The organism is Mesorhizobium sp. M0618, from assembly GCF_040320765.1.
Lineage (GTDB): Bacteria > Pseudomonadota > Alphaproteobacteria > Rhizobiales > Rhizobiaceae > Mesorhizobium.
The window spans coordinates 1-54,862 of the sequence record NZ_JAMYQH010000027.1; the positions used below are offsets into that span (position 1 = coordinate 1).

The 54,862-nt window shown below is 62.8% G+C and carries 56 protein-coding genes and 1 tRNA gene (1 of these 57 cut by a window edge); 26 read left to right on the forward strand and 31 right to left on the reverse strand.

Annotated features, from left to right (window positions below):
* Nucleotides 1-181: 181 nt before the first annotated feature.
* Nucleotides 182-1,303 carry a carbohydrate ABC transporter permease gene (locus NKJ04_RS24880; protein WP_352677747.1) on the forward strand — a complete coding sequence of 374 codons (1,122 nt, stop codon included), beginning with the start codon at nucleotides 182-184 and terminating at the stop codon, nucleotides 1,301-1,303.
* Between the two features lie 6 nt (nucleotides 1,304-1,309).
* A complete protein-coding gene (locus NKJ04_RS24885) occupies nucleotides 1,310-2,227 on the forward strand; it encodes a carbohydrate ABC transporter permease (RefSeq protein ID WP_023810291.1) in 918 nt (305 codons plus the stop codon).
* Between the two features lie 279 nt (nucleotides 2,228-2,506).
* On the opposite strand, the gene NKJ04_RS24890 is transcribed toward NKJ04_RS24885, so the two are convergent.
* Both NKJ04_RS24890 and NKJ04_RS24895 read right to left on the reverse strand, forming a co-directional pair.
* Nucleotides 2,507-3,250, reverse strand: a complete 744-nt coding sequence (locus NKJ04_RS24890; protein WP_352677749.1) for a creatininase family protein — start codon at nucleotides 3,248-3,250, stop codon at nucleotides 2,507-2,509.
* 3 nt (nucleotides 3,251-3,253) lie between these two features.
* A complete protein-coding gene (locus NKJ04_RS24895) occupies nucleotides 3,254-3,820 on the reverse strand; it encodes an SIS domain-containing protein (RefSeq protein WP_352677751.1) in 567 nt (188 codons plus the stop codon).
* Nucleotides 3,821-3,996: 176 nt separating this feature from the next.
* Between NKJ04_RS24895 and NKJ04_RS24900 the strand changes: the two genes are divergently transcribed.
* Nucleotides 3,997-5,019, forward strand: coding sequence for an aldo/keto reductase (locus tag NKJ04_RS24900; protein ID WP_352677753.1), 1,023 nt, complete (start codon nucleotides 3,997-3,999; stop codon nucleotides 5,017-5,019).
* 202 nt (nucleotides 5,020-5,221) lie between these two features.
* On the opposite strand, the gene hupB is transcribed toward NKJ04_RS24900, so the two are convergent.
* From hupB to NKJ04_RS24920, 4 genes are all read right to left on the reverse strand, one after another.
* A complete protein-coding gene (gene hupB, locus NKJ04_RS24905) occupies nucleotides 5,222-5,494 on the reverse strand; it encodes a DNA-binding protein HupB (RefSeq protein ID WP_023810287.1) in 273 nt (90 codons plus the stop codon).
* A 297-nt stretch (nucleotides 5,495-5,791) separates the two neighbouring features.
* A complete protein-coding gene (gene lon, locus NKJ04_RS24910) occupies nucleotides 5,792-8,203 on the reverse strand; it encodes an endopeptidase La (RefSeq protein WP_023810286.1) in 2,412 nt (803 codons plus the stop codon).
* A 305-nt stretch (nucleotides 8,204-8,508) separates the two neighbouring features.
* Nucleotides 8,509-9,783, reverse strand: a complete 1,275-nt coding sequence (gene clpX / locus NKJ04_RS24915) for an ATP-dependent Clp protease ATP-binding subunit ClpX (RefSeq protein ID WP_013532190.1) — start codon at nucleotides 9,781-9,783, stop codon at nucleotides 8,509-8,511.
* A 297-nt stretch (nucleotides 9,784-10,080) separates the two neighbouring features.
* A complete protein-coding gene (locus NKJ04_RS24920; RefSeq protein WP_352677756.1) occupies nucleotides 10,081-10,710 on the reverse strand; it encodes an ATP-dependent Clp protease proteolytic subunit in 630 nt (209 codons plus the stop codon).
* A gap of 338 nt (nucleotides 10,711-11,048) precedes the next feature.
* On the opposite strand from NKJ04_RS24920, the gene NKJ04_RS24925 reads away from it, so the two are divergent.
* Together NKJ04_RS24925 and NKJ04_RS24930 are read left to right on the forward strand one after the other, a co-directional pair.
* The gene (locus NKJ04_RS24925) at nucleotides 11,049-11,639 is read left to right on the forward strand and encodes a hypothetical protein (RefSeq protein ID WP_352677757.1); all 591 of its coding nucleotides are present in this window, start codon (nucleotides 11,049-11,051) and stop codon (nucleotides 11,637-11,639) included.
* Nucleotides 11,640-11,688: 49 nt separating this feature from the next.
* Entirely contained in the window at nucleotides 11,689-13,068 is a 1,380-nt protein-coding gene (locus NKJ04_RS24930) for a pyridoxal phosphate-dependent decarboxylase family protein (RefSeq protein ID WP_023810283.1), read from the forward strand.
* Between the two features lie 23 nt (nucleotides 13,069-13,091).
* On the opposite strand, the gene NKJ04_RS24935 is transcribed toward NKJ04_RS24930, so the two are convergent.
* Nucleotides 13,092-14,195: an NAD(P)/FAD-dependent oxidoreductase gene (locus NKJ04_RS24935; RefSeq protein WP_128305447.1), complete on the reverse strand. Its 1,104-nt coding sequence runs from the start codon at nucleotides 14,193-14,195 to the stop codon at nucleotides 13,092-13,094.
* 103 nt (nucleotides 14,196-14,298) lie between these two features.
* Between NKJ04_RS24935 and NKJ04_RS24940 the strand changes: the two genes are divergently transcribed.
* Both NKJ04_RS24940 and NKJ04_RS24945 read left to right on the forward strand, forming a co-directional pair.
* Nucleotides 14,299-15,549: a cytochrome P450 gene (locus tag NKJ04_RS24940; protein ID WP_352677834.1), complete on the forward strand. Its 1,251-nt coding sequence runs from the start codon at nucleotides 14,299-14,301 to the stop codon at nucleotides 15,547-15,549.
* Nucleotides 15,550-15,615: 66 nt separating this feature from the next.
* Entirely contained in the window at nucleotides 15,616-16,332 is a 717-nt protein-coding gene (locus NKJ04_RS24945; RefSeq protein WP_031212921.1) for a transporter substrate-binding domain-containing protein, read from the forward strand.
* Between the two features lie 70 nt (nucleotides 16,333-16,402).
* Here the strand turns inward: NKJ04_RS24945 and NKJ04_RS24950 are convergent, their stop codons facing one another.
* The 6 genes from NKJ04_RS24950 to NKJ04_RS24975 form a co-directional block, all read right to left on the reverse strand.
* On the reverse strand, nucleotides 16,403-16,750 hold the full coding sequence (locus NKJ04_RS24950; RefSeq protein WP_023810280.1) for a cupin domain-containing protein: 348 nt from the start codon (nucleotides 16,748-16,750) through the stop codon (nucleotides 16,403-16,405).
* A 95-nt stretch (nucleotides 16,751-16,845) separates the two neighbouring features.
* The gene (locus NKJ04_RS24955; protein WP_023810279.1) at nucleotides 16,846-18,126 is read right to left on the reverse strand and encodes an O-acetylhomoserine aminocarboxypropyltransferase; all 1,281 of its coding nucleotides are present in this window, start codon (nucleotides 18,124-18,126) and stop codon (nucleotides 16,846-16,848) included.
* Nucleotides 18,127-18,285: 159 nt separating this feature from the next.
* Nucleotides 18,286-18,807 carry a CoA-binding protein gene (locus NKJ04_RS24960; RefSeq protein WP_023810278.1) on the reverse strand — a complete coding sequence of 174 codons (522 nt, stop codon included), beginning with the start codon at nucleotides 18,805-18,807 and terminating at the stop codon, nucleotides 18,286-18,288.
* Nucleotides 18,804-19,580: an AAA family ATPase gene (locus tag NKJ04_RS24965; protein WP_023810277.1), complete on the reverse strand. Its 777-nt coding sequence runs from the start codon at nucleotides 19,578-19,580 to the stop codon at nucleotides 18,804-18,806. Before NKJ04_RS24965 ends, NKJ04_RS24960 begins: the two co-directional genes overlap by 4 nt.
* Nucleotides 19,580-20,002 (reverse strand): VOC family protein, encoded by a 423-nt coding sequence (locus NKJ04_RS24970; RefSeq protein ID WP_023810276.1) that lies wholly within the window; start codon nucleotides 20,000-20,002, stop codon nucleotides 19,580-19,582. The genes NKJ04_RS24965 and NKJ04_RS24970 overlap by 1 nt, the downstream gene beginning before the upstream one ends.
* Nucleotides 20,003-20,012: 10 nt before the next feature.
* Nucleotides 20,013-20,834: an enoyl-CoA hydratase gene (locus NKJ04_RS24975; protein ID WP_023810275.1), complete on the reverse strand. Its 822-nt coding sequence runs from the start codon at nucleotides 20,832-20,834 to the stop codon at nucleotides 20,013-20,015.
* 150 nt (nucleotides 20,835-20,984) lie between these two features.
* On the opposite strand from NKJ04_RS24975, the gene NKJ04_RS24980 reads away from it, so the two are divergent.
* The 3 genes from NKJ04_RS24980 (at nucleotide 20,985) to rpsI (ending at nucleotide 22,614) form a co-directional block, all read left to right on the forward strand.
* Nucleotides 20,985-21,449 (forward strand): PaaI family thioesterase, encoded by a 465-nt coding sequence (locus NKJ04_RS24980; protein WP_023810273.1) that lies wholly within the window; start codon nucleotides 20,985-20,987, stop codon nucleotides 21,447-21,449.
* A 216-nt stretch (nucleotides 21,450-21,665) separates the two neighbouring features.
* Nucleotides 21,666-22,130 (forward strand): 50S ribosomal protein L13, encoded by a 465-nt coding sequence (gene rplM, locus NKJ04_RS24985; protein WP_013532205.1) that lies wholly within the window; start codon nucleotides 21,666-21,668, stop codon nucleotides 22,128-22,130.
* A 1-nt stretch (nucleotide 22,131) separates the two neighbouring features.
* Nucleotides 22,132-22,614, forward strand: a complete 483-nt coding sequence (gene rpsI / locus NKJ04_RS24990; protein WP_352442562.1) for a 30S ribosomal protein S9 — start codon at nucleotides 22,132-22,134, stop codon at nucleotides 22,612-22,614.
* 156 nt (nucleotides 22,615-22,770) lie between these two features.
* Here rpsI and NKJ04_RS24995 read toward each other — a convergent pair whose 3' ends face one another.
* Nucleotides 22,771-23,670 (reverse strand): LysR family transcriptional regulator, encoded by a 900-nt coding sequence (locus NKJ04_RS24995; RefSeq protein ID WP_023810271.1) that lies wholly within the window; start codon nucleotides 23,668-23,670, stop codon nucleotides 22,771-22,773.
* A gap of 91 nt (nucleotides 23,671-23,761) precedes the next feature.
* Here NKJ04_RS24995 and NKJ04_RS25000 point away from each other — a divergent pair, with 91 nt between their 5' ends.
* A complete protein-coding gene (locus tag NKJ04_RS25000; protein ID WP_023810270.1) occupies nucleotides 23,762-24,634 on the forward strand; it encodes an aldo/keto reductase family oxidoreductase in 873 nt (290 codons plus the stop codon).
* A 281-nt stretch (nucleotides 24,635-24,915) separates the two neighbouring features.
* On the opposite strand, the gene NKJ04_RS25005 is transcribed toward NKJ04_RS25000, so the two are convergent.
* Both NKJ04_RS25005 and NKJ04_RS25010 read right to left on the reverse strand, forming a co-directional pair.
* Nucleotides 24,916-25,974, reverse strand: coding sequence for a glycerophosphodiester phosphodiesterase family protein (locus tag NKJ04_RS25005; protein WP_023810269.1), 1,059 nt, complete (start codon nucleotides 25,972-25,974; stop codon nucleotides 24,916-24,918).
* A 97-nt stretch (nucleotides 25,975-26,071) separates the two neighbouring features.
* Entirely contained in the window at nucleotides 26,072-27,280 is a 1,209-nt protein-coding gene (locus tag NKJ04_RS25010; protein WP_023810268.1) for an acyltransferase family protein, read from the reverse strand.
* Between the two features lie 123 nt (nucleotides 27,281-27,403).
* Here NKJ04_RS25010 and speB point away from each other — a divergent pair, with 123 nt between their 5' ends.
* From speB to NKJ04_RS25030, 4 genes are all read left to right on the forward strand, one after another.
* Complete coding sequence (gene speB / locus NKJ04_RS25015) at nucleotides 27,404-28,411, forward strand: agmatinase (protein ID WP_023810267.1); 1,008 nt, start codon at nucleotides 27,404-27,406, stop codon at nucleotides 28,409-28,411.
* A 30-nt stretch (nucleotides 28,412-28,441) separates the two neighbouring features.
* Complete coding sequence (gene argC, locus NKJ04_RS25020; protein WP_023810266.1) at nucleotides 28,442-29,368, forward strand: N-acetyl-gamma-glutamyl-phosphate reductase; 927 nt, start codon at nucleotides 28,442-28,444, stop codon at nucleotides 29,366-29,368.
* Nucleotides 29,365-30,207: an aminoglycoside phosphotransferase family protein gene (locus tag NKJ04_RS25025; protein ID WP_352677836.1), complete on the forward strand. Its 843-nt coding sequence runs from the start codon at nucleotides 29,365-29,367 to the stop codon at nucleotides 30,205-30,207. The genes argC and NKJ04_RS25025 overlap by 4 nt, the downstream gene beginning before the upstream one ends.
* Before the next feature lie 78 nt (nucleotides 30,208-30,285).
* Nucleotides 30,286-30,603 carry a hypothetical protein gene (locus NKJ04_RS25030; protein ID WP_023810265.1) on the forward strand — a complete coding sequence of 106 codons (318 nt, stop codon included), beginning with the start codon at nucleotides 30,286-30,288 and terminating at the stop codon, nucleotides 30,601-30,603.
* 19 nt (nucleotides 30,604-30,622) lie between these two features.
* Here the strand turns inward: NKJ04_RS25030 and NKJ04_RS25035 are convergent, their stop codons facing one another.
* Nucleotides 30,623-31,714 (reverse strand): COX15/CtaA family protein, encoded by a 1,092-nt coding sequence (locus tag NKJ04_RS25035; RefSeq protein ID WP_352677765.1) that lies wholly within the window; start codon nucleotides 31,712-31,714, stop codon nucleotides 30,623-30,625.
* 198 nt (nucleotides 31,715-31,912) lie between these two features.
* On the opposite strand from NKJ04_RS25035, the gene NKJ04_RS25040 reads away from it, so the two are divergent.
* A complete protein-coding gene (locus NKJ04_RS25040; RefSeq protein ID WP_352552823.1) occupies nucleotides 31,913-32,128 on the forward strand; it encodes a DUF2842 domain-containing protein in 216 nt (71 codons plus the stop codon).
* A gap of 15 nt (nucleotides 32,129-32,143) precedes the next feature.
* On the opposite strand, the gene NKJ04_RS25045 is transcribed toward NKJ04_RS25040, so the two are convergent.
* The gene (locus NKJ04_RS25045; protein WP_352677768.1) at nucleotides 32,144-33,202 is read right to left on the reverse strand and encodes a polysaccharide deacetylase family protein; all 1,059 of its coding nucleotides are present in this window, start codon (nucleotides 33,200-33,202) and stop codon (nucleotides 32,144-32,146) included.
* 91 nt (nucleotides 33,203-33,293) lie between these two features.
* On the opposite strand from NKJ04_RS25045, the gene NKJ04_RS25050 reads away from it, so the two are divergent.
* Together NKJ04_RS25050 and NKJ04_RS25055 are read left to right on the forward strand one after the other, a co-directional pair.
* Nucleotides 33,294-34,517 (forward strand): GNAT family N-acetyltransferase, encoded by a 1,224-nt coding sequence (locus NKJ04_RS25050; RefSeq protein ID WP_352677769.1) that lies wholly within the window; start codon nucleotides 33,294-33,296, stop codon nucleotides 34,515-34,517.
* A gap of 4 nt (nucleotides 34,518-34,521) precedes the next feature.
* Nucleotides 34,522-35,358: a GNAT family N-acetyltransferase gene (locus tag NKJ04_RS25055; RefSeq protein WP_352677771.1), complete on the forward strand. Its 837-nt coding sequence runs from the start codon at nucleotides 34,522-34,524 to the stop codon at nucleotides 35,356-35,358.
* 46 nt (nucleotides 35,359-35,404) lie between these two features.
* Here NKJ04_RS25055 and NKJ04_RS25060 read toward each other — a convergent pair whose 3' ends face one another.
* A complete protein-coding gene (locus tag NKJ04_RS25060) occupies nucleotides 35,405-37,675 on the reverse strand; it encodes a GumC family protein (protein WP_352677773.1) in 2,271 nt (756 codons plus the stop codon).
* A gap of 258 nt (nucleotides 37,676-37,933) precedes the next feature.
* Here NKJ04_RS25060 and NKJ04_RS25065 point away from each other — a divergent pair, with 258 nt between their 5' ends.
* The 5 genes from NKJ04_RS25065 (at nucleotide 37,934) to NKJ04_RS25085 (ending at nucleotide 42,666) form a co-directional block, all read left to right on the forward strand.
* On the forward strand, nucleotides 37,934-38,497 hold the full coding sequence (locus NKJ04_RS25065) for a polysaccharide biosynthesis/export family protein (protein ID WP_013532220.1): 564 nt from the start codon (nucleotides 37,934-37,936) through the stop codon (nucleotides 38,495-38,497).
* 10 nt (nucleotides 38,498-38,507) lie between these two features.
* Nucleotides 38,508-39,638 (forward strand): glycosyltransferase family 4 protein, encoded by a 1,131-nt coding sequence (locus NKJ04_RS25070; RefSeq protein ID WP_352629805.1) that lies wholly within the window; start codon nucleotides 38,508-38,510, stop codon nucleotides 39,636-39,638.
* 94 nt (nucleotides 39,639-39,732) lie between these two features.
* On the forward strand, nucleotides 39,733-41,268 hold the full coding sequence (locus tag NKJ04_RS25075) for an undecaprenyl-phosphate glucose phosphotransferase (RefSeq protein WP_352677775.1): 1,536 nt from the start codon (nucleotides 39,733-39,735) through the stop codon (nucleotides 41,266-41,268).
* Entirely contained in the window at nucleotides 41,265-42,533 is a 1,269-nt protein-coding gene (locus tag NKJ04_RS25080) for an O-antigen ligase family protein (protein ID WP_352677777.1), read from the forward strand. Before NKJ04_RS25075 ends, NKJ04_RS25080 begins: the two co-directional genes overlap by 4 nt.
* A gap of 56 nt (nucleotides 42,534-42,589) precedes the next feature.
* Nucleotides 42,590-42,666: transfer RNA gene (locus NKJ04_RS25085), tRNA-Pro, on the forward strand.
* Nucleotides 42,667-42,785: 119 nt separating this feature from the next.
* Here the strand turns inward: NKJ04_RS25085 and NKJ04_RS25090 are convergent.
* Together NKJ04_RS25090 and NKJ04_RS25095 are read right to left on the reverse strand one after the other, a co-directional pair.
* Nucleotides 42,786-43,247 (reverse strand): YbaK/EbsC family protein, encoded by a 462-nt coding sequence (locus NKJ04_RS25090; RefSeq protein WP_352677779.1) that lies wholly within the window; start codon nucleotides 43,245-43,247, stop codon nucleotides 42,786-42,788.
* Nucleotides 43,248-43,433: 186 nt separating this feature from the next.
* Nucleotides 43,434-43,718, reverse strand: coding sequence for a helix-turn-helix domain-containing protein (locus tag NKJ04_RS25095; protein WP_023810249.1), 285 nt, complete (start codon nucleotides 43,716-43,718; stop codon nucleotides 43,434-43,436).
* 284 nt (nucleotides 43,719-44,002) lie between these two features.
* Between NKJ04_RS25095 and NKJ04_RS25100 the strand changes: the two genes are divergently transcribed.
* The gene (locus NKJ04_RS25100) at nucleotides 44,003-44,617 is read left to right on the forward strand and encodes a hypothetical protein (protein WP_352677781.1); all 615 of its coding nucleotides are present in this window, start codon (nucleotides 44,003-44,005) and stop codon (nucleotides 44,615-44,617) included.
* Nucleotides 44,618-45,111: 494 nt separating this feature from the next.
* Nucleotides 45,112-45,336: a hypothetical protein gene (locus tag NKJ04_RS25105; RefSeq protein WP_352677783.1), complete on the forward strand. Its 225-nt coding sequence runs from the start codon at nucleotides 45,112-45,114 to the stop codon at nucleotides 45,334-45,336.
* A 52-nt stretch (nucleotides 45,337-45,388) separates the two neighbouring features.
* Here NKJ04_RS25105 and NKJ04_RS25110 read toward each other — a convergent pair whose 3' ends face one another.
* The 7 genes from NKJ04_RS25110 to NKJ04_RS25140 all read right to left on the reverse strand — a co-directional run bounded on the left by NKJ04_RS25110 (nucleotide 45,389) and on the right by NKJ04_RS25140 (nucleotide 50,133).
* Nucleotides 45,389-45,691, reverse strand: a complete 303-nt coding sequence (locus NKJ04_RS25110) for a hypothetical protein (RefSeq protein ID WP_023810245.1) — start codon at nucleotides 45,689-45,691, stop codon at nucleotides 45,389-45,391.
* A 92-nt stretch (nucleotides 45,692-45,783) separates the two neighbouring features.
* Nucleotides 45,784-46,323, reverse strand: a complete 540-nt coding sequence (locus tag NKJ04_RS25115) for a MerR family transcriptional regulator (RefSeq protein WP_023810244.1) — start codon at nucleotides 46,321-46,323, stop codon at nucleotides 45,784-45,786.
* A gap of 124 nt (nucleotides 46,324-46,447) precedes the next feature.
* Nucleotides 46,448-46,771, reverse strand: a complete 324-nt coding sequence (locus tag NKJ04_RS25120; RefSeq protein ID WP_013532231.1) for an integration host factor subunit alpha — start codon at nucleotides 46,769-46,771, stop codon at nucleotides 46,448-46,450.
* Nucleotides 46,772-46,874: 103 nt separating this feature from the next.
* On the reverse strand, nucleotides 46,875-47,846 hold the full coding sequence (locus NKJ04_RS25125; protein WP_023810242.1) for a beta-ketoacyl-ACP synthase III: 972 nt from the start codon (nucleotides 47,844-47,846) through the stop codon (nucleotides 46,875-46,877).
* Nucleotides 47,847-47,855: 9 nt separating this feature from the next.
* Complete coding sequence (gene plsX / locus NKJ04_RS25130) at nucleotides 47,856-48,926, reverse strand: phosphate acyltransferase PlsX (RefSeq protein ID WP_023810241.1); 1,071 nt, start codon at nucleotides 48,924-48,926, stop codon at nucleotides 47,856-47,858.
* A gap of 113 nt (nucleotides 48,927-49,039) precedes the next feature.
* Nucleotides 49,040-49,588, reverse strand: a complete 549-nt coding sequence (locus NKJ04_RS25135) for a YceD family protein (RefSeq protein WP_352556119.1) — start codon at nucleotides 49,586-49,588, stop codon at nucleotides 49,040-49,042.
* The gene (locus NKJ04_RS25140; protein ID WP_023810239.1) at nucleotides 49,585-50,133 is read right to left on the reverse strand and encodes a ubiquinol-cytochrome C chaperone family protein; all 549 of its coding nucleotides are present in this window, start codon (nucleotides 50,131-50,133) and stop codon (nucleotides 49,585-49,587) included. The genes NKJ04_RS25135 and NKJ04_RS25140 overlap by 4 nt, the downstream gene beginning before the upstream one ends.
* 114 nt (nucleotides 50,134-50,247) lie before the next feature.
* Between NKJ04_RS25140 and NKJ04_RS25145 the strand changes: the two genes are divergently transcribed.
* A complete protein-coding gene (locus tag NKJ04_RS25145; RefSeq protein ID WP_023810238.1) occupies nucleotides 50,248-50,760 on the forward strand; it encodes an outer membrane protein assembly factor BamE in 513 nt (170 codons plus the stop codon).
* Nucleotides 50,761-51,027: 267 nt separating this feature from the next.
* Here the strand turns inward: NKJ04_RS25145 and NKJ04_RS25150 are convergent, their stop codons facing one another.
* The 3 genes from NKJ04_RS25150 to NKJ04_RS25160 form a co-directional block, all read right to left on the reverse strand.
* Entirely contained in the window at nucleotides 51,028-53,169 is a 2,142-nt protein-coding gene (locus NKJ04_RS25150) for a sodium-translocating pyrophosphatase (protein WP_128305721.1), read from the reverse strand.
* Between the two features lie 239 nt (nucleotides 53,170-53,408).
* Complete coding sequence (locus tag NKJ04_RS25155) at nucleotides 53,409-54,158, reverse strand: ABC transporter permease (RefSeq protein WP_352677787.1); 750 nt, start codon at nucleotides 54,156-54,158, stop codon at nucleotides 53,409-53,411.
* Nucleotides 54,155-54,862 carry the 3' portion of an ABC transporter ATP-binding protein gene (locus NKJ04_RS25160; RefSeq protein WP_352677789.1) on the reverse strand. It continues 231 nt past the right edge of the window, so only the last 708 of its 939 coding nucleotides appear in the window; the start codon falls outside the window, past its right edge; the stop codon is at nucleotides 54,155-54,157. The genes NKJ04_RS25155 and NKJ04_RS25160 overlap by 4 nt, the downstream gene beginning before the upstream one ends.

Below are 54,862 nucleotides of genomic sequence, written 5' to 3' on the forward strand. Positions count from 1 at the left end.
CCCTAGGCGGGGGGGGGGGCTTGCGATCACCCCCCCCCCCACCCCCCCCCACACCCCCCCACACCGCCCCCGCCGGGGGCGGCCGGCTGGACGCGGGCCTACCCCCGGGCGCGGCCCCCCCCCCCCCCCACCACTTTAGACCGGCTCCGGCTCCTCGAGAGCCTTCAAACGGGCGAGATTTGTGGCTGACCAGACTTCGACCGCGAACCAGTGGCCGGCAGATGCCGGCCCTTCCGATCTGATCTCTCCAGGCCGCAAACGGTTCGGCTGGGCGCTGATGGCCATTGCGACGCTCGGCCTGCTGGCGATGATCGTGCTGGAGATCCTCTACAAGGGCAGCGCCGATACGATCGGCTTCGAGACCTGGCGCCCCGTCGTCTATGCCTATGTTCTGTGGGGTGTGGCGATCGGCGTCGGCCAGGTGCTGACGCGCGGCGAGGATGGCCAACGTGCCCTGTTCCTGCTGCCGGCGCTGCTGTTCACCATCGCCATGGTGATCTTCCCGACGCTGTTCGGATTCTACATCGCGCTCACCGACTGGAACCTCAGCTCGTTCAGCGGCCGCAAGTTCAACGGGCTCGACAATTTCTGGCAGATGCTGGCCGATCCCTACTACCGCAACGCGCTGTTCAACATGGTGCTCTATGTGCTGGCGGTGGCGGTCGAATATGTCATCGCCTTCGGCCTGGCGCTGCTCCTCAACGCCCAGATCCGGGCGCGAAAATTCTTCCGCGTCGTCTTCCTGATGCCGCTGATGCTGTCGCCGGTCGCCGTGTCGTGGATGATCGGCAAGTCGCTGATGGAATACCGGTTCGGACCGGCCGCAACGCTGGCGCGCCATCTCGGCTGGGAAAATCCGGCCTTCTTCTCCGACCCGATCATCGCCCGCATATCGATCATGATACTGGATGCCTGGACCTTCATTCCGTTCATGATGATCATGCTGCTGGCCGGGCTGCAGGCGATGTCGCGCGAGGTGCTCGAAGCCGCACGCGTCGACGGCGCCAGTGCGTGGCAGACCTTCTGGCAGGTCACTTTTCCGCTGATGCTGCCGGTGTCGGTGACGGCGGTGATCCTGCGCATCATCTTCAAGCTGAAGCTTGCCGACATCATCATCACGGTGACGTCGGGCGGCCCGGGCGGCGCCACCGATTCCGTGTCGAGCTTCATCTACCGCGAATATCGCGACCGTTCGAATGTCGGCTACGGAACCATGCTGGCGATGGCCTATCTGGTGATCATCGTCGTGTTCGTCACGTGGCTGTTGAAATTCGCCAACCGTTTTGTCCGAAATGTGAATTGAGCTGAGATGAGCGTTCAGACCACCGAATATGTCGCCTCGGAGATCCGCTCGCCGGCGAGCTTCCTCGCCAGCCGCGTCTTCATCTATGGGGCGCTGGCCTTCTGGGCGTTCATCTGCCTGTTCCCGATCTACTGGACGATCACGACCTCATTCAAAACGGCGGTCGATGTCACGCAAGGCCATCTCATTCCCTTCGTCGACTTCCAGCCGGATTGGAAAGGCTGGCGCTCGCTTGGCCTGTCGCCGGACTCGATCTTCCAGACCTCGACGGTGCGCGAGGAATTCCTCAAGCGCTTCATGAATTCGGTGATTACCTCGGTCGGCGCGTCGAGCCTCGCCATCGTCATCGGCAGCCTCGCCGCCTACGGGCTCACCCGCTATCGCTATCATTTCGCCTGGTTCAGGAACGAGGACATCTCGTTCTTCTTCCTGTCGCAGCTGATCCTGCCGCCGGTGGTGCTCGCACTGCCCTTCCTGGTGCTCTACCGCGAGGTCGGCCTGCTCGACACGCGCGTCGGGCTGATCCTGCTCTACACGCTGATGGTGCTGCCGATCGTCATCTGGATCATGCGCGACCAGTTCAACTCGATCCCGGTCGAGCTCGAGGAAGCAGCGCTTGTCGACGGGCTGTCGATCTGGGGCGCCTTCTTCCGCATCGTCATGCCGATCGCGCTGCCGGGCATGGTCGCCGCCTTCATCCTGGCGATGGTGCTGTGCTGGAACGAGTATTTCTTCGCCGCCCTTTTGACCTCGACCGACGCCAAGACCATCCCGGTCATGGTGGCGAGCCAGACAGGCTCGCAAGGCATCAACTGGTGGTCGATGGCAGCGCTCGCCACGGCGGCTATCGCGCCTCTCGCCGTCATCGGCATCGCGCTGGAACGTTATCTGATCATGGGCATGACTGCGGGTGCGGTGAAGTAGCAGCGAGCGCCGCCAGGCTCCATCACTTCGTCATCCTAGGGCGGAGCAAGGAGCGAAGCGATGCGGCGCAGACCCTAGGATCCATGCCGTGACATCGGCGCTCCGCCACGGTGAAGAAACTTTTGACGCGAGGAAAGGCCGCTGCGAACCGCTTCTATCCTGCGCCGCAGCGTTCGTTGGCTGCGGTCACGGCATGGATCCTAGGGTCTCCGCGACGTCGCTTCGCTCCTGCTTCGCCGTAGGATGACGAACTACCAAAGCCGCCCGACAATCTCGTAGCTAGCTCCTCAGGATCATCCGCAGGTGATCGAGGATCATAGCTACACCCTTCTGCCCAAGCTCGGCCGAAGCATCCGTGGCGCTCGCCGTGTACCAGCTCTTGTTGTCCTCGAAGTGACCGGCATCGACAGCCTCCGGGCATAGCGCCAGCATCAGCGATGTCTCGCCGATGCCGGCATGGTCGAACGGGTACTTGCCGTTCATGTCAGCCGGCATCAGCGGATGAACCTGTACCCAGTTGAAGAAATTTTCACCCGCGGCGTGCCCGGAATAGTAGTCGGCCATCGCCTGCGACCCCCACCAGCCCTCGCCGCGTTCCTTTTCGAGAAAGCGGAAGATCGCCTGGCGACCGGCGGTCTTGAACGCCAGATCGGTCGGCATGCCGGCGGCGAAATTCTCGGTCTGGTGGTGGATGATGGCGTGGATGTTGCGAAAGCCGATGCGCAGCAGGCTGTAGAACAGCTCCTCGCCGAACGGCGCCAGCGCATTGCCGCCGACCTGCACCGAGCCGCTGCCTTCCGGCGGCGCCACCGCATAGCTTGCCGCGCCGTAGTAGAAGGATGGCAGGATGACGACGTCCTTCTCCTTTTCGAACAGTTCCAGCGTCTTGACGACGGCCAGTGTGTCCATGCCGACGGCCATGTGCTCGCCATGGTATTCGAGCACGCCAAGCGGCAGAGCGACCGGCCAATTCTCGGCGATCGCCCTGCGGATCTGGTGTGGCAGCATCAGTTCGTAGCGCATGATCTATTCCATGTTGGTGTGGCGGGCGCGCATTGCTTCAGGCGACGCGCCAATCAATTCCCTGAGCTTCAGCACCATCACCTCGAACAGCAGGAACAGTGCGCCTTCGAACACCGAGCCCATCGGCAGGACCGATGTTTTTTGCGCCCCCTGATCGTTGGCCATGGTCTGCGCGGGAATGAGCAGGGTGAAGTCGGCAAGCCTTGCCGCGCTGGCTTCGGCCTGGGCGGTCAACAGGAGATTGGTTGCACCTGCTTGGCGCGCGACCTGCATCAAGGTCAGCACGGTCGAGGTCTCTCCCGGCCCGGAACTGACCAGGAAGACATCGCCCTGCCCCAGCGGCGGTGTGTTCATGTCGGCGACCACGGAAACCGGTAGGCCCAAATGGTAGAGCCGCATGGCAAAACCCTTGACCTGCAAGGCCTCGCGGCCGCAGCCATAGACGACGATCTGTCGCGCGCCGGCCAGCATTTTGCAGGCGGCGTCGATCCGGCTTTCGTCGATGCGTTCCAGCACGCCGCCCAGCTCCTCAAGCGCGGTCTCGAACAGGCTTTTGCTCTTGTCGCTCACCGCAAACCTGCCATCGAAATCACCCTGGTATTTGCCGCTCTTGCTGCCACGAACAGCTAGATTTCGTTCATGCTAGCAACCGCGAAAATGCGTGTCCAACGCGCAGCAATGCTTTTGCCCGATCACAGGCGTGATAGTGTCATGTCAGACAAATCAAGCGAGGCAAACGGCAGCATATGAAGACACGGCATTTCGACCGCATCGGCAATGGCGGCATCAGTTTCACCGAACTCGGCTTCGGCACGGCGCCGCTCGGCAACCTCTACCGTGCCGTCTCCGACGAGGACGCCAACGCCACGCTGGAGGCCGCGTGGGCGACCGGCTGCCGCTACTACGACACCGCGCCGCTCTATGGGCTCGGCCTCTCGGAAACGCGGCTCAACCCGTTCCTGCGCGGCAAGAGGCGCGACGACTATGTGCTGTCGAGCAAGGTCGGCCGCATCATGCGCGCCTGCCCGCCCGAAGAGCGCACCGGCATCGGCAAGTTCTTCGACACGCCGTCGCGCCGCGAAGTGTACGACTACAGCTATGACGGTGTCATGCGCTCGTTCGAAGCCTCGCTTGAGCGCCTCGGCGTCGACCGGATCGACATCCTTTTCGTGCACGATGTCGACATCTTCACGCATGGCAGCAAGGAAGCCTCCGACCGGCGCATCGAGGAGTTCATGCGCTCGGGCTATTACGGCTTGCTGTCGCTGCGCGACCAGGGCGTGATCAAGGCGTTCGGTGGCGGCATCAATGAGTGGCAGGTCGCGCAGACGCTGGCCGAGCGCGGCGACTTCGACCTGTTCCTGCTGGCCGGTCGCTATACGCTCTTGGAACAGGAGGCGCTGACGTCCTTCCTGCCGCTCTGCCAGGCACGCGGCATCGGCATCGTTCTCGGCGGACCCTACAACTCCGGCATCCTGGCGACCGGACCGAAGCCCGGCGCCTACTACAACTACTCCGAAGCGCCGAAGGACATACTCGATCGGGTCGCCGGGATCGAAAACGTCTGCAAGCGTCATGGTGTCAGGCTGATCGAGGCCGCCCTGCAATTCCCGCTGCTGCATCCTTCAGTCGTTTCGGTGATCCCCGGTGGGCAGCGGCCGAGCGAAGTCGAGAGCAATCGCTCGCTGCTCGATGCGAAACTGCCCGCAGCCCTTTGGGCCGATCTCAAGAAGGAAGGCCTTATGCGCCCTGAAGCGCCGACCGCATAAGCCGGCCGCCGTCGCGTCAGCGTCTGGCACAAAAATGAAAAGCCGGGCAAGCCCGGCTTTTCTGGTCTCGTGTACCTGCGTAGGGCATAAAAATGAAAAGCCGGGCAAGCCCGGCTTTTCTGGTCTCGTGTACCCGCGTAGGGCATAAAAAATGAAAAGCCGGGCAAGCCCGGCTTTTCTGGTCTCTGAAAAGAAAAAACGCTTAGTTGACTGCGTCCTTGAGGCCTTTGCCGGCCGAGAACTTCGGCACGGTACGCGCCGGGATCTTCACTTCGGCGCCGGTCTGAGGATTGCGGCCGGTCGAGGCGGCACGCTTTGACACGGTGAAATTGCCAAAGCCGACAAGCCGGACATCGCCGCCCTTCTTCAGTTCGCCGGTGATGGTGGAAAATACCGCATCGACCGCCGACTGCGCGTCACCCTTCGAAATGCTCGCGGCGTCGGCGACAGCGGACACCAGTTCGTTCTTGTTCATAAAAATTCCCTTCCATGAGAACACCGGAACTATCGACTCATCCGGCAGGAAACGGACTTTAGAAAGAAGCGCTCCCGCAACCAAGTCGAAAAGGCAGGAAAAAAGCGGAAAAAGCCCGGAAATGCTGGGTTTTTCACATGAAAAAGCCGGGCTCGAGGCCCGGCTCTCCGTTTGTGCGCTGCAACCTTGACGAAAACCAACACATGGCCCCGAAACCGTAGCCGGTTTTCGGCAGGGGCCATGCGCAAGTCTGAGCGTTAGAGCATCCTTTGCGCGTCCAGATGGACGCCCGGAACTCTAATGCGCCAGGGACTTTCCAGCGTCGTCGGCACTGTCTGTCGCGGCCGGCGGATTGACCGGTTCGACCCATTCGATCGGCTCCGGCATACGCACCAGCGCGTGCCGCAACACCTCGCCGACACGTGAGACCGGAATGATCTCCATGCCGTTCTTCACATTGTCCGGAATCTCCGCCAGGTCCTTGGCATTGTCTTCCGGGATCAGCACCTTCTTGATGCCGCCGCGCAGTGCGGCGAGCAGCTTCTCCTTGAGCCCGCCGATCGGCAAGATGCGGCCGCGAAGCGTTATCTCGCCGGTCATCGCCACATCCGCCCGGACCGGAATACCCGTCAGTACCGACACAATGGCTGTCGCCATGGCAGCACCTGCCGACGGGCCGTCCTTCGGCGTGGCGCCTTCCGGCAAGTGCACGTGGATGTCGCGCTTGTCGAACAGCGGCGGCTCGATGCCGAAATCGACGGCGCGCGAGCGGACATAGGAGGCCGCCGCCGAAATCGATTCCTTCATCACGTCGCGCAGGTTGCCGGTCACCGTCATGCGGCCTTTGCCGGGCATCATGACGCCTTCGACCGTCAGCAGTTCGCCGCCGACTTCCGTCCAGGCAAGACCTGTGACGACACCGACCTGATCGTCAGCCTCGACCTGGCCGAAGCGGTAGCGCTGCACACCAAGGTAATCGGAGAGGTTCTCCGCCGTGATGCTCACCGTCTTCTTCTTCGTCTTCAGGATTTCGGTCACCGCCTTGCGCCCGAGCTTCATCAGCTCGCGCTCCAGGCTCCTGACGCCCGCTTCACGGGTGTAGGTCTGGACGATGGCGCGGATCGCGTCCTCACCGACGGAAAACTCCTTCGGCTGCAGCGCATGATCGCGGATCACCTTCGGCATCAGGTGCCGCTTGGCGATCTCGATCTTCTCGTCCTCGGTGTAGCCGGCGATACGGATGATCTCCATGCGGTCCATCAAGGGCGCCGGGATGTTCAGCGTGTTCGCCGTCGTCACGAACATGACGCTCGACAGATCGTATTCGACCTCGAGGTAATGGTCCATGAACGTCGAGTTCTGTTCCGGATCGAGGACCTCGAGCAACGCCGATGACGGATCGCCACGGAAGTCCTGGCCCATCTTGTCGATCTCGTCGAGCAAGAAGAGCGGGTTGGACTTCTTGGCCTTCTTCATCGACTGGATGACCTTGCCGGGCATCGAGCCGATATAGGTGCGCCGGTGGCCACGGATCTCGGCCTCGTCACGCACGCCGCCAAGCGCCATGCGGATGAATTCGCGACCGGTCGCCTTGGCGATCGACTTGCCGAGCGAGGTCTTGCCGACGCCGGGAGGGCCGACGAGGCACAGGATCGGCCCCTTCAGCTTCTTCTGGCGGCTTTGCACGGCGAGATACTCGACAATGCGCTCCTTGACCTTGTCGAGGCCGAAATGATCGGTGTCGAGCACGTTCTGCGCAAAAGCCAAATCCTGCTTGACCTTGGAGTTCTTGCCCCAGGGAATCGACAGAATCCAGTCGAGATAGTTGCGCACGACGGTCGATTCAGCCGACATCGGCGACATCGTCCGGAGCTTCTTCAACTCGGCTTCCGCCTTTTCGCGGGCCTCCTTGGAGAGCTTGGTCTTCTTGATGCGCGCCTCGATCTCGGCGGCCTCGTCGCGGCCGTCCTCACCTTCGCCGAGTTCCTTCTGGATCGCCTTCATCTGCTCGTTGAGGTAGTATTCGCGCTGCGTCTTCTCCATCTGGCGCTTGACGCGCGAGCGGATGCGCTTCTCCACCTGCAGGACGGAGATTTCGGCTTCCATGAAGCCCATAGCCTTTTCCAGCCGCTCCTTGACCGAGAGCGTGGCCAGCATTTCCTGCTTCTCAGGGATCTTGATGGCGAGATGCGAGGCAACCGTGTCGGCGAGCTTGGAATAGTCGTCGATCTGGCTGGCGGCACCCACCACTTCGGGCGAGATCTTCTTGTTCAGCTTGACGTAGTTCTCGAAGTCGGTGACGACCGAACGCGCCAGCGCCTCAACCTCGACCTCTTCCTCTTCCGGCTCGACCAGCGCTGCGGCGCGGGCCTCGTGGAAGTCGGGACGGTCGGTGAACGAGACGATTTTCGCACGCGAAGCGCCTTCGACCAGAACCTTGACGGTGCCGTCGGGCAGCTTGAGCAATTGCAGCACATTGGCGAGCGTGCCGATGTCGAAGATGGCATCGGGCTCGGGATCGTCGTCGGCGGCATTCATCTGGGTGGCAAGCAGGATCTGCTTTTCCTGACCCATCACCTCTTCCAGCGCCTTGATCGACTTCTCACGCCCGACGAAGAGCGGCACGATCATGTGCGGGAACACCACGATGTCGCGCAGTGGGAGAACTGCGAAGACGCCGTCGCTGGGTGCCTTGGATACTTTGGCCATTGTCCAACCTTTCATGTCGCGGCCGCCAATCAGCCAACCGCGAATCTTATATTAACGACCGGGGATCGTTCCGCCTACCACCGTTTATGACGGGAGTTTTACAGCACAGAAATCGGGCACCTCGGCCTTCTCCAGTTAGTTGGATGCACGACCCCCAAAGATCAAGGGGCGCGTCCAAATCCGCACTTCCAACCCGTCCGCGAGTGACACATTTGCGACGCCAAGCCGTACGCCGCGCAAAACCCCTGCGCGACAGCAAAACGGCGCCTTGCGGCGCCGTTCCAGAATTTCGCTGCGGGCTCATGTCAGGCGCTGACATTGCCCTTCTTTTCCTTCTGCTCGGAGTAGATGTAGAGCGGCCGGGCACTGCCGGTCACCACCTCCTCCGAAATCACCACTTCGCGCACGCCTTCGAGCGCGGGAAGCTCGAACATCGTGTCGAGCAGGATCGCCTCCATGATCGAACGCAGGCCGCGCGCGCCGGTCTTGCGCTCGATGGCGCGCTTGGCGATCGCCGAAAGAGCGTTCTCGTGGAAGGTCAGGTCGACATTCTCCATCTCGAACAGCCGCTGATACTGCTTGACCAGCGCGTTCTTCGGCTCGGTCAGGATCTGGATCAGCGCCGGTTCGTCGAGGTCTTCCAGCGTCGCCAGAACCGGCAGACGGCCGACAAATTCGGGGATAAGACCGAACTTCAACAGATCCTCGGGCTCGACCAGGCGGAAGACATCGCCAGTGCGGCGATCCTCCGGCGAAGCGACGACCGCGCCGAAGCCGATCGAGGTCTTGCGGCCGCGATCCGAGATGATTTTGTCCAGCCCGGCGAAGGCGCCGCCGCAGATGAACAGGATGTTGGCCGTATCGACCTGCAGGAACTCCTGCTGCGGGTGCTTCCTGCCGCCTTGCGGCGGCACGGAGGCGACGGTGCCTTCCATGATCTTCAGAAGCGCCTGCTGCACGCCCTCGCCCGACACGTCGCGGGTGATCGAGGGATTGTCCGACTTGCGCGATATCTTGTCGATCTCGTCGATGTAGACGATGCCGCGCTGGGCCCGCTCGACATTGTAGTCGGCCGATTGCAACAGCTTCAGGATGATGTTCTCGACGTCCTCGCCGACATAGCCGGCTTCGGTCAGCGTCGTCGCATCAGCCATGGTGAAGGGCACGTCGATGATGCGGGCCAGCGTCTGCGCGAGCAGCGTCTTGCCGCAACCGGTCGGGCCGATCAAAAGGATGTTGGACTTCGCCAGTTCGACATCGTTGTTCTTGCCGGCATGCGCGAGGCGCTTGTAGTGGTTGTGGACCGCCACCGACAGCACGCGCTTGGCGTAGGGCTGACCGATGACATAATCGTCGAGAACCTTGAGGATTTCCTGCGGTGTCGGCACGCCTTCGCGCGACTTCACCATCGAGGTCTTGTTCTCCTCACGGATGATGTCCATGCAGAGTTCGACGCACTCGTCGCAGATGAAGACCGTCGGACCGGCGATCAGCTTGCGCACTTCGTGCTGGCTTTTGCCGCAAAACGAGCAGTAAAGCGTGTTCTTGGAATCGCCGCTGTTGTTGCCGACCTTGCTCATTTTCATGTCCTTTCATGGCCGCCCGCCGATGGTCTGGCTGAAAGGGCGCATACTCTATCTATCGCGGGAATCCGCCGCCGCCAGTGTGTCCCGGCTCCCGCAACGCATTCCGTACGAAACACAAATCAGAAAACGTGGCAATGATTCGCGACAACCCCGCATAAAGCTAAGCCGCCGAAACTCAACATAGCCTTAACGTAGGCAATCCTGTCCCCCGAGGGAACAGCCAATTGTGGCCGAAATGCCGCAAGACACACCAAAAGCGCGTGATGCCGCCATCCAACTGCCAATAAGCCCTTATGCCACAGCGCCTTCAGGCGGCTCGCGCGACGAAATGACCTTGTCGATGAGGCCGAAATCCCTGGCTTCGTCAGCGGTCATGAAATGGTCGCGGTCGAGCGTCTTCTCGATCTCTTCGTAGCTCTTGCCGGTGTGCTTGACGTAGACCTCGTTGAGGCGACGCTTCAGCTTGATGATATCCATGGCATGGCGCTCGATGTCGGATGCCTGGCCCTGGAAGCCGCCGGAAGGCTGGTGAACCATGATGCGGGCGTTCGGCGTGGCAAAGCGCATATCCTTGTGGCCGGCGGTCAACAGCAGCGAGCCCATCGAAGCGGCCTGGCCGATGCAGAGCGTCGACACGGCCGGCTTGATGAACTGCATGGTGTCGTAGATCGCCATGCCGGAGGTGACGACGCCGCCCGGCGAATTGATGTAGAGGTTGATTTCCTTCTTCGGATTCTCGGCTTCGAGGAACAAAAGCTGCGCGCAGACCAGCGTCGCCATGCCGTCCTCGACCGGACCGGTGATGAAAATGATGCGCTCCTTGAGAAGACGCGAGAAAATGTCGTAGGCCCGCTCGCCGCGATTGGTCTGTTCGACCACCATCGGAACGAGGTTCATGTAGGTTTCGACGGGGTTCTTCATCAGTTGTCTCTTATCTCGCGGTGGGATTCCGGCGCCGGGAATGCTGGCGGATCGGGCAGAATCGGTTCTGGATCGTTATTCCGTAAATAGGATGCCGGCTCATCCTTGTGCAAGGCCGACCCCTCCTAGCCATCTGGGTAAGTCGAATCAAGCTTTCTGACCAAGGATTCGCGGCAGCGGATGCTTCCGCGGGTCCGGAGCCGCATGGCCGGCCGCGCAAGGTAGCAGTTTCTTAACCGCGTCACTTAACGAAATGCGGCGAAACCGCTTTTCTCCGAAACGGCTTCCTCTACAATTCAACGTTGAACTTATGCGTAGAGTTCAACAGGGGGAGTGTCATGCCCGGGAAAACCGCATGCTTCACCATCGCCGGGCTGACCATGCTCGGCACGATTTCGCAGACGGCGGCCGGCGGCCGCGCCGTCGAATGTTATGAACCGGTCCGCAGTCCGGCCGTCTACGACACGGTCTATGAAGACCTGATGATCAGTCCGCCCGGCCAGCAGGTCGACTATATCGCCCCTATCTATGGCACGCGCGAGCGCGTCGTGATGACCGTTCCGGCGCAAGTGACCTACCAGATCGTGCCGGCCGTCACCCGCACCGTCTACCGCACGGTCCGGGTCGATGGCGGCGGCTACTCCTGGGAATGGCGCGTCATCCATGGCCGCAAGGTGCTGTGCAAGGTATGGCACAAGGCGCGCTACGAACGTGTTGCCAAAACCGTGGTGATCCAGCCCGAACGCACGCGGCGCGTGGTCATCCCCGCACAGTACGACAGGATCGCCCAGGAGGTGCTGGTGCAGCCCGAGCAAAGGCGCGTCATCGATGTCCCCGCCTCCTACCAGACCGTCGCGCGCCGCGTGCTGGTTCGCGAAGGTTCATCGGGCTGGCGGCGGGTGCATATTCCCAGGCATTGCCAGGATTAGCGAGCATAGCGTAACCTGCGTCGCAGCGGATCTCCGTAGGGCTGAGGGCATGCGCGACCTGGAAATTTCCAATCAGGAATTGTCAGACCTTGCCGAAGAAGCCTTGGCGCTTGCCAAAGGTTACTGGGCCTCCCTCGAGGAACGTCGGACGTATCCCACGACCAGCGGCAAACAGACGACCGAACTGTTCTCGCGGCCTTGGCAGGAGAGCGGCCGCGGACGGGAAGTCTTGCAGGATTTCAAGTCGATCGCGGAGCATGTGCGGCCTTCAACCGGCAGATTCTTCGGTTATGTCGTCGGCTCCGGCGAACCGGTCGGCGCGCTGGGGGAACTGCTGGCTGCGGTGCTCAATCAGAATGTGACGTCGTGGCGGTCGGCTCCGGCTGCGACATCGATCGAACGCGCCGTGATCGGGTGGTTGGCGGAGGCTGTCGGTTGCCCCGGATTTACAGGCAGCCTGTGCGGCGGCGGCTCGACGGCGAACCTCATGGCCCTGGCGATGGCGCGGGAAGCGAAGCTACCAGCCAACGAAACAGGCGTGCGGCCCTGCGTGATCTATGCTTCCGAGCAAGTGCACATGTCCATTCCAAAGGCCGTCGCGCTGTTGGGGATCGGTAGAAAAAATCTCCGTTTGATCCCTGTCGACGACAAATTCAGGATGCGGACGGATGCCCTCCAGGCGGCTATCACCGTCGACCGCGAGGCCGGAAACATGCCAATCGCCATCGTGGCCACGGTCGGCACCATCATCTCCGGTGCGATCGATCCCCTTCCCGAGATTGCAGACATCGCCCGGAGGGAGGCGCTGTGGATGCACGTCGACGGTGCCTACGGAGGGCTGGCGGCTCTTGCGGCGCCGGAAAAGTTCCAAGGGTTGTCTTCGGCGGATTCGCTGTCACTGGATGCGCACAAATGGCTCTATCAGCCACTCGATTGCGGCTGCCTGCTCTATCGTCACCCGGACATCGCGCGAAAGACTTTTTCGCACAGCGACGACTACGTCAGGATACTGAGCGATGACCCTACGGAAGCATTTGCGTTCTTTGAGGAGTCGATCGAACTCTCTCGACGCTTCCGTGCGCTGAAGCTCTGGATGTCGCTGCAGTATCACGGACGCCGTGCCTATCGCGAAGCCATCGCCCGCGATCTCAACCATGCCCAGATGTTGGCGCAGGCAATCGCGTCGCAGCCGGAGTTGGAACAGCTTGCACCCGTATCGCTAAGCGCAGTCTGTTTCCGCCACCGCTCAAAGAACAATGAAGCGATCCTGCGCCGCGTGATCGCGCGCGGCCGGGTGTATCTGTCGAATGCGACGATCAACGGCCATTTCGCGCTGCGCGCGTGTTTCGTCAATCACCGAACGACCCCAGATGACGTGCAGGCGATTGTGTCCGAAGTCATTGCCGCCGCAGACGAAATCAATCGCTGAGTGAGTCTTCAACCTGGCGGCGTTCAGGCCACTTCCGCCCGCAGCCATGTCTTCAGGCCGGCGATGTCGCCGTCGCCCACCGCGGCCGCAACGCGCCGGCCGACGGCGGCGCCGAATTTGTAGCCATGGCCGGAGCAGGCCGAGACGATCAGGCATTTTCCTCGCTCGTGAGCGAAGAACTTCTCATCTTCGGTGAAGGTGTAGGCGCAGGTGACCACCTCGGTCACCCTGTATTCCTCGATGCGCGCGATCGGCGGCGAAAACAGGTTGCGGATCGCCTCGCCCTCGCCCGCCACCGGCTGACGGTTCCAATCGGCGTCGCTGGTCGGCACCCTGTGCAGCCCGGACCCGAATTTCATGCCGGCGCCGCCGGAGGGCGGGATCACATAGCCGTCGATCGCGCCGCCGACATCGAGGACAACCGGTGCCACCCGCCAGGCGGCCTTGAGGTCGGCCGGCGGTTCGACATAGGCGAGTGCGGTTCGATAGGTCTTCAGCTCGCCGTCCAGTTCCGGAAACAGTTTCAGCACCCAGGCGCCGGCGGCGACAACGATACGGTCGGCCTGCATCGTCTCGCCGCTTTCGAGCACGATGTGGCCGGCTTCGGCGTCGACTTCGATGACCTTGCTGTTTTCGTAGACATTGGCGCCGTTGGCGCGCAGCCAGTTTGCCATGCCGGAGGCTATCTTGCGGCAATGCAGGGCGCCGCCTTCGGTCGAGAAATAGGCGTAGCGAAACGAGCCGGCTTCGAGAAACGGCCAGCGTTTCACTGCTGCATCGGGCTCCAGCAATTCGAACGGAAAATTGCCTTCTTCCAGGCCCTCGCGATATTCCTCGGCCTCGTCGCCCGGTTCGCGCGAAACGCAGACAAATCCGCGCGCATCAAGATGGCTTTCGCCGAGATCGGCCCACATCTCGTCCCAGGCCTGGTAGGCTTCGGTGATCAGCCGGCCATAGCCGGTCCCCGCGCGGTAAGCGCGGCGGATGATGCGATGATGGTCGCCCGACGCGGCCATCGGGTTTGGGATCGGCCCTTGCTCGACGATCGAAACGCTGTGGCCGGCCTTGACCAGCGACCACGCCGTGGAGAGACCGGCAATGCCCGCGCCGACAACGATCACATTCATCAAATCAGACTTTCCGCAGCCGGTCGGCTGGCTCAACGTATTCGATTGCGGGCGCCAACATACGGTCTGGAACCAGGCTGGCAAGCCGCGCTATTGGTCTGGCATGAGCAAATTGACGCCACCCGCCCTGGTCTTTGATCCAGCCACTCGACGCCTGCGGCTCGACCCGCACGAGCCGGCCTTTTTTCAAAACCCTTATGATGCCTATGCTTTCCTGCATGGCGTATCGAATGCATTCTTCTGGGAAGAATTCGGCTTCTGGTGCTTTGGCGGCTTCGACGACGTCAACCGGCTGCTGCGCGACCGCCGCTTCGGCCGCCAGAACCCGGCCGGCATTCCAGACAGCCGCGGCATTGGACAGGACCGCAGCCATCTCAGGGCCTTCGACGAGCTCGAAGCCAATTCGATGCTGGAACTGGAGCCGCCGGTGCACACGCGTCTGAGAACACTGGTCAACCGCGCCTTCGTCTCGCGCCAGGTCGAAAGGCTGCGGCCGCGTGTCGAGGCCTTGGCCAACGACCTGATCGACCGTTTCGAACCAGGCAAGACGGTCGACCTGTTGCCTGCTTTCGCGGCGCCCTTGCCGATCACCATCATTGCCGAAATGCTCGGCGTGCCGGTCGAAATGGGGCCGCAACTGCTCGACTGGTCGCACCAGATGGTTGCCATGTATATGCATGGCCGCACCCGCGAAATCGAAGAGACGGCCAACCGCGCCGCGCGCGAATTTGCGGATTTCCTCCGTGGCTACGTCACCGAACGACGCAGGAATCCCGGCGACGACCTTTTGTCGCTGCTGATCTCGGCGCAGGAGGATGGCCAAAAGCTGTCGGAGGACGAGATGGTGTCCTCGGCGATCCTGCTGCTCAATGCCGGCCATGAAGCGACCGTGCACCAGACCGGCAATGCCGTCCGCTCGATCCTTGCGCAAGGGGGCGATGTCAGCCGCTTCTTCGGCTCGCCCGAGACGACCGCGGCAACGGTCGAGGAATGCCTGCGGTTCGACGCGCCGCTGCACATGTTCACGCGCTACGCCTATCAGGAGATCGAAGTCTCGCCCGGCATCGTCGTGCAGCCGGGGCAGACGATCGGGCTGCTGCTTGGCATGGCCAATCATGACCCGCGCGCCTTCGCCGATCCCCTCGCTTTCCGGCCCGACCGTGCCGACCAGAAGAACGTCTCCTTCGGCGCCGGTATCCATTTCTGCATCGGCGCGCCGCTCGCCCGGCTCGAATTGCAGGTGTCGCTGAAAACCTTGTTCGAACGGCATCCGAAGCTGCATCTTGCCGAAAGCCCAAGCTTCCGCGACACTTACCACTTCCATGGGCTGGAAACGCTCGCCGTCGGCTTTTGACGATCGCGAACCTGGGGCTGCCTCAGCCAGTTTCCGGCAAAATAGGACGGCGACGCTTTGCCTGACATGACCGAGTTGAAATTCGCCTTCCTGGAAGAGCCGCCATTCTGCTTCACCGGCGCACCGGGCGAGGTCTCAGGCTGTGACGTCGAGCTTGCGCGCAGGCTCGGTGACATGCTCGGATTGGCGAGCTTTAAGCCGATCGAAACCGAATTCGCTGAGCTGCTGCCTGGGTTGGTCGAGGGCCGTTGGACCATGACGACCGGCCTGTTCTTCTCCGAAGAGCGCAGGCAGCTTGTCGACTTCACACGGCCGATATGGGCGTTGCAGGACGGGTTGCTGGTCGCGGTGGACAATCCGTGCGGCTTTCGCGGCTACCAATCCATTGCCGAGGACGGAACAGCGTTGATTGGTGTCATAAACGATCAGGTTCAGCACCTTACGGCGCTGCACAACGGAATTGCGCCTGGGCAGATCAGGATGTTTGCAACGCAGGCGGATGCGGCGGACGCAGTGGCCAACGGCGTCGTGCACGCCGATGCCAGCGTCGCCATGGCGCATCGAGGCTATCTGACCCGGCGGCCCGAAATGCGGCTTGGACTTGTCGAGGTTCCCTCGATTGAAAAGCAGCCGTCGGCCGGTGCCTTCGCGATCGCCAAAGGCAATTCAGCCCTGCTCCGGCGCATCGATGCTTGCCTCGATGAATTGGTGGGCAGCGACTGGCACCGACAGATGATGGCGCGATACGGATTCTCGGACAGCGATATCGATCGCATCGTTTGATCCGCACATCTGTTGTTGTTCGACCATGATCTTTACCCGAAAACCGGCCTCCACTTTTCGGGATCATGGTCTACAGCTTGATCACATATTCCTTGCGAGTCGTTTCAAGCACTTCCCAGCTGCCTTTGAAGCCGGGCCTCAGCACGAAGCTGTCGCCGGCCCGAACGGTGCGCGCTTGCCCACCGTCCTCCGCGATCACCGAAACGCCGGACAGGATGTGGCAAAACTCCCACTCGTCATAGACGATGCGCCATTTGCCCGGGGTCGATTCCCAGATGCCGGCGTAGAGGCCGCCGTCGCGCTCCTCGACATTCCAGGTGCGGAATTTGGGATCGCCCGAGATCAGCCGGTCCGGCGCCGGCGCGCCAGATTCAGGCTCGACGGCGTCAGTCGCTATTGTCAGGTAATGCGCGGACAAGAACTTGCCTCCATGAAAGAGCCGGCTTCGCGTCGGCTCACCCCCACCCCGGCGCTGCGCGCCGACCCTCCCCACAAGGAGGAGGGTAAAAAAGATCAGACCTTGGCAAGCGCCTGTTCGAGGTCGGCGACGATGTCGTTGACGTCCTCGATGCCGATCGAAAGCCGCACCGTGTCCGGTCCTGCGCCGGCCTTGACCTTCTGCTCGTCGGAAAGCTGGCGGTGCGTGGTCGAGGCCGGGTGGATGACCAGCGACTTGGTGTCGCCGACATTGGCCAGGTGCGAGAACAGTTCGAGCGCCTCGACGAATTTGACGCCGGCGTCATAGCCGCCCTTGAGAGCGAAGGTGAACACGGCGCCGGCGCCAAGTGGTGAGTATTTCTTCTGCAGGGCGTTGTTCTTGTCGCTGGGCAGGCCGGGATAGTTCACCGAGGCAACCTTGGGGTGGTTGGACAGCCAGGCAGCAACCGTCACGGCGTTGTCGCAGTGGCGCTGCATGCGCAGCGGCAAGGTTTCCAGGCCGGTCAGGATGAGGAAGGCATTGAACGGCGAGATCGCCGGGCCGAGATCGCGCAGGCCGAGCACACGCGCGGCAATGGCGAAAGCGAAATTGCCGAAGGTTTCGTGCAGGACGAGGCCGCCATATTCGGGGCGCGGTTCCGACAGCATCGGATATTTGCCCGACTTCGACCAATCGAAGGTGCCGCCATCGACGATGGCGCCGCCGATCGAATTGCCGTGACCGCCGATGAATTTGGTCAGCGAATGGACGACGATGTCGGCACCATGCTCGATCGGCCGGATCAGGTAGGGCGAGGCCAGCGTGTTGTCGACGATCAACGGCAGGCCGTGCTTGCGTGCGATGTCGCCGATCTTCTCGATATCGACGAAGGTGCCGCCCGGATTGGCCAGGCTCTCGATGAAGAGAGCCTTGGTCCTGTCGTCGATCTGGCTTTCGAAGGTCGAGATGTCGTTGGTGTCGGCCCAGCGCACCTCCCAGCCGTAATTCTTGAAGGCATGGCCGAACTGGTTGATCGAACCGCCATAGAGCTTGTTGGCGGCAACAAAATTGTCGCCAGGCTGCATCAGATTGTGGAACACGATCACCTGCGCGGCATGGCCGGAGGCGACCGCAAGAGCCGCCGTGCCGCCTTCGAGGGCCGCCATGCGCTCTTCCAGCACCGCCTGGGTGGGGTTCATGATGCGGGTATAGATGTTGCCGAAAGCCTTCAGTCCGAACAGTGAGGCGGCATGGTCGGCATCGTCGAAGACGAAGGAGGTCGTCTGGTAGATCGGCGTGGCGCGAGCGCCGGTCGCCGGGTCGGGCTTGGCGCCGGCATGGACGGCGAGCGTGTTGAAACCTGGCGTGCGGGTCACTGAAAACCTCCCTGAAAAACCTTCTGAAATTCGCCGGGCATTCTTGGCGAAGCCCGGCCTCGAATGCAAAGAAGAAAATACCCTTCCGTGCAGGACCTTCTATCAAGCGGCAGGAAAATACGGCGTTTGCCGGAATAATTTTGCGCTTTCGCCCCTCGCCTATTTCTGGCGGACGCCAAAACTCTGGAAGCCAGAGCGCATCAGCGGCTTCTTCGACGACAGCACGCCGGAATTGACGCCGGTCCAGCCGATCTCGCCGGACAGCTTGCCATATTCGATTTTGGGGCAGCGGTTCATCACCACCTTGATGCCCGCGGCCTCGGCGCGCGCGGCTGCCTCGTCATGGCGCACGCCAAGCTGCATCCAGATGACTTTCGGCAGGGGATCGAGCCGCAACACCTCGTCGACGATGCCGGGCACTGCCGCCGGCGCGCGAAAAATGTCGACCATGTCGACCGGCTCCGGAATATCGGCGAGCCTGGCATAGGTCATCCGACCGAGTATCTCCTTGCCGGCCTGGCCGGGATTGATCGGGAACACCGAAAAGCCCTTGGCCAGCAGATATTTCAGCACGAAATAGCTTGGCCGCACATCATTGGCGGACGCGCCGACCATGGCGACGGTCTTCACCGAATTGAGGATGCCGGCGATGTAGGTGTTGTCGTAACTATCGTGGATCATGCCTCGTCCTCATACAACGCCTCGTCGAGAAAGCCATCCGGGTCATTGCTAAAATCGCGCAGCATGCGGAAGTGGTCCGTGTCGCGAAAGTCGGCGGGTTCCAGCCCGAACCGGCTGATGCGGAACAGCCGCGCGCCGGGACAGGCCATCAGCAGCGGCGAATGCGTCGCCATGATCACTTGCGCGGTGCCCGACTGGTCCATGCGCCGCAGCATCTTGAGCAGTTCGATCTGGCGCGTCGGGGACAGTGCGCTCTCGGGTTCATCGAGGATGTAGATGCCTTGCCTGCGGCAGCGCTCCTCGAAAAATCGGATAAAGCCCTCGCCATGCGACCAGGACAGGAAGTCCGGCGGCGCCCCGCCAGACTCCAGCGCTGCCTGATCGAGATAGCGGGCCACGGAGTAGAAGGATTCGGCACGAAAGAACCAGCCGGCGGTGACTTTCGGCAGCCAGTGACCGCGGAATGTGTTGGCCAATGCAGCACCACTCTTGTCGATGGCGCTGGAATGGTCCACCGGCCGATAGCCCTTGCCGCCGCCGACCTCATCATAGCCGGCCAACGCGCCGATCGCCTCGAGCAGCGTCGATTTGCCGGTGCCGTTCTCGCCGACAATGATGGTGATCGGCGTGGTGAATTCGAGCTCGAACTCATGGCCGCGAAACAGCGGCAGGTTCCAGGGATATTTTTCCCAATCCTCGACCCGCGCGGGATCAAGCAGGATACGCTTGAGGTAGGGAGCTTTGAGCCGCGTCAGCTGCTTGCGATGGGCCATCAGCCGGGGAGCGAAATCGTGCCGTCTTCCGCGATCGGAAAGGCCGGATTGTGCGCCACTTCCCAGACATGCCCGTCGGCGTCGGCGAAGTAGCCGTACCAGCCGCCCCAAAAGGCCCGGCCGGCCGGCTTGACGATGCGGCCGCCGGCTTTTTGCGCCCTGGCGAGCACGTCGTCGACTTCGGCGTCGGAGCGGGTGTTGTAGGCGAGGTAGACCGCCGATGGCGCCGCGGCGAAGGCAATGCCGGAATCCTCTTCTGCGCTGGCACGTGGGAACAGGCCAAGAATGACGCCGCCCATCTGGAAGAAGGCGACACCGTCGGTGATACCGGCATGCCGCTTCAAGCCCATCGCCTCGTAGAAGCGCACCGCACGGTCGAGATCGTCGGTAGCAATGGTGATGATGGAGATGCGCGGTTCCATGACGTTCTCCTTACTCGTCCTTCCATTCCGGCTTGCGCTTGCCGATGAAGGCACCGATGCCCTCCTCCGCGTCGCGTGCCAGCATGTTCTCAACCATGATCCGGCCCGTATAGGCATAGGCGTCCGCCAGGCCCATCTCGGCCTGCGCGTAAAAAGCCTCCTTGCCGGTCTTGACCACCAAAGATGATTTGGAAGCAATGGTTTGCGCGTATTTGGTGACAATCTGATTCAGATATTCGCGCGGCACGACACGGTTGACCAGGCCGAATTCCTTGGCGGTCGCCGCATCGATCGTCTCGCCGGTCAGCAGCATCTCCATCGCATGCTTGCGCGAGACATTGCGCGACAGCGCCACCATCGGCGTCGAGCAGAACAGGCCGATGTTGACGCCCGGCGTGCAGAAAGTCGCCTCATGCGAAGCGATCGCCAGGTCGCAGCTGGCGACCAGCTGCAGCCCGGCGGCGGTGGCCAGGCCGTCGACTTCGGCGATGACAGGCAAGGGATGGCGCACGATGGCCTGCATCAGCGTCGCACAAGCGGCAAACGTCTCCGCGAAGAAGGCCTTGCCATGATCGGCGTCAGTGCGGCGCGCCGTCATTTCCTTGAGATCATGGCCGGCGCAGAACACCTTGCCGGATGCCGACAAAACGATCACGCGAGCCGCCTTATCGGCCTTGGCGCGCTCGAGTTCGGCCGTCAGCGCCGCCATCACCGCCAGCGACAGGGCGTTGGCGGGCGGATTGGCGAGTGTGAGGCGCAGCACGCCCTTGTCCAGTCGTGCAACAACCGGACCCTCAACGGCGGCAGGCTTGATGGCAAGGATTTCGGCCATGGATAAGGTCTCCGCGATTCCGCTGGGGCTGCCAGAGTATCTAATACCGGATCAGGTTTCGTCCAACACCGATCGCTTGCACCAGGGGACGAAGATTGTCAGAAATGCCGCGCCGCGCCCATACAGGTAGGCCAAAAACGAGAGACCGACATGCCCGCCCAAACCAATTTGAAGCCGGTGCTGACCGCGCAACAAGTCAATGCGCTGCTGGAGACCGTCTATCCGCAGCTCAATGAGCAGTTCAAATATTTCGAGGCGATCGACGTGTTCCCCGGCGGCTGCACCGTGCGGCTCAACGCCGGCGAGCGGCACTTGCGTCCGGGCGGCACCGTATCCGGCCCTTCGCTGTTCACGCTGGCCGACATTGGCGGCTACGTCTGCGTGCTCAGCCATGCCGGGCCGGATGCGCTTTCCGTTACCGTCAACCTCGACATCAATTTCGTGCGCAAGGCCGAGGCCGGACCGATCGATGGCCATTGCCGCATCCTGAAGCTCGGAAAGAGCCTGATGGTGTTCGACATCGACATCGTCGCCGGCCCGGACCGGCACACTGTGGCGCACGCCACCGGCACCTATTCGATCCCGCCAAAGCGAAATGGCGATGTGGTAAAATAATACCTTTTAACTAAACTATTGTTTTTGCAGTACTTTACCTGCTATCCACCGTTTCGTGCACCTTGACGCCACAAACACCCTCGCCTATAAGCCCATCACGAAGCAGCGGCCCGCAAAGGCCGCCGTTTTGTTATTGGCGGCGGGCAGCGTCCTTCCGACAATCCAAGCAACAAGAAACGCCTTCCCTCGTGAAGGTCAGAACCGAGAGCAGAAAACATGACAACCTTTTCGCAGAAGCCTGCGGATGTGGTGAAGAAGTGGATCCTGATCGACGCCGAAGGTCTCGTCGTCGGTCGTCTGGCCACCGTCATCGCCAATCATCTTCGCGGCAAGCACAAGCCGACCTTCACCCCGCATGTCGACGACGGCGACAACGTCATCGTCATCAATGCCGACAAGGTGGTGTTCACCGGCAAGAAGTTCACCGACAAGGTCTATTACTGGCACACCGGCCACCCAGGCGGCATCAAGGAGCGCACCGCGCGCCAGCTGCTCGAGGGTCGTTTCCCCGAGCGTGTCGTCGAGAAGGCCGTTGAGCGCATGGTCCCGCGTGGCCCGCTCGGCCGTCGCCAGATGAAGAACCTGCGCGTCTATGCAGGTGCCGAGCATCCGCATGTCGCCCAGCAGCCCGTCGTGCTCGACGTGGCCAAGCTGAACGCCAAGAACAAGAAGGTCGCATAAGATGGCTGAGCTTTCCTCGCTCGCAGAACTGGGCGCCGCCACCGGCAACACCAATACCCAGCCGGCGGCCCCCGTCCACGTCCAGAAGCTCGACAAGTCGGGCCGCGCCTATGCCACCGGCAAGCGCAAGAACGCCATTGCGCGCGTCTGGGTGAAGCCGGGTTCCGGCAAGATCATCGTCAACGACAAGGAATTCGCGACCTATTTCGCGCGTCCGGTCCTGCAGATGATCCTCAACCAGCCGATCGTCGCCTCCAACCGCGCCGGGCAGTACGACATCGTCGCGACAGTTGTCGGCGGCGGTCTCTCCGGCCAGGCTGGCGCCGTGCGTCACGGTATCTCCAAGGCGCTGACCTACTACGAGCCGACGCTGCGCGCCGTGCTCAAGAAGGGCGGCTTCCTGACCCGCGACAGCCGCGTCGTCGAGCGCAAGAAGTACGGCAAGGCGAAGGCCCGTCGTTCGTTCCAGTTCTCGAAGCGCTAAACGCTCCGCAGCTTCAGACCATCGAAAGGCCGCCTCCGGGCGGCCTTTTTGTTTGCGGCTCGGCAGTCACCCCATCCGCGCCTGCGGCGCGACCTCCCCTCGACGGGCAGGTCGGCGCGTAGTGCCGGTGGGGTGATGGCGCCGTCACAAAACAGGTCAGGCCTTGCCGCCCTTGATATAGTCGATGAACGCCCGCAGCGGGGCCGGAACCAGGCGCCGGCCGGGATAATAGAGGAACGGTCCGGGAAAACTCGGCCACCACGGTTCGAGAATGGGCTCAAGCGCGCCGCTTTCGAAGTAAGGGCGAAGCCAGCCCTCGAAGAGGCCGATGATGCCTGTGCCCGCGATGGCCGTATCGACGGCAAGATCGGTCGCGCCGCCGATGCGCACGATCAGCGGCCCTGTCGGATCGACCCGCACCACCTCACCGTCGCGCTCGAACTCCCAGGGCAGCATCGCACCGCTGGCAAAGCGCCCGCGCACGCAAGAGTGGCCAAGCAGATCGCTCGGGTGTTGCGGTCGCCCATGGCGAGCAAGATAGGCAGGGCTGGCGGCGGTGGCGAAGCGCTGCACGCGCGGTCCGATCGGCACCGCGATCATGTCCTGCTCCAGCCGCTCATCATAGCGGATGCCGGCGTCGCACCCGGCCGCCAGCACATCGACGAAGTTCTCATCGGCGATCACCTCCAGCCGGATGCCGGGATAGGCGGCGAGGAAACCCGGCACGATATCGGGCAAGATCAACCGCGCGGCGCTGACCGGCACATTGAGACGCAGCGAGCCCGCCGGCCTGTCGCGAAAGCCGTTCACCACGTCCAGCGCCGCCTCCACCTCCGACAGCGCCGGGCCGAGCCGCTCCAGCAGGCTGAGGCCCGCCTCGGTGGGAACAACGCTGCGCGTCGTGCGATTGAACAACCTGACGCCAAGCTGCACTTCCAGGCGACGCACCGCCTCACTCAACCCGGAGGCGCTGCCGCCGCTCGCACGCGCGCCATCGCGAAAACCGCCGGCGCGCGCCACCGCCACGAAGGCGTTCAGATCGCTGAGGTCCATCATTGTTCGCCATTCCGCACGGCCTGTGTGGATTGTACCGGATTATCACGAGGTTGGGCAGCGCCTATCTCTGCCTCCTCAAAGGAGATCAATCATGTCCAACATCCAACAATCCGGCACCTTTAAGCTCGGCAGTCATACCGTGAAGCGGCTCGGCTACGGCGCCATGCAGCTCGCCGGTCCCGGCGTTTTCGGACCGCCTAGGGACCATGACGCGGCATTGGCCGTGCTGCGCGAGGCGATTGCGCAGGGGATCGACCATATCGACACCAGCGACTTCTATGGCCCGCACGTCACCAACCTTTTGATCCGCGAAGCGCTGGCGCCCTACCCTGACGATCTCGTCATCGTCACCAAGACCGGCGCCCGGCGCGGCGCGGATGGATCGTGGTTGCCGGCCTTTTCTGCCGAAGCGCTGACCCAGGCGGTGCATGACAATCTCAGCAATCTCGGGCTCGATGTGCTCGACGTCGTCAACCTACGCATCATGTTCGATACCCATGGTCCAGCCGAGGGATCGATCGAAGCGCCGCTCACCGTGCTGGCCGAGCTTCAACAACAGGGCCTGGTCAGGCACATAGGATTGAGCAACGTGACGCCGGCCCAGATCGCGCAAGGACGCGGGATCGCCGAGATCGTCTGCGTGCAGAACCAGTACAATCTTGCGCATCGCGGCGACGACGCCCTGATCGACGATCTTGCCCGCGACGGCATTGCCTATGTGCCGTTCTTCCCGCTCGGCGGCTTCAACCCGCTGCAATCCTCCACCCTGTCGGACGTCGCAACGCGCCTCGGCGCCACGCCAATGCAGGTTGCGCTCGCCTGGCTGCTGCGCCGCGCGCCCAACATCCTGTTGATCCCCGGTACATCGTCGGTCGGGCATCTCAGGGAGAACCTCGCGGCTGCCGAACTGGTACTTTCAGATGATGTGCTGGGAGAGTTGGATGGGATGGCGACGGCGGCTTGAGGCGCAGGACCTGCATGCAGCTATGGAAGCTAAGGCCGTCTTCGGACGGCCTTTTTAGGGCTCGGCAGTAACCCCGCCCGCTTCGCGCCGACCTCCCCATCAAGGGGAGGTGGGGCGCCGCGCTTTACATCCAGACTACTACCTGGTCGTGCAGGCCCCCGGCGGATCGAAAATAGCCGCGACCTCCTACCTCCCCTCGATGGGGAGGTCGGCGCGCAGCGCCGGGTGGGGTGATGGCGCCGGCGTTCCCAAGGTGGGGTGACTGCGCCAGCATCGGATTGCTAATTGATACTGGCCGTATTCGCCGGCTCAACGGGCCGCGCCTCGTCCGCATAGGGCACGCGAAAACCATTCGCCGCCAGCCAGCCGATGGCCGCCTTCGGCTCGTCGGTCTGGATGATGGTGGCGCCGCGATCGGCCCAGAAACCCCAGGCTTCGCGCGGCAGGCTGGCCTGTATGGCCAGTTCGTCACCGCGGCCGCCCGCCAGGAAGCCGCCCGGTTTGTTGGCGATGGCGTAGGTGTCGGCCCAGATGTGCCAGTTGCCCCTGACCGCGGCCGCGCGCATGCGCGTGCTGAACAGCGGCCCGCCGGCTTCGGTCAGCGTGTCGGCGCCTGCCCGCCAGTTGATGAGCTCGATCGCGCGCGGCGAAAAGGCATGGTCGACCGTCCGGGCGAAGCCGGCATCACGCACCGCATCATCGGCGATGATCGGCATGAACTGGAAGCCGCCGCCGATAGCGGCCATGGCGGCCTTAACCGTGGTGATCCTGGCCTGGTTCCACAAATTCTCCTTGACGATGACCTGCTCGGCCAAGCCGAGATCGCGAGCCACCGCGATCATGCCCGAGAGGTCGCCGACGTCGAGCTTGTTGTCGAGGTTGATGAGGATCCTGTCCCTGGTTGCCATGAGCATCTCGCGCAGCGTCGAAACCGTCTCATTGGTGACGGCGCCGGTGCCCTCGATCACCAGCCTGCAGGTCTTCAGTTCGGCCAGTGTGTATTTGACCACCTCGCCCTTGCAGGTCGTGGTGCGGTCGAGCCAGCTGTCATGCATGACGACGAACTCACCGTCCTTCGAGCGCCTGATATCGACCTCGACGATTTCTGCGCCCATCGCGATCGCCCCCTCCACGGCGGCAATCGAATTTTCCGCGTAGAGCGTCTTGCCCGCCTGCATGCTGCCGGCGCGATGCGCGACCACCATGACGTGGTCGCGCCACTGGTTGGCGTGCTCGAAGCGGTCAAGAATCTGCCTGGCGCGGGTCTCGCCGGCCAATGACTGGCCAGAAAAGGCCGCAAGTGCCGAGGAAAACAGAAGGCTCAGCCAGATGGTCCGCATCGAGAATCGCTCCTTGCCGGATCGAAATCGGGATAGGCGACCCTCGTGACATCCAGGTGAACGAAGCCGGCTAGCGGTTGTTCGCGGGGAGTGCGCGTCAGATGCGTTTTGAGAGCCTGCGGAACCACGCCATGGCCGGCATCTCAATGAGGCGCCAAGTGATCCAGGAGGCGGCAATGGTGGCGGCGAGCATGACGGCGATTGCCACCGCTCCCATCCAGCCGGCACCGAAGCCGGTGGCAGGCTGGCCGCGCAGCGTGAAGTCGCCGATCAGGCCGAGGCCGAGCTTGCGCTCGACGAGCCCGGCGACGTTGATCATGCGCGCCTGAACGAAGACGTGGACCATGTAGATCGAGTAGGACAGCGCGCCGAGGGTCAGCATGAACGGGGCTCTCAGCAAGGCGCTGATCCAGCCGCCTTCATGGGCGAACAGAAACAGCGCCAGCGCGAACACCAGGGGGGCCGCGATGCCAAAATCATTGTCGCCCGCCAGCGAGACGAAAAGCACGATGACCGCCACCATGACGATCTCGGCAAGGGTCCAGGCCATCCGCGGGCCACTCCTGGCGAGGACCTGTCGCGCCCCTGCAATGGAATCATGCTGAAACCAGGCCAGCAAGGCGCCGAGCGAGAAGCCATACAGGCAGCGGATGAAGCCGAAATCGAAGGACACATCCATATGATGGGTCGAGAAGCCGAGCAGGAACAGCGGTGCGGTGACGGCGGCGGCAACGAACCATATCCAGGCGCGCGCGCCGGCGACGAAGACCACGCCGGCAAACAAGAGATAGGCGAAGAACTCGGCCGAAATGCTCCAGCTCGGCGCATTCCAGGTCAGCTGATCCTCGAAGCCGACACCCTGGAGCAGGAGAAGATTGGCAAGCAAACTCTTGAGATCGAAGCCGCCGGTGAAGGGAGCAGCCCCGGTTCCATGCAGTTGCGGCAGCATCAGCCGCAGCAGCTCGAAGCCGGCAAAGGCGGCAAGCATGAGCAGGTGCAGCGGGTAGATGCGGCCGAAACGGACCAAGGCGAAGCGCGCGACCTGTTCCGGCTGGTTCAGCCGATCGCCGTAGCTGCTGGCGATGACGAAGCCGGAAAGGACGAAGAAGAAATCGACGAACAGGTAGGACGAACCGATGAAGGCGCTTTGCGAAATCGTCGAAGCGGTCGGAAAGTGAAACAGCGCCACCAGAAGCGCGCAGATGCCACGCCACGAATCGAGCACCAGGAAGCGTTCACCGGCGACCGTGCCGGTGTGGGTCGACGCCGCGGCACGGGTGGGGTTGAGAAACGCGGTCTGCGTCATGATGATACAATCCTGTCTTGCCGTGGCACTCGGGCAGCGCCATTCCGTCTCGCCAAGCTGTGACTGGCATCTTCCGTGCCGGTTCTGTAGTTGTTGCAACCCGATGAAAAACGAGGATCCGTAATGGCGAACAACAACATCGACAACGCCTTCACCGCCCGTTCCAAAACGGGCGCCGCGTTCGAGCCGACCTATTCCGGCGCGCTGTCGTTCATGCGGCGCAAATACACCAAGGACGTGAAGGGCGCGGATGCTGTGGTATGGGGTATTCCCTTCGATGCCGCCGTCACCAACCGGCCGGGCGCCCGCTTCGGGCCGCAAGCCATCCGCCGTGCCTCGGCGATCCTCGACAACGACCCGCAATATCCGTTTTCACGCGATCTGTTCGAGCATCTGGCGGTCGTCGACTATGGCGATTGCCTGCTCGATTCGGGCAATCATCAGAAGACACCCGGCACGATCGAACGTGAAGCGGCCAAGATCCTGAAGTCGGGCGCCTTCCTGCTGACGCTCGGCGGCGATCATTTCGTCACCTGGCCGCTGCTCAAGGCGCATGCCGCCATCCATGGTCCGCTCGCCTTGGTGCAGTTCGACGCCCATCAGGACACCTGGCCGGACGACGGCAAGCGCATCGATCACGGATCCTTCGTAGGCCGTGCCGTCAAGGAAGGCATCATCGATCCCGACCGCTCGATCCAGATCGGCATCCGAACTCATGCGCCCGACACGTTCGGCATCAAGATCCTCCATGGCCATGAAATCGAGGAGATGCGGGCGTCCGATATCGCCTACGCCATCGTTGACCGCACCGGCGGCAAGAAGACCTATCTCACCTTCGACATCGACTGCCTCGATCCGGCCTATGCGCCGGGAACCGGCACGCCGGTCGCCGGCGGACCGTCCTCGGCGAAAATCCTGTCAACGCTGCGCCAGCTCAACCAGATCGATATTGTCGGCGCCGATGTCGTAGAGGTTGCGCCGGCCTATGATCACGCCGATATAACGGCGATCGCCGGCTCGATGGTGGCCATGCAATATCTCGGCCTGCTGGCTGAGCGAAAGGCCCGGCTTGAAGAGTTGAACAACGGCAACCACAATGGTGCCGCAGTGATTCAAGGTCAGGGCATATAGTGTTGAAATACCAAGGAATTTGATCAACCCATGAAACCGAAAATCTTCATCGACGGCGAACACGGCACCACAGGCCTGCAGATCAGGGCGCTGCTTACCGAGCGCAGTGATCTGGAGATCATTTCCATCCCGACCGAACGCCGCAAGGAAACGGCGGCACGCGCCGAGTTCCTCAACGCCGCCGATGTCGCGATCCTGTGCCTGCCCGACGACGCGGCGAAGGAAAGCGTCTCGCTGATCGCCAACGACACCACCAAAGTCATCGATGCGTCGACCGCGCATCGCGTGGCGGAAGGCTGGGCGTATGGTTTCGCCGAGATGGACAAGGACCAGGCAAAGGCGATCGCCTCGGCAAAACGCGTCGCCAATCCAGGCTGCTGGCCGCAGGGACCGATCGCCACGCTGCGGCCGCTGGTCACATCAGGCCTGCTGCCGGCGGATTTCCCGATCACCGTCAACGGCATTTCGGGCTATTCGGGCGGCGGACGGCCGATGATTGAGGACTATGTCGCCAAGGGCGAGGACGCCTCGGAATTCCTGCCCTACGGCCTCACCCTTCAGCACAAGCACGTGCCGGAATTGAGGGCCTATGCCAGGCTGTCGCATGATCCGATCATGCAGCCGGCGGTCGGCAATTTCGCGCAAGGCATGATCACCGTCGTGCCGTTGCAGCTTGGCGGCCTCGACCATGTGCCGACCGGTGCGGAACTGCATGCGGCGATTGCCGACCATTTCGCCGCTATCAAGGGCGGCGTGGTCGAGGTGGCGCCCTATGCGCATTCGGAGCGCATGCCGGAGATCGATCCCGAGGTCTACAACGGCACCAACCGGATGAAGGTCTATGTCTTCGCCAATGACAAACGGGCGCAGGCCCTGCTGCTGGCGGTCTACGACAATCTCGGCAAGGGTGCCTCGGGCGCCGCCGTGCAGAACATGGATCTGATGCTCGGCCTCTGATGGACACGCCCGCCTTTCCGGCGCGCTGGAAAGTCAGCGCACCCGAACTCATTGCCGAGACCTTTTCGAGCCGCATCTGGAAGGTTTTGCGCGCAGACGGCTCGCCGGCGATCGTCAAGGCGCTCAAGCCTTTCGACGACGTCGCCGACGAGTTGCGCGGCGAGCATTATCTCGCCTGGCGACGCGGCGAAGGCGCGGTGCGCCTGCTCGGCCGCGACGGCCACAGCATGCTGCTCGAATATGCCGGTGAGACCTTGTTGGAGCAGGTGCTCGACCAACAGGGCGACAACGCCGCCACCGAAATCGCGGCCGAGGTGATGGCGAAACTATTTTCACAGGGGAAAGACCCCTTCCCGCCCGAGCTTCAGCCGCTCCGGGAACGGTTTTCAAGCCTGTTCAAGAAGGCGACAATCGACCGCGATTCGGGCCATGACAGCCTCTATGTCGAGGCCGCCATCATCGCCGATCGACTGCTGGCCAATCCGCACGATATCAGGCCCCTGCACGGCGACCTGCATCACGAAAACATCCTGCACGGGCCGCGCGGCTGGCTGGCGATCGATCCGAAGGGCGTTCTCGGCGACCCCGGCTTCGACGCCGCGAACATGTTCTACAACCCGCTCGACCGGGACGAGCTTTGCCTCGATCCGGAGCGGATCGCGCATATGGCCGAGATCTTCGCCAAAACACTGGGCCAGACGCCACCAGCCGTCCTTGATCATGCCATCGCCTATGGTTGCCTGTCGGCTGCCTGGCATCATGAGGACGACAATGAGGTCGAGGAGAGCCGCGAATTGTCGATCGCCGAGGCGATCCGGGCGGTGCGGGCAAGCTTCTGATCGCGGGCTGCGGCGCGGTAATCGCTTGTTCACAGCGATGGGCTACTGACTGGCCTCGGCTCCACTTCGGGATTTGTCATGGTCAGCGCGATTTCGGGTTCCTCCCAGGCAGCCCAGTATTCCTCGTCGAGTTCCTCGAGCAATGCAGCCCAGGAGGCCGCGCTCGAAAAGCAGATCCAGGACCTGGAAGACCAGGCCAAGGCGATCACGGATCAGGTAAAGGCTGCCCAGGTGCAGCAGGATATCGCCGTGGCCCAGGCCAGGCTCGATGCGCTCAAGGCCGCCGACAAGGTAGCCAAAGCCGCTCAGGACCAGTCCGCGCCGTCCGCCGCGGCGTTGCGGCAGGCGGAATTCGATGGCGAGAAGACGACATCTACAAACGAATTCTGGATGTAGTTGGCCGATCGGTTCGAGGTCAGGCCCTGCGTGCGATTTCGTGCGGCAAGGGATAGGCGCCCTTGGTGCCGCGCCAATGGGCGGCTGCAAACCCCAGGACGATGAGCGCAAATCCCTGATGGGTCAGCGCCATATGCAGCGGCACATGCATCAGCAGCGTGCCGATGCCGATCGAGGCCTGCACCAGCACCAGTAGAAACAGCAGCGTCGCGCGGCGCGCATGCGTCGAGCCTGGCAGCCGCCGGCGCGTGGCGATCATGTGCCACAACGCCACGACGAATACCGTGTAAGCGCCAAGCCGATGGACGAACTGCACCGTCTTCGGGCTCTCGAAAAAATTGCGCCATGCCGGCTCGAGGATCAGCAGATCGCCCGGGATGATCTTGCCGTCCATCAACGGCCAGGTGTTGTAGCTGAGGCCGGCATCAAGCCCGGCGACCAGGCCGCCGAGATAGATCTGGATCAGCGCCAGCAGCACGATGAAGCCGGCCAGCCTCTGCGTCGACCGATCGGCGGCGGGTTCGGAATGCGGCGCCAGTCCGCGCGCGACCACCATGGTGGCGGTGAAGATCAGCGCGGCAAGCGTCAGGTGGGTCGCCAGCCGGTACTGGCTCACGGACACACGGTCGACCAGTCCTGAAGCCACCATCCACCAGCCGATGGCGCCCTGCAGGCCGCCAAGCAGGAGAATGCCCACGAGTTTCGGGCCCAGGCCGCGCTCGATGCGGCGCGTCGCCCAGAAAACCAGCAGCGGCAACGCAAAGACCAGACCGACGCTGCGCGCCAGGATGCGGTGCGCCCATTCCCACCAGAAGATAGACTTGAAGGCCTCGATGCTCATGCCCTTGTTGAGCTCGGCATATTGCGGGATCTGCTGGTAGAGCTGGAATTCCTCTTGCCACTCGGCATCGTTGAGCGGCGGGATCACGCCGTGGATCGGTTTCCACTGCGTAATCGACAGGCCGGAATCGGTCAGCCTGGTGGCGCCGCCGACCAGCACCAGCGCAAACAGCACCAGAAGCACCACATAGAGCCAGCCGCGCAGCAGCGCCCGGTTATGCAGGTCGCGGTCGCGGGCAACGTATGGCGCGGCAGCTGATATGGCAGCCATGATCTTGTCCCGGCAGGTTGATTTGGCGGATTGGTGGACCATCGCACCCGTGCTGGCAAGACCATACGGCGCGGCACGCCGTCGCGCCGCGTCTCACCGGTTGCACAGTCTCGCCTCAAGGCCTATGCGAGGCCAATACCCCTTGAGCCGGCCAGGCCGCCTGTGCGAATTCCGGCATGCTCGATCAGGAGACCAACCATGCCCCTGCGCCTGAAAAAGCTGATCGGAATGCTTCTGCTGGTGGCGCTGGTCATCATCTATGCGCTGGTCGCATCGATCTTCGCGGTCGCCCGGCTCTCGGAGTCGGGTCCGTGGGTGCATTTCCTTTTCTTCCTGCTCAGCGGCCTGCTCTGGGTGCTGCCGGCAATGGGCATCATCAAATGGCTGATGCTGGAGCCGAGGGCCAAGCGCTAGGGGAAACCGCCAGCGTCAGATGGTGACGACCATCTTGCCGGCATTGGCGAGCGGCGTCGTCACGCCCGACAGCATGGTGCGGATGTGGGCGAGGCTCTGGTAGCGGCCGTTGACGGAAATGCGCGGCAAGGCATGCAGGAACCCGGCATGCTCGGCGCGCAGCACGCCGTGGCGCGTCGTCACGGCGGAGGTATAGCCTGCGTCGCGGGCAAAGCCCACTTCGCGGCAGCCGACGGCGCTGGCATAGCCATAGGGATAAGCGAAATGGCGGGGCTCTTCGCCCAGTTCGGCCCGCAACATGGCGCGCACGGCGCCGACCTCGTGCCGGGCATCGGCTTCGGAAAGCCGCTTCAGATTGCTGTGGTTGATCGTATGGGCGCCGATCGTCACCAGCGGACGCGCGGCGATGCGGCGGATTTCATCCCAGTTCATCAATGTGCGCAAGCGTGGGCCGTCGGAGTCGATGCCGTTTGCGCGAGCTAGGTCACGCAACACAGCCTGCAGGTCCTCCTCGCGGATTTCGGCGGTGAGATAGGCGTGCAGGCGTGCATTGGCCTGCAATTTCTTCGCGGGGGTCGAGCAATCGATCGTCAGCGGACCCTTCGGCCGCGTCAGCGTCAAGGTATCGCGCGCGTTGACGATGTCCTCGACTACATCCCACCACAGGTCGGCTGTGCCGTTGATCAGCCCGGGTGCGACATAGATGGTGATCGGCGCGCCGTGCTTCTCGAGCACCGGCAGCGCCTCGACCATGTTGTCGCGATAGGCATCGTCGGCGGTGATGGTGGCAAACTGACCGCCTTTGCCGCCAGCCTTGATGCACTCCACCGCTTCGTCCATGGAGACGAAGGCATAGCCATGCGCCTTCATGTCGGCGATCATGGCGTCAAGGAAGCCGGGCGCGATATTCAGATGCCGGTTGACGCTGTCCGGCTTTTCCGGCGTCGCGGTAACACGGTGCAGCATCAGGATGGCGCCAATGCCGCCGATGAACGGCTTGGCCAGCGGTGCAAGGCCGGTATAGCGGGCGACGTTCAGCGCCAGTTTCCGGATTGCCTCCCCGCCGTCGATCATTCATTCACCTTTTGCGCCTAGGCTGATCCAAGCACGGAATGCGCCTATGCGAACCCCCAAATCGCGATCAATACGCCCTAAGGATTGAGGTATGGTTGACGCAACCGCGTCATTTGACGGCAATCGGCTTGCGGCGACCGAGGCATCGTCGCGCGCCTTGCCACGGGACCATGCCGGCCTGTCGATTTCAGTGGCGTCCACGGACGGCCTCGCGGCCTATGCCGAGTTCTGCCGCTCGGCTCTGTTTGGGCCGGCGCAGAGTGCTGCCTGGGTCCAGAATTGGGCGGGCGAGACACGACCGGACCTGCTCGTCACGACGCTGAGTGCCGAGGGCAAACCGGTTTTTTCGCTGGCGCTGGAAGTTTCCTCCAAGGGGCCGTTCCGGATCGCCCGCTTCATGGGTGGGCGCCACGCCAACGGCAATTTCGTCGCCGCGGACCCGGACTGGCTGGCCAAAGCGGATATACCGGCCCTCCGATCGGTGCTGGCGGCCATCGCCAAGGCACGCCCGGACATCGATCTGGTCGCGCTCGAGCGGTTGCTGCCCGATCTCGACGGCGTCGCCAATCCGCTCGCATCGCTTGACCATTTTTCCAGCCCCAATCTGTCGCTGGCCGTCGATCTCGCCGGCGGCTTCGATGCGCTGCTTTCCCGCGCGAGCGGCAAACGCAAACGCAAGAAGCACCGGTCGCAGATCCGGAAATTCGAGGCCGTAGGCAGCTATCGGCGCATCGAGGCCCGCACCCCCGACGAGGTGGACACGCTGCTCGACGCCTTCTTCGAGATGAAGGAGCTCCGCTTCCGCAAGATGGGCATCGCCAATGTTTTTGGCGACGCGCAGGTACGCGGCTTCTTCCGCGCGCTGTTCATGCATGCGCTTGCCGAGGACAAGCCTTCCTTCGTGCTGCACGGACTCGAGGTTGCCGGCAAGCTGCGCGCCATCACCGGTTCAAGCCGCTCGGGCAAACGCCTGATCTGCGAATTCGGAGCGATCGCCGAGGACGATCTCGGGCACGCCAGCCCCGGCGACTTCCTGTTCTTCGACAACATCCAGGAAGCCTGCGAGACCGGTTTCGAGGTCTATGACTTTTCGGTCGGAGATGAGCCTTACAAGCGGCTGTGGTGCGATATCGAAACGCGGCATTTCGAAGTGTTGGTCCCGTTGACCGTGAAGGGCCGCATGCTGGCGCTGACGCTTCGGCAAGGCGCGCGGCTGAAAGCCTTCATCAAGAACAGCCCGACGATCTGGAAGCTGACCAAGGTGCTGCGCCGCAAAGCCGCCGGCCAGGCAGCGCCCGCGGAGGAAGATAGCTAGCGCCATGAAGCCGATCATCCGCACACTGTCCCTGCAGGAACTGGCGCTTCTCGTCGACTGGGCGGCGGCGGAAGGCTGGAACCCAGGTCTTGAAGACCCGGCGATGCTCCAGGCGGCGGACCCCGAAGGCTTCATCGGCGCCTTTGTCGGCGACGACATGGCCGCGGCAATTTCGGCCGTGGCCTATGGAAGCGAATTCGGTTTCATCGGCCTCTACATCTCCCGGCCTGACATGCGCGGCATGGGCTACGGCAAGACGGTGTGGGACGCCGGCATGAAAAGGCTCGCTGGCCGGACCGTCGGCCTTGACGGCGTCGCCGAGCAGCAGGCCAATTACCGGCGCAAGGGCTTCGCACCGGCCTACGAGACCATCCGCTTCACCGGGCGCAAGGCAGGCCCGGCGGTCAGGGACGATGGGTTGCGGATGATTACGACGCAGCTCCTGTCCGATGTCATCGCCTATGACTCCTATTGTTTTCCGGCGCCCCGAGGCACCTTTCTGAAGCGATGGCTGCAGGAACCGCATCATGGGCTGGCGGCGATCGGTTCGCGCGGCGTGACCGGCTTTGGTGTGGCGCGCCGCTGTCGATCCGGCTTCAAGATCGGCCCGCTGTTTGCCGACGACATGGAAACCGCTTTGCAACTCCTGGAGGGACTGGCCGGTGCCTGTGAGGGCGGCGAGCTGCACATCGACGTCCCCGCCGACAACACCGGCTTCATAACTGCGCTCGATGCGGCCGGATTTGCGCCGACCTTCACCACCACGCGCATGTACAAAGGTCCTGCCCCGGAACTGGACCTGCAAAGGGTGTTCGGCGTAACGACTCTGGAACTGGGATAGATCGGGCGAACCGCTGAGCGGCTCCGCCAAACGATCCGCGGCTCTCTCAGGCGGCGGCAGTGCGCCGTCCCGGCACCGGATTGCCGGGCGGTTCGTGGCCGAGCGGCGTCACCAGCGTCAGGTCGGGGTAGCCGTTCTCGATCAGCTTGACCGCAGCCTGCGTCACCTCATCGTCGGCCTCCAGCATGGAGAGAAAGACCTCGGTGGCATCGCCGGTCAGGCGGCCGATGCCTTGCGCGTCGGCCGGTCCGCACTCGACCACGACGAGGTCGTAGGCTGTGGTCAGCGACTGCATGATGATCGGCAGCCGGTCGGCGGCACGCATGGCACGAACCGGATCGGCGGTGCCGACCGGAATGACGTGACAGTCCGAGTAGAGATCGGCATGGATGACGTCACTGAACTGCGCTTCCGAAGCGAGCAGGTTGGTGATGCCCGGGAAAAGGCCGCTGTCCAGCATCGGCCGCGAGGCGGCCCCCGACGCGGTGAGGTCCAGCAACAGCACGCGCAGGCCGGCGTCGGCGACCTCGCGCGCCACCAGGATCGCGGATGCAGCCGCCTCGTCGCCTTCCGGCGAGACGAATATGGCGCGCGCCGCACCGCTGGAGATCAGCTTTTCGGCAGCTTTCTCGATATCGATCTCGCCCAGGGTGGAACGCGCCGGTTCGGGCTCGACAGCCGTTTGCTCTGTCGCCGCAGTTGCGGGCATTGCGACCACATCCGGCGCCTCGGCCATGGCCGGCATCGCGGCGGCATAGGGCTCCGCATCGGCTTCATCCGCACGTTCAGGCAGTTCCTGGCGAATGACAGGGTCCCGCAGGATGACAGGCTCGTGGCGGACAAATGGCTCGGAGACCGGCGTCTGGGCCACATGGGGCATCGCCACCTCATCGATCCGTTCGAAACGGGAACCGCTCGCCGGCCGCATCGCGCGGCCTGAAAACAGCTCCCGCAGAAGCGTCACTATGGCCATGATCAGCAGCGATGCGGCGAAAGCCGCGCCGACGATCGGCCCGACCTTCGGGAAATAGGCCTCGGAGGGAACAGAAGCCTTCGAGGCGATCCGGGCGTCGACCGGCAGATAGTTGCGATCCTGGCGCGATGCCGCTTCGCGGTAGTTGGTCAGGTAGAGCTCGAGTTGCTGTCGCTTGGCGGTCGCGTCGCGCTGCAGTGCGTCCAGATCGACCTGCTGTTCGCCGGCCTGCGCCGAAGCGGCTTTCAACGTGTTGACGTCGGCGACAAGCTGGTTCTCGCGGGCCTTTGCCGTCTCGGCCTGCATCAACAGGCCTTTCATGATCTTCTGGGCCTCGCTGCGGATCTGTGCGTCGAGATCGGACAGCTGCGATTTCAGCGCGCGAATGCGCGGATGATTGCCAAGCAGTGTCGTCGACAGATCGGCGATGTTGGAGCGCAATTCGACCTGTCGCTCACGCAAGCGCTGGATCAGGTCCGACGACAGAACCTCCGGCACGGCATCCAGCGAACCGCCATTCTGCAGCGCCCTGCGCACACCGTCGGCGGTCGCTTCCGCAGCGGCGCGGTTGGCGCGCACTTTCGACAGTTCGCTCGACAGTTCTGAAAGCTGCTGGGTGGCCAGCACCGAATTGTTGCCACCCATCAGAAGATCGGACCGGGCGCGATAAGCGGCGACCTTCGCCTCGGCATCCTTGACCTGCCGCTGCAGGTCGGCGATTTCCGGCGCCAGGAAGTCCGCCGCGGCGCTGTTCGATTCGAGCTTGGCCGCCCCTTGCCCCGCTATATAGGCGGCGGCGATCGCGTCTGGTATGGCGGCCGCGAGCTTGGGATCTTCCGATGAGAACTCGATGGCAATGATGCGGGTCTTCTCGACGCCATAGACGTTGAGCTTCTCGTGCATTTTCTTGAGCACGCGCTCTTCCGTCGGAATTTCCATCGGGTCGCTTTTCAGGCCGACCAGGACCAGAGCGCGGCTCAGCGCCGACATGTCGAGCGCTTCATTGAACTCGGGCAGTTTTTCCAGACCGAGCTTTTGCGAGACCTGCTTGAGGATTTCGTTGGAGGAAATGATCTGGACCTGGGTGGCGACGCCCTGTTCGTCGAGAATAGGCTTGTCGGTGTCGTTGTTGTTGCTGGCCGGCCGCGTGTAGATGGATTCGCGCGGCGCGATCTCCACCTGCGTCTCGGCTTTGTAGTGCCGGGTTGCCAGCGAGGCGAAAGCGAAGGCCAGCCCGGTTGCCAACAGGACGACGAGGACTATACGCAGCCAGTTCCTCGCCAGGCTGGCGAAGAGCTGCCTGAGATCGACATCGACATCTGCGGCCGCGGACTGAACGGACATGCATCCCTACTCCGATACTGGGTCAGCACGCACCGTAAACAACTATGGTAACTCAGCCGTTAAGATCGTGGTAAGTTTCCGTTAGGGTTTACTGGCGGGTGACAAACAAAACCGCCAAAAATCACAAAAACTCTTGCCGATGCGCCACGTGTCGGCCGCTCCCTTTACCGGCCATTAACCCTAACAGGATGATAACGGACCTCGATCCCTAGAGTTGCTGCGACGTTGCAGCGACCAGTCGAAGGTACCTGTCCGGCCATGAAAAGCACTGCTTCCCTGTTTCGCGCGCTGCTTGCCGTATCGATGCTGGCTGGCTGTTCCAGCTACCGGCCGACGCCGGCCGCCTTCCATGAGGTGCTCGATCAGCCCTACCGTCTTGGCGCCGGCGACCGCGTCCGCGTGACCGTGTTCGAGCAGGACGGGCTGACCAACACCTACAGCGTCGATCAATCCGGCTATCTCTCCTTCCCGCTTGTCGGCGCCATACCAGCGCGCGGCCACACCGCGCAGCAAATGGAAAAGGAGATTGCCGACAAATTGCGGCAAGGCTATCTGCGCGATCCCGACGTTTCGGTCGAGATCGACCGCTACCGCCCGATCTTCGTCATGGGCGAAGTGGGTGCCGCCGGCCAATATTCCTATGTTCCCGGCCTGACGGTGCAGAAGGCGATCGCCATTGCCGGCGGCTTCACGCCGCGCGCCAACCAGGAAAGCGTCGACATCACCCGCGACATCAACGGCAAGGTGATGACCGGCCGCGTGGTCACCTCCGACCCGCTGCTGCCGGGCGATACGGTCTACGTCCGCGAACGTCTGTTCTGACAGATACCAAGTGGCGGACAGGCTCAGGATCGTCCATTGCTTTCGCTCACCCGTCGGAGGAATTTTCCGGCATGTGCGCGACCTGGCCGAGGCGCAGGTCGCCGCCGGGCATTCCGTCGGCATCGTCTGCGATTCGACGACAGGCGGCACGTTCGAGGAACATCTGTTCGAGCAGATGAAGGACTTGCTGGCGCTCGGCATTCATCGCACGCCGATGCAGCGCCACGTCGGTCCCGGCGACCTTGCCTCGGCCTGGCGCACGTACAGGATCATCAAGGAATTGCGGCCGGACGTACTGCATGGGCACGGCGCCAAGGGTGGCGCCTATGCCCGTCTGTTCGGCTCATTGTTGCGGGTATCAAGGTCTCGCGTAGCCCGCCTTTATTCGCCGCATGGCGGCTCGCTCCACTATGACGAGAACACGACCACCGGAAAGCTGTTCTTCGCGCTCGAGCGCTTCATGGCTCGCTTCACCGACTATCTGCTGTTTGTCTCGGACTATGAGCGGCGGACCTATCGCCACAAGGTAGGCGAGCCGCCCATTCCCAACACCCTCGTCTATAACGGCCTGCGCGCCACTGAATTCGAGCCGGTGATCACCGCGCCGGACGCAGCCGACCTGCTTTATATCGGCATGATGCGCGACCTGAAGGGACCGGACATCTTCATCGACGCATTGGCGCTCGCCGGCCCGCGGTTCGGCCGCGCGCTGACCGCGGTGATGGTCGGCGACGGCGACGACCTTCCGCGTTACCACGGGCAAGTGAAACGCCTCGGGCTCGAGCGCCATGTCCGCTTCCTGCCGCCGATGCCGGCCAGGGAGGCCTTTGCCCTTGCCGCGCTTATCATCGTTCCCTCGCGCGCCGAAGCCATGCCCTATATCGTCCTGGAAACGCTTGCCGCGGGAAAGTCGATGATCGCAACCGCGGTCGGCGGCATTCCGGAGATATTCGACACCGGTTCCCCCGCCCTGATCCGACCTGACCCGATCGAGCTCGCGGACAGGATGAGCCAGGCGCTGGCCGACCCGGCCGCCTATCGCGACCTGATGCCCGATAGCGCCAACCTCAAGGCACGCTTCGGCGCCGATGTGATGGCCGCCGACATCGAGAAGGCCTATTTCGCCGCGCTCGACACGTAGGCGCAGGACCAAGCCGTTCCAAAGCCGTGCGTTGTTTCAAGGGTTTCTTAGCTCTCTTTTGCTATGACCGGGGGGAAGCTTGCGGAAAGCCCTCATGAACGAGATCGACCCCGCGCGCCGCTTTTCAGCAGAGGCGGTGCGTAAATTCGACGGCCCGGCCGACGGCGACACGCCAAGCGGCATGAACGATGTCGCCCGCCAGGTCGCCTCGCAGTACAGGCGCGATACGATGTCGCCGATCATGGTCAGCGGTGTCCTGCGCATGGTCGAATTCGGCTTGCTGTTCCTGTCCGGACTCGCCGTCTATTTCCACTATGTCGGGTTCTTCAACTATCTCGCCTGGCAATATCCGGTGACGATCGCAGCGGGCTCGTTCCTTGCCGTGGTGCTGTTCGACGTCACCGACTGCTACCAGATCGTCGCCCTGATGCGGCCCATCGCCAATTTCGGCCGCGTGCTGCTCGTCTGGGCCGGCACTTTCGCACTGATGGCGCTGACGGCATTCGTCATGAAGATGTCGCAGGACTATTCGCGCCTATTGTTCGGCAGTTGGTTCGTCATCGGCTTCGTTCTCATCTTCGGCCTCAGGCTGGTGATGTCGAAGCTGATCCGGGCCTGGGCGCGCGATGGCCGCATGGAGCGGCGCGCCGTCATCGTCGGCGGCGGCAAGGCGGCGGAAATCCTGATCCGCTCGGTCGAAAAGCAGCCCTACAACGATATCCGCATCTGCGGCATCTTCGACGATCGCGGCGACAAGCGCTCGCCGCCCATCGTCGCCGGCTACCCCAAGCTCGGCACCATTTCGGAACTGATCGAATTCGCCCGCATCGCCCGTATCGACATGCTGATCGTATCGCTGCCGCTGACCGCCGAATCGCGCGTTCTGCAGTTGCTGAAGAAGCTGTGGGTGCTGCCGGTCGACATCCGGCTTTCGGCGCATTCCAACGCGCTGCAGTTTCGCCCGCGCGCCTATTCCTACATCGGCGCGGTGCCGATGCTCGACATCTTCGACAAGCCGATCAACGACTGGGATTCGGTCGCCAAGCGCGCCTTCGACATCGTCTTCAGCCTGATCGGCATCGTCGTGTTCTCGCCGGTGATGCTGGCGACCGCCATCGCCATCAAGCTCGACAGCAAGGGGCCGGTGCTGTTCCATCAGAAGCGGCACGGTTTCAACAACGAGATCATCGAGGTCTACAAGTTCCGTTCGATGTATACGGACAAGGCCGATCCGACCGCCAAGCAGACGGTGACCAAGAACGACCCGCGCGTCACCCGCGTCGGCCGCTTCATCCGCAAGACCTCGATCGACGAGCTGCCGCAGTTCTTCAACTCGCTGCTGGGTTCGCTGTCGCTTGTCGGCCCGCGTCCGCACGCCATCGCCGCACAGTCGCACAACCTGCTCTACAACGAGGTTGTCGACGGCTATTTCGCCCGCCACAAGGTCAAGCCCGGCGTCACAGGCTGGGCGCAGATCAATGGCTGGCGCGGCGAGATGGACACCAACGAGAAGATCCGCATGCGGACCGAGTATGATCTCTTCTACATCGAGAACTGGTCGCTGCTGTTCGATTTGCGAATCCTGTTCCTGACGCCGCTCCGGCTGCTCAATACGGAAAACGCCTATTGAGTGCGATCAGCCATGATTTGCCGCGCGCGGCGGTCAACGCCAAGCTGGTCGCGCTGATTTCGTCGGGCGCGGTCTTCCTCGGCATTCTGCTGTCCGGCTTCGTCATCAGCGAGCCGGCGCCCTATGAGCTCTACATGGCCGGGCTGATTGCCATCTGGGCGCTTTTCGGCTTGCGGATTTCCCGCGCGGCCACGCCGCTGCTGGTGCTGCTGGTGACGATGAACATCGGCGGCATGATCTCCATGACGCAGATGGCGGACCTCGCCAACACGCCGCTCTATCTCGCCGTGTCGCTGTTTCTCGCCTTCAGCGCCGTGTTCTTCGCATCGATCACCGCCGTACAGCCGAACCTCTACCGGCTGATCTTCATTGCCTATGTGGTTTCGGCCGTGGCCACATCGCTGCTTGGCATTGCAGGCTACTTCCACGCCTTTCCAGGCGCGGAGATGTTCACCAAATACGATCGTGCCGCCGGCGCCTTCCAGGACCCGAACGTGTTCGGCCCCTTCCTGGTGCTGCCCGGCATCTATCTGCTCTATCTGCTTTTGACCGGACCGGTGACACGCATGCCGCTGCTGGCGGTACCACTGCTGATCATCACCGCCGGCATCTTCTTTTCCTTCTCGCGCGGTGCCTGGGGCATGTTCGCCGTTTCGGCCGTCCTGCTCACCGGCTGCCTGTTCCTGCAGAGCGCCAGCGGCAAGTTCCGGCTGCGCGTGGTGGTGATGACGATTGCAGCATTAGCGCTGCTGGTCGTCGCCATGATCGTCATCCTGCAGCTGCCCGGCGTGTCGGAGATGTTCTCCAACCGCGCCCATCTCGAACAGAGCTACGACACCGCCCGCCTCGGCCGCTTCGCCCGCTACGGCATCGGCTTCCAGATGGCGATGGAGCATCCGTTCGGCATCGGCCCGCTGGTCTTCGGCACGATCTTCGGTGAAGACACCCACGACATCTGGCTGAAGATGCTGATGGATTATGGCTGGCTCGGCTTCGTGTCGTTCCTCGCGCTCGTCTTATGGACGATAGCAGCCGGCTTCCGCATCCTGCTGCGCGACCGGCCGTGGCAGCCCTATCTCCTGTGCGCCTATGTCGCCTTTATCGGCAATATCGGGCTCGGCACCTTCATCGACATCGACCACTGGCGCCACGTCTATCTGCTGCTCGGCCTGATCTGGGGCGCCATCGCGCTGGAATACAGCCATCAGCGGCTGTTGCGGCCTGCCTTGCAGGGCTCGCCGGCACCGGCAATCGCAGCGGGATAAAAGTCGCGGAATTCGGTTGACCCGCACGGGGTTATCACGATACATCGCGACCGGTCCGGAGTGTAGCGCAGCCCGGTAGCGCACTTGACTGGGGGTCAAGGGGTCGTCGGTTCGAATCCGGCCACTCCGACCAATTCAAAGCAGGACTTGCCCCCGAAGTCCGCCCCTCCAGATGCCCCGGTCAGCCCGGCCAAATCTCGGATCTGGGCAACCATGTCCTCTCCCATTTGAACTCCGGCTTGGGCGCCAACTCTACCCTTGGCACACATCAACCCATGCAGCCCCAATCAGCTCAACCATGCGCTGCGGCGCAATCCGCACCGCGGCATTGGTGGCGCCGGCCGCAGGCACGACCTCGTCGAATTCGCGCAGCGACACGTCGCAATAGACCGGCAGTGGCACCGGCAGGCCGAACGGGCAGACGCCGCCGACCGGATGGCTCGTCGCTTCGACAACCTCGGCGGCGTCGAGCATGCGCGGCTTGCCGCCGAACTGGTCCTTGAACTTGCGGTTGTCCAGCCTGGCGATGCCGCTGGTCACCACCAGCATGGTGCGGTCGCCGACGCGCAGGCAGATCGTCTTGGCGATCTGGGCCGGCAGCACGCCATGCGCCTCGGCCGCCAGGGCCACCGTCGCCGAGCTCGCCTGCGTGACGATGACACGGATGTCGGGCGCATGGGTGGCGAAGAAGGCACGAACGGATTCCAGGCTCATATCGAAAAACCGACGGTTCAAAAACGTTATGGACGGCGGATTACGGTCCAGCAGCAAGGGCCGCAGCACGCATAGGCACGTGCGATAGACAGATCGGCAAGTGCCAGGCTGAAGCAAAGCGCTGCGGCAGGTACAAAGAAACCCGCCAAGGGCCTTGGCGGGTTCTCTGGGATGCGTGGTGCAGATCTACGCCAGCGATCGACCTTGCGCCGCCGGCGTCGGCGCAGCCGGGGTGATCAGAGCCTCCTGGGGAAGGTGAAGCGCGGACACAATACGACGCAGCTTCGACGGGTCGGTCACTCTGCCGCTTTCGATATCCTCAATTTCGTCCACCGCCAGGCCGCATGTCAGGGAGAGCTCTTCCACGCTGTAACCGCGGGTCTCCCGCATCGCTCTGAGGGTGTTGTAATCTGGCCCGCTCCCGTTGGTTGCCGGTTCGGAGAGGGGTTCGCTTTTCGCATTATGGGGCATTGGCAACTCCATGACTGAAAGAGTTTGATCAAATGAGGAGTGTTGCCTGAGACGGTCGGGAAGATGCCCTCTCGCCGGCGATTTGCCAAGAGCCAAAAGGGCCGTCACGGGATCGTGAACCAGGCGCCTGGCGCGGCCCTCTCGCGCACACGTCGCGATCAAGTTGTTTTGAAGGTCCGATCAGCCTTTTGCCGGCAGTTTCGCCGCGCTCGTTCGTTATCTCCGGGTCGCTGGCGTGAAACCATCCGGTTCCAGCCAGCTCGTTCCCGGAAGGATTTTTTGCAATGAACCTGAAGACAGTCATGGTCGTGCTCGGCACGATTTCCAGCCTCTCCCTCGCCGGCGCGGGCGCCGCCCGTGCCGCCGACGCTCTGCGTGTGCGCGGCACGGTGGTCAGCTTTGAGCCCACGCTGCTCACCGTGAAAATCCGCCAGGGCGATACCGACGCGATCAAGCTCAAGGCTGGCTGGAAGATCTCGGGCGTCGCCAACGCCTCGGCAAAGGACATCAAGCAGGGCGATTTCCTCGGCATTGCCTCCGTTCCGAAAGCGGATGGCGGCAGCGGCGCCCTGGAGGTGGTGGTCTTTCCGGCCGCGCTGAAAGGCACTGGCGAGGGTGACCGCCCCTGGGACCTACAGCCAAACAGCCGGATGACCAACGGCACAGTCGCCGACGTTACCGACATAAGCGGGCGATCGGTCACGCTGACCTATGACAATGGCCAGACCAAGAAGATTTCGATCCCCGACACCACGCCCGTCGTGACCTTCGCGTCGGCGACGCCGACCGACCTCAAGCCGGGTGCGACGGTCTTTGTCACCGCTGAGCGGGGCAGTGACGGCGCGCTGAGCGCCAGCCGCGTCGTGGTCGGAAACAACGGCGTCGTGCCGCCGATGTAGTGGGACAGGCGGCCAATGGCCGCCTCTCGATCTTGCCGTGCATGGTGGCGGGAGGAGGCTGAATTGGGCAGAAACAGTACAGAAACAAAATTCTACAATCGGGAAATACTGACGAAAAAATTCAGGCGCGTAATTCCATTCGCGGCGGCCGGGCTATCGCCCCGATCCATACGCCCGCGAAACAAAAGGAAACGATCCATGAAGAAGTCCCTCCTCTCGGCCCTCGGGCTTGCAGTTGCATTGGCTTTCACGTTGCCCGTCATCGGTGCGACGAGTGCGGATGCCGCCCCGATGGCAAAGCATCATCGTCACCACCATCATCATCGCCACCATGTCCGCCACCACCATCATCACCGCCACCACCACCATGTGATCGGAAACAAGGCCTAAGCTCCGCAGACCGCCACCGAGAAGACCGGCCTTGGCTTCCTGTCCAAGGCCGGCTACTCCGCCCCGCGAGGCTCGATCGCGGATCGACAATTCACGCAAATCCAATGCGCGACGCCGGTGAGATCGTCGTCTATCCCGGCGCTGGCTATGGCACCACCACCAATCCGGCGTTCACCGGCGAATCGAGCGGCTCTGGCGGCTTGACCAATCCGCATTCCTGCGCCGGCGACACAGAGGTGTTGGGCGCCTCTATGCCGACACGCTCCTCGCCAGATGCCGGAGCGACAACAGACATGGCCGATCGCAAGGAAAATGACGGATCACCTTAGGGCGAGCCGTCACTTCTTCTTGCTCGTATCTGTGGGATTTGGGTTTTAGAATTCAGCGCCGGCTGAACAGCAGACTGGCGACAAGACCGAGCACCACAAGGCCGACCGCCGCGGCAGCCGCCGGATGGTCGCGGGCCGACCTCTCGATCACCCTGCCCTGTTTGCGGATTGCCGGCATGGCGTCGCGCAGGCGCCCGGCAAGATCGGAATAGGTGTCGAGCGCGGCATCGCGACCGTCCTCGTAGTAGGCGCCGCCTCGCTTCGCCACAGCCCTCTTCAAGCTGGCCAGTTCCTTGCTGAGAACCGCGACCTGCCTGTCGAGATCGATGTCCGAGAGGGTCGAAAATGATGCCATGGTATGTTTCCTTCACTTGCAGAAGGAAGCGTAACGCCTCACCCGAAGACGGGTTCCGGTTTTCGAACTATCGATGTCGCGTCGGGCTGCGGTCAGCGCACCTGGTCAAGCAGGCGCTTGCATTCCAGGAGGTCGAACAGCGCCTCCTGCAGCAAGGCCCTGTTGTCGCGCGAGAGTTTCGATGCATCCGGCTGCACCGGACCGTCCTCGTCGCTCTTGCCCAGGCCGAAAAAGCGGCGGCTGGGCTTCACCCGCGGCTGGCCGACCAGTTCGTCGTCCATGCCACGCGGCTGGGCCGCCGGCGTCAGCGGCACTTGGTCAGCCTGCCTTCGCTGTGAGATCGCCTCGACGGCGGCCATGTCGCCATTGCCGATGGCAACCAGGAAATGGTTGCCGTTCTCGCGCAACAGCTTCTGCACGCCCTTGATGGTGTAGCCCTGGTCGTAGAGCATGTGGCGAATGCCCTTGATCAGTTCGACATCCTGCGGCCGGTAGTAACGACGGCCGCCGCCGCGCTTCATCGGCTTGATCTGGTTGAAACGCGTTTCCCAGAAACGCAGCACATGCTGCGGCAGATCGAGATCTTCGGCGACCTCGCTGATGGTACGAAAGGCGTCGGGGCTCTTGTCCATGGGCGAATCCTCACGCTGGACGATGATCCGGCCTACCTGCCGAATCGGGGCTTATTTCAGCGGTTTATGAAGCAATATTCAAGCCCGGCGTCATGGCGGCGGCAGTTTTCAACCGCGCAATGGACTACTTGCCGCTTTTGGCCTTGCCGCTCTGATGGGAGCGCAAGATACGGCTCTTCAGCACATTCGACGACTTGAAGGTCATCACCCGACGCGGCAGGATCGGCACTTCCTCGCCGGTCTTGGGATTGCGGCCGATGCGTTCGTTCTTGGAGCGGACGTGGAATGTCGCGAAGGACGACAGCTTCACCGTTTCGCCGCGCACGATGGCTTCGCAGATTTCATCCAGCACCGCTTCGACGAGCTCGGCCGATTCAGTGCGCGACAGGCCGACCTTCCGGTAAACTGCCTCGGCAAGGTCGGCGCGCGTAAGTGTCTTTCCCCCCATGCGACCGTCCCATCAGCTCAAAACATAAAATTCGGCACAACAACGGCAGAGCCTAAGTAATTGATCCGTCAAGGTCAAGGACCGAAACTGGACCGTTCGGCACTTACCAGCGAACCAGGACAGCGCCCCAGGTGAAGCCGCCACCCATCGCTTCCAGGAGGACGAGATCGCCCTTCTTGATGCGGCCGTCGGCGACGGCCACCGACAGCGCCAACGGCACGGAAGCAGCCGAGGTGTTACCGTGCAAATCGACCGTAACCACCACCTTTTGCTCAGCTATCCCGAGCTTCTTGGCGGAAGCGTCAATAATTCGTTTATTGGCCTGGTGGGGCACGAACCAGTCGAGATCATCGGCCGAGATACCGGCTTGCGCGAACGTCGCCTCGATGACGTCGGTGATCATGCCGACCGCATGCTTGAAGACTTCGCGACCCTCCATCCGGAGATGGCCAACCGTACCCGTGGTCGACGGCCCGCCGTCGACGAAAAGCTTGTCCTTGTGCGTGCCATCGGAGCGCAGGCTGGCCGCCAGAACGCCATGGTCGGCGATCGTGCCCGCCCCCTCGCCTGCTTCCAGAATCATGGCGCCGGCGCCGTCGCCGAACAGCACACAGGTCGAGCGGTCGCTCCAGTCGAGGATGCGCGAGAATGTTTCCGAACCGATCACCAGGACACGCTTGGCCAGGCCGCCGCGGATGTAGAGATCGGCGGTGGTCACGGCATAGACGAAGCCCGAACAGACCGCCTGCAGGTCGAAGGCAAAGCCGTGATGCATGCCGAGCCGGTTCTGGATCTCGACGGCGGTGGCCGGGAATGTGTTGTTTGGCGTCGAGGTCGCCAGCACGATCAGATCGATGTCGGCGGGCGTGAGGCCCGCATTGGCAAGTGCGGCACGTGCCGCTGCTTCCCCGAGCGAAGCCGTGGTCTCGTCGTCACCAGCGATATGTCGCTGGCGAATACCGGTACGCTGGGCGATCCACTCGTCAGAGGTCTCGACCATGCCTTCGAAATCGGCATTCTTCATGATTCGGCGGGGCAGCGCGGCGCCCGTGCCGCGCACGACTGATCTGATCAAAGTTCTTTCCTATTCCTTTGCGTCGGTGACGACGTCGGATTTCCTAGCTGACAGGGCACGCGGGTTGCGCGCATGAAACAGGTCCAGATCGGCCTCGATGCGGTCGAGTAGGTTGTTGCGGACCATGTCATAGCCGAGTTCGATCGCGGCGGCGAACCCGTCAGAATCAGCACCGCCATGGCTTTTGACGACGATGCCGCTCAGCCCCAGGAAAACGCCGCCATTGGAGCGGCCGACATCCATCTTTTCGCGCAGGCGATCGAAGGCGCCCTTGGCGAAGATATAGCCGATCCTGGCCATCAGAGTCCGGCTCATCGCGGCGCGCAGATAGCCACCGATCTGGCGCACCGTGCCTTCCGCCGTCTTCAGCGCGATGTTGCCGGCAAAGCCTTCGGTGACGACGACGTCGACCACGCCCTTGCCGATATCGTCACCCTCGACGAAACCGTGATAGTTCATCGAGGCCATGTTGGCTTCGCGCAGCATGCGCCCGGCCTCCTTGACCTCTTCCTGGCCCTTGATCTCCTCGACGCCGACATTGAGCAGGCCGACGCTGGGCCGGGCTATGCCGAAGACCGAGCGCGCCATGCCGGTGCCGAGAATGGCAAAATCAATGAGCTGTTGCGCATCGGCCCCAATGGTCGCGCCGACGTCCAGCACCACGCTTTCGCCGCGCAATGTCGGCCAAAGGGCTGCGATCGCCGGGCGATCGATGGTGGCCATGGTGCGCAGGCAAAATTTCGACATCGCCATCAGCGCGCCGGTGTTGCCGGCGGAAATGCAGGCGTCGGCCGTGCCGGCCTTGACCGCTTCGACGGCCTTCCACATTGATGACTTCCAGCGGCCGTGGCGCAGCGCCTGGCTCGGCTTGTCGTCCATCCTGACCGCAATTTCGCAATGGAAGAATTCACTGATCTCGGCGAGCTTGGGAAATTTGGCAAGCTCCGGGCGCACGACCTCCTCACGCCCGAAGATGACGAAGCGGATGTCGGGACGACGGGTCGCGACCGTCATGAGCGCTGGAATGACCACGGCTGGTCCGTGATCGCCGCCCATGGCATCGATGGAAATCCTGATCACGCGGTATTTATCTCACGGTTAGGCGGCAGGTCGCTTTAGCGACCGCGAAGGTTCGGCGAAAATAACGGTTTTGGGCTGCCGCACAACCGACTTTTCCGTCGTGGGCGAGCTTTTCAGGATTTTCCCAGCAAGGATCGCAGTTTTTGCTGAAATTCATTCTCCGCCGGTTCGTTCTCGCTGCCGGTGTTGAGCGATGCGCCCTGCTTGCGCGGATAGGGGTCGATGGCGAGCCCGAAATACTGTTCGGCGATTGCCCCGACATCGATCGTGTCACCGGAAAATGTCTCTGGACTGTCAGGGCCTTCCGCGTCGAGCAGGATCTCGCCGCCACCATCGAAACCCTGCCGTCCAAGCTTGGAATCCTCGGGCAGCAGCAGCGCTTCGACCGGTTCGTCGATATGCGCCTCGACAGGCTCGAGCGTGACGATGCAGGCCTGGGTGATGTCGGCTTCGACGCGACCGCTTATCTTCACGCCATTGCGCTTCCACGACGCGACCAGAAGCTCGGCGCGATAGGATTCGACCGAAATCAGCCCGTGCTCCTCAGCCAGTGCCGCACGCTGCGCGGCATCGGCCTCGACAACCAGCGGCAGGCCCTTCTGCGGTAGGCGCGTAACGTTTGCCCGGAAGGAGACCGGGCTTTGCGGGTCAACATGCTTCATTGTTCAACCTCCTTGGCGGCGGGAAAGGTCAGCGTGCCGGAGACAATCGATTCGGATGTCTGCGCGGCCAGATGACTGCGCGCGTCGGTAACATAGTTGGCCAGCAGCGATGCTTCCAGCCAGGCGCCCGCGTCGGGCCGGACATTGCGGGCAAGAGCCGCGGTCAGCCCTTCATGGTCGTTTCTTTTCAGGGCATCGTCATAGGCAGCGGTTCGGCCATAAAACATCTTTGCCAGCTTTTTCATGCGTTTGGGCACGCCCACGTCGCCAATGCCCAATTCCCGCAACGAATGGTCGACGTCGAGGAAGAACTCGTCGATCAGCACCTGGGCGACCTCTTGCGCCGCACCGCCCTCCCCGCGCAACCTGTGCTGGAACAGGAACATGTGCAGCGACAGCATCTCGAAACGGCCAAGCGGCGTGTCTGGCACATTCCAGTGGGAATAAAACACGGTCTGCCGCGCCGCCGCCACGATTTGTGCGTAAAGCGCCTCGGTGATAGCGCGGTTGGCGTAGCGTTCGCGGCCAAAAAAGCGCTGGAACATTGGGGATGGTCTCCTGGGGACCGTTTGTTGAAGTGGGCTTGTTGCATCGGCAAGCAAGCTGGTTTACCGGTTTCGCGGCCCAGCGCAAGTTGCGGCCAGCTAATGGAGTTGTTATTGCGCGCGCTGAATTTCAAGTCGACCTTCTCGTCCAGGCCCGCCGGCGCGATCTCGCTGCTGATGATCGTTTCGGCACTGTCCGCCTGCCACACCTCCAAGATGATCGGCGACCTCAGCCCAAGTGAGACGCTGACGCAAGGTTACGTCATAGACCAGCAGGCAATCGACTTGGTGCCGGTCGGTTCGAGCCGCGAGCAGGTGCTTCTGGCGCTCGGCACGCCGTCGACGACCGCGACCTTCGACAACGAGGCCTTCTATTACATTTCGCAGACGCGCAAGCGCTACGTCGCCTTCGACAAGCCACGGCTGATTGACCAGCATGTGCTGGCGGTCTATTTCGGCGCCGATGGCCGCGTCACCCAGATCGCCAATTACGGGATGAAGGACGGCAAGATGTTCGACTTCATCTCGCGCACCACACCGACCGGCGGCAAGGACCAGAACTTCCTCAGCCAGATCATCAACGGTGCCAGCAAGCTGGCACCCAGCATTCCGGGCGGCGGCGTCTAATTCCTTTCGGCTTTCATTCCGGAAGCCTCATCATCTCAGGCGACCAAAAACCCGCGGGAGCGATCCTGCGGGTTTTTGTTATGGGGATCGGTCACCGGTGTGGCCGTGGCCAAGGAAACGCGAGCCGAGCCTGGATGAGATGCTTGCACACCACGCACTGGAGGACCCAGGCGAAGCGAAGCGCTGAAGGGTCGACGTTGTCATCGCTTCAACAAAAAACCCGCGGGATCGCTCCCGCGGGTTCTGTTTTCGAGTGGATGCTTTTGATCAGCCGTGCGCGAGCACGGCCAGCAGCAAGAGCGCGACGATGTTGGTGATCTTGATCGCCGGGTTGACGGCCGGGCCAGCGGTGTCCTTGTAGGGATCGCCGACCGTGTCGCCGGTCACCGAAGCCTTGTGCGCCTCGGAACCCTTGAGATGCTTGACGCCGTCCTTGTCGACAAAGCCGTCTTCGAAGGACTTCTTGGCGTTGTCCCAGGCACCGCCGCCAGAGGTCATCGAGATGGCGACGAACAGGCCGTTGACGATGACGCCGAGCAGCGAGGCACCAAGGGCGGCAAAGGCGGACGCCTTCGAGCCCGAGATCAGCAGCACGCCGAAATAGACGACGAGCGGCGCCAGCACCGGCAGCAGCGACGGGATGATCATTTCCCTGATTGCCGCCTTGGTCAGCAGGTCGACCGCGCGTGCGTAGTTCGGCTTCGAGGTGCCAGCCATGATGCCCGGATCCTCGCGGAACTGCTTGCGCACTTCCTCGACGATGGCGCCCGCCGCGCGGCCGACGGCCGTCATGGCGATGCCGCCGAACAGATACGGGATCAGACCGCCGAAGATCAGGCCAGCGACGACGTATGGGTTGGAGAGATCGAAGGAGATCTCGCCCATGCCCTGGAAGTAGGGATATTTGTCGCCATTGGCGGCAAAGAACTTCAGGTCGTTAGAGTAGGCGGCAAACAGCACCAGTGCGCCGAGACCGGCCGAACCGATGGCGTAACCCTTGGTCACCGCCTTGGTGGTGTTGCCGACCGCGTCGAGCGCGTCGGTGGACTGGCGCACTTCCTTGGGCAGGCCGGCCATTTCGGCAATGCCGCCGGCATTGTCGGTGACCGGGCCGAAGGCATCGAGCGCAACGATCATACCGGCAAGACCGAGCATCGTCGTGACGGCGATCGCCGTACCGAAGAGGCCGGCAAGCTGATAGGTCGAGATGATGCCGCCGACAATGACGATCGCCGGCAGCGCCGTCGATTCCAGCGAGACCGCAAGGCCCTGGATGACGTTGGTGCCGTGACCGGTGACCGACGCCTGGGCGATAGAGTTGACCGGGCGCTTGTTGGTGCCGGTGTAGTATTCGGTAATGACCACGATGAGACCGGTCACCACGAGGCCGACCAGGCCGCATATGAACAGGTTCTTGCCGGTGATGACCATGCCGGCGACGGTGCCGATCTCGCCCCAGCCGAGGGTGACATGGGTGGCGACGCCGAGGCCGACGATGGACAGCAGGCCGGTGACGATCAGGCCCTTGTAGAGTGCGCCCATGATCGAGCCGTTGGAACCGAGCTTGACGAAGAAGGTGCCGACGATCGAGGTCAGGATGCAGGCGCCGCAGATAGCGAGCGGATAAAGCATGGCTGCACCCAGAACGGCGGTACCGCCAAAGAAGATGGCAGCCAGAACCATGGTGGCGACAACGGTCACCGCATAGGTTTCGAACAGGTCAGCGGCCATGCCGGCGCAGTCGCCGACATTGTCGCCGACATTGTCGGCGATGGTGGCCGGGTTGCGCGGATCGTCTTCGGGAATACCGGCTTCGACCTTGCCGACGAGATCGCCGCCGACGTCGGCGCCCTTGGTGAAGATGCCGCCGCCGAGACGGGCGAAGATCGAGATCAGCGATGCGCCGAAGCCGAGCGAGACCAGCGAGTCGATGACGATGCGATCATTGGGCTGGAGGCCCATGAAGTGGGTCAGGATGAGGTAGTAGATCGAAACGCCGAGCAAGGCCAGGCCAGCAACCAGCATGCCGGTGATGGCGCCCGATTTGAACGCGATGTCGAGGCCGGCAGCGAGGCTGTTCGATGCGGCCTGCGCCGTACGAACATTCGCGCGAACGGAGACATGCATGCCGATGAAGCCGGCGGCGCCTGAAAGCACTGCACCGATCAGGAAGCCGATCGCGGCGGTGATGGACAGCAGCCACCAGGCGAGCACGAGGACGACGACGCCAACGATGGCGATGGTGGTGTACTGACGCGCCAGATAGGCCTGTGCGCCCTCGCGGATAGCCGCGGAGATTTCCTGCATGCGTGCATTGCCCTGATCGGCCGCAAGGACCGAACGTGTCGCCCAGATGGCGTAAAGGATTGAAAGCAGGCCGCAGGCGATGACGGCGGAAATAATTGTCATTGCCGGATTTTCCTCGATTGATGGCCCAAAAGAACCCCTCCCTGGGCCGTTGAGACAAAGACCGGATTCCGTGCACGGAATCCGCCTCTTCGCAGCGGTGTATGCGAAACAGGGCTGCGAACGTCAAGATATTGTTCGGTTTTTGCCCGGCTTTCGCCTAAATGGTTGGGGCCAAGCGGCGGCTGCCGTTAGCACTCTCCTATTAGATCGATTGAAATTGGCCTTGACGCAAGACGCGGCTACTCGGTCTCCCGGCCCATGCGGCGCGCCGTGTAGCGCTCGATCGCCGATAGACCGTCATAGATCAGCACGGCAAGGGCTGCCACGATCAGGCCGCCCTGCAGGACGAAGGCGAGATTGTTGGACAACAGCCCGGCGATGATCACTTCGCCCAGCGTTTTGGCTGCCACGGTCGAACCGATGGTCGCGGTGGCAAGACTGATCACCACCGACAGCCTGATGCCGCCGAGAATGATCGGGGCGCTGAGCGGCAGCTCGACCTTGGTGAGCCTTTGCCAACCGGTCATGCCGGCGCCGCGCGCCGCTTCGACGACATTGGCCGGCAGCGTCGTCAGGCCGGTCAGCGCATTTTCGAAGATCGGCAGCAGGCCGTAGAGAAACAGGGCGATCAGCGTCGGCTTCTCGCCGAAGCCGACGGCCGGCACCGCAAGCGCCAGCACCGCCACCGGCGGAAATGTCTGGCCGATGTTGACCAGGCTGCGCGATAGCGGCAGGAATTCGGCGCCGGCCGGCCTGGTGACCAGGATGGCAAGCGCCACCGCAACGACGGTTGCTGCCACGGTGGCGATCAGAACCGTGCGCAAATGCAGCAATGTCAGGGTCAGCAGGCTGCCCTGGTTGTAGATCACCGGCGCATTGTTTTCGGTCAGCGGCTTCAGCAGCGGCTCGAACCAGCCGGGATTGGTGACGAAGGCAACGAGCAGCACCACCAGGGCTAGCCTGAGCAGCGATGGAAGCCGGGCCTTCATGCCGGCCTCGCCGCGCGCTTCACCAGCCCGTCGACGGTGACGCGGCCAAGCGGCTTGCCGTCGGCGCCTGTGACCGGCAGCGCCGGCCGACCCGACCATAGCAGTTCGGCCAGCGCGTCGCGCTGGCTGGCGTCGCCGGGGATCGCCTCGCCTTCGGCGGAGCCCTTCTCCACGGCATCGCGAACCCGGCCGAGCGACAGCAACCGGAACGGCCGCTCGCTGGCGCCGACCAGGGTCTCGACAAAGGCGCTTGCCGGCTTAGCCAGGATCTCGGCCGGCTTGGCGTATTGCACCAGCTTGCCGGCATCCATGACCGCGATCTTGTCGCCCATATGCACGGCCTCTTCCATGTCGTGGGTGACGAGGATGATGGTGGTGCCGAAGCGCTTCTGGATCGCCAGCAGATCTTCCTGCGCCTTGGTGCGGATGATGGGGTCGAGGGCGCCGAACGGTTCGTCCATCAACAGCACGTTGGGCTCGGCGGCGAGTGCGCGGGCAACACCGACGCGCTGCTGCTGGCCGCCGGACAGTTCGTGCGGGTAGCGAGGCCCGAAGGCTTCGGGGTCAAGCTGATAGAGCGTCATCAGCTCGTCGACCCGGGCCTTGATACGGTCCTTGTCCCAGCCAAGCAGCACCGGCACGGTGGCAATGTTCTGTGCCACCGTGCGATGCGGAAACAGGCCGTGGCCCTGGATGGCGTAGCC

What these genes read in the sequence shown, in the direction of transcription:
- NKJ04_RS25050 (WP_352677769.1), top strand. Translation starts at nt 33,294, where the DNA reads ATGGTTGACGCAACCGCGTCATTTGACGGCAATCGGCTTGCGGCGACC.
- NKJ04_RS24930 (WP_023810283.1), top strand. Translation starts at nt 11,689, where the DNA reads ATGCGCGACCTGGAAATTTCCAATCAGGAATTGTCAGACCTTGCCGAA.
- hupB (WP_023810287.1), bottom strand. Translation starts at nt 5,494, where the DNA reads ATGAACAAGAACGAACTGGTGTCCGCTGTCGCCGACGCCGCGAGCATT.
- NKJ04_RS25000 (WP_023810270.1), top strand. Translation starts at nt 23,762, where the DNA reads ATGTCCAACATCCAACAATCCGGCACCTTTAAGCTCGGCAGTCATACC.
- NKJ04_RS25040 (WP_352552823.1), top strand. Translation starts at nt 31,913, where the DNA reads ATGCCCCTGCGCCTGAAAAAGCTGATCGGAATGCTTCTGCTGGTGGCG.
- NKJ04_RS24890 (WP_352677749.1), bottom strand. Translation starts at nt 3,250, where the DNA reads ATGCGCTACGAACTGATGCTGCCACACCAGATCCGCAGGGCGATCGCC.
- NKJ04_RS25005 (WP_023810269.1), bottom strand. Translation starts at nt 25,974, where the DNA reads ATGCGGACCATCTGGCTGAGCCTTCTGTTTTCCTCGGCACTTGCGGCC.
- NKJ04_RS25135 (WP_352556119.1), bottom strand. Translation starts at nt 49,588, where the DNA reads ATGAAGCATGTTGACCCGCAAAGCCCGGTCTCCTTCCGGGCAAACGTT.
- NKJ04_RS25060 (WP_352677773.1), bottom strand. Translation starts at nt 37,675, where the DNA reads ATGTCCGTTCAGTCCGCGGCCGCAGATGTCGATGTCGATCTCAGGCAG.
- NKJ04_RS25030 (WP_023810265.1), top strand. Translation starts at nt 30,286, where the DNA reads ATGGTCAGCGCGATTTCGGGTTCCTCCCAGGCAGCCCAGTATTCCTCG.
- NKJ04_RS24885 (WP_023810291.1), top strand. Translation starts at nt 1,310, where the DNA reads ATGAGCGTTCAGACCACCGAATATGTCGCCTCGGAGATCCGCTCGCCG.
- NKJ04_RS25010 (WP_023810268.1), bottom strand. Translation starts at nt 27,280, where the DNA reads ATGACGCAGACCGCGTTTCTCAACCCCACCCGTGCCGCGGCGTCGACC.
- NKJ04_RS25075 (WP_352677775.1), top strand. Translation starts at nt 39,733, where the DNA reads ATGAACGAGATCGACCCCGCGCGCCGCTTTTCAGCAGAGGCGGTGCGT.
- NKJ04_RS25095 (WP_023810249.1), bottom strand. Translation starts at nt 43,718, where the DNA reads ATGCCCCATAATGCGAAAAGCGAACCCCTCTCCGAACCGGCAACCAAC.
- NKJ04_RS24980 (WP_023810273.1), top strand. Translation starts at nt 20,985, where the DNA reads ATGCCCGCCCAAACCAATTTGAAGCCGGTGCTGACCGCGCAACAAGTC.
- NKJ04_RS25150 (WP_128305721.1), bottom strand. Translation starts at nt 53,169, where the DNA reads ATGACAATTATTTCCGCCGTCATCGCCTGCGGCCTGCTTTCAATCCTT.
- NKJ04_RS24920 (WP_352677756.1), bottom strand. Translation starts at nt 10,710, where the DNA reads ATGAAGAACCCCGTCGAAACCTACATGAACCTCGTTCCGATGGTGGTC.
- NKJ04_RS25090 (WP_352677779.1), bottom strand. Translation starts at nt 43,247, where the DNA reads ATGAGCCTGGAATCCGTTCGTGCCTTCTTCGCCACCCATGCGCCCGAC.
- NKJ04_RS24945 (WP_031212921.1), top strand. Translation starts at nt 15,616, where the DNA reads ATGACCGAGTTGAAATTCGCCTTCCTGGAAGAGCCGCCATTCTGCTTC.
- NKJ04_RS25120 (WP_013532231.1), bottom strand. Translation starts at nt 46,771, where the DNA reads ATGGGGGGAAAGACACTTACGCGCGCCGACCTTGCCGAGGCAGTTTAC.
- speB (WP_023810267.1), top strand. Translation starts at nt 27,404, where the DNA reads ATGGCGAACAACAACATCGACAACGCCTTCACCGCCCGTTCCAAAACG.
- NKJ04_RS24960 (WP_023810278.1), bottom strand. Translation starts at nt 18,807, where the DNA reads ATGATCCACGATAGTTACGACAACACCTACATCGCCGGCATCCTCAAT.
- lon (WP_023810286.1), bottom strand. Translation starts at nt 8,203, where the DNA reads ATGGCCAAAGTATCCAAGGCACCCAGCGACGGCGTCTTCGCAGTTCTC.
- rpsI (WP_352442562.1), top strand. Translation starts at nt 22,132, where the DNA reads ATGGCTGAGCTTTCCTCGCTCGCAGAACTGGGCGCCGCCACCGGCAAC.
- NKJ04_RS24900 (WP_352677753.1), top strand. Translation starts at nt 3,997, where the DNA reads ATGAAGACACGGCATTTCGACCGCATCGGCAATGGCGGCATCAGTTTC.
- argC (WP_023810266.1), top strand. Translation starts at nt 28,442, where the DNA reads ATGAAACCGAAAATCTTCATCGACGGCGAACACGGCACCACAGGCCTG.
- NKJ04_RS25105 (WP_352677783.1), top strand. Translation starts at nt 45,112, where the DNA reads ATGCGCGACGCCGGTGAGATCGTCGTCTATCCCGGCGCTGGCTATGGC.
- rplM (WP_013532205.1), top strand. Translation starts at nt 21,666, where the DNA reads ATGACAACCTTTTCGCAGAAGCCTGCGGATGTGGTGAAGAAGTGGATC.
- clpX (WP_013532190.1), bottom strand. Translation starts at nt 9,783, where the DNA reads ATGAGCAAGGTCGGCAACAACAGCGGCGATTCCAAGAACACGCTTTAC.
- NKJ04_RS24940 (WP_352677834.1), top strand. Translation starts at nt 14,299, where the DNA reads ATGAGCAAATTGACGCCACCCGCCCTGGTCTTTGATCCAGCCACTCGA.
- NKJ04_RS25140 (WP_023810239.1), bottom strand. Translation starts at nt 50,133, where the DNA reads ATGTTCCAGCGCTTTTTTGGCCGCGAACGCTACGCCAACCGCGCTATC.
- NKJ04_RS25065 (WP_013532220.1), top strand. Translation starts at nt 37,934, where the DNA reads ATGAAAAGCACTGCTTCCCTGTTTCGCGCGCTGCTTGCCGTATCGATG.
- NKJ04_RS24970 (WP_023810276.1), bottom strand. Translation starts at nt 20,002, where the DNA reads ATGGAACCGCGCATCTCCATCATCACCATTGCTACCGACGATCTCGAC.
- NKJ04_RS25035 (WP_352677765.1), bottom strand. Translation starts at nt 31,714, where the DNA reads ATGGCTGCCATATCAGCTGCCGCGCCATACGTTGCCCGCGACCGCGAC.
- NKJ04_RS25110 (WP_023810245.1), bottom strand. Translation starts at nt 45,691, where the DNA reads ATGGCATCATTTTCGACCCTCTCGGACATCGATCTCGACAGGCAGGTC.
- NKJ04_RS24975 (WP_023810275.1), bottom strand. Translation starts at nt 20,834, where the DNA reads ATGGCCGAAATCCTTGCCATCAAGCCTGCCGCCGTTGAGGGTCCGGTT.
- NKJ04_RS25055 (WP_352677771.1), top strand. Translation starts at nt 34,522, where the DNA reads ATGAAGCCGATCATCCGCACACTGTCCCTGCAGGAACTGGCGCTTCTC.
- NKJ04_RS25100 (WP_352677781.1), top strand. Translation starts at nt 44,003, where the DNA reads ATGAACCTGAAGACAGTCATGGTCGTGCTCGGCACGATTTCCAGCCTC.
- NKJ04_RS24935 (WP_128305447.1), bottom strand. Translation starts at nt 14,195, where the DNA reads ATGAATGTGATCGTTGTCGGCGCGGGCATTGCCGGTCTCTCCACGGCG.
- NKJ04_RS24925 (WP_352677757.1), top strand. Translation starts at nt 11,049, where the DNA reads ATGCCCGGGAAAACCGCATGCTTCACCATCGCCGGGCTGACCATGCTC.
- NKJ04_RS25115 (WP_023810244.1), bottom strand. Translation starts at nt 46,323, where the DNA reads ATGGACAAGAGCCCCGACGCCTTTCGTACCATCAGCGAGGTCGCCGAA.
- NKJ04_RS25045 (WP_352677768.1), bottom strand. Translation starts at nt 33,202, where the DNA reads ATGATCGACGGCGGGGAGGCAATCCGGAAACTGGCGCTGAACGTCGCC.
- NKJ04_RS24965 (WP_023810277.1), bottom strand. Translation starts at nt 19,580, where the DNA reads ATGGCCCATCGCAAGCAGCTGACGCGGCTCAAAGCTCCCTACCTCAAG.
- NKJ04_RS25155 (WP_352677787.1), bottom strand. Translation starts at nt 54,158, where the DNA reads ATGAAGGCCCGGCTTCCATCGCTGCTCAGGCTAGCCCTGGTGGTGCTG.
- NKJ04_RS24995 (WP_023810271.1), bottom strand. Translation starts at nt 23,670, where the DNA reads ATGATGGACCTCAGCGATCTGAACGCCTTCGTGGCGGTGGCGCGCGCC.